Raw genomic sequence first — 57,455 nt, 5'->3', positions numbered from 1 at the left:
CGCTGGAGATCCTGGACGCCGACGCGGCGGCCGTGCTGCTGGACGCCGGGCACGTCGTGGTCGCCGCGGGCGGCGGGGGAGTGCCCGTCGCCCGGTCGGACGGGGTGCTGCGCGGCGTCGAGGCCGTCGTCGACAAGGACCTGGCCGCGCAGCTGCTGGCGCGCCGCCTGGAGGCGACCACCCTCGTGATCGCCACCGACGTGGAGAACGCGATGACCGGGTTCGGGACGCCGCGGGCCCGCCCGCTGCACCGCACGACGGTCGCGGAGCTGACGGAGCTGGCCGCCGCGGGGCACTTCGCCGGCGGCAGCATGGGCCCGAAGGTCGAGGCGGTGCGGCGGTTCGTCGCGTCCGGCGGGCGGCGCGCCGCGATCGCCTCGCTGGCCCGGCTCGGCGACGCCGCGCACGGCAGGGCCGGGACGGTCGTCGAGGGCTGACCCCGGGTAGAGACCGATCAACACAGCAGGTGAGGAGCGATGACGGTGCCCGATCCGATCGAAGTCCGCAAGATCCCCATCGAGAGCGTGACCGACGCGTCCGGGCTGGCCCGGCTGATCGACGACGGCGTGCTGGAGGCCGACCGGGTCCTCGCGGTCGTCGGCAAGACCGAGGGCAACGGCGGCGTGAACGACTACACGCGGCTGCTCGCCGACCGGGCGTTCCGCGAGGTGCTCCTCGCGAAGGGCACCCGCACCGCGGACGAGGTGGCGCGGGTCCCGCTGGTGTGGTCGGGCGGCACGGACGGGGTGCTCAGCCCGCACGCGACCGTCTTCGCGACCGCCGACCCCGCCCGCGTCCCCGCAACCGACGAGCCGCGGCTGTCGGTCGGCGTCGCGATGAGCGAGGTCATCCTGCCCGAGGACATCGGCCGCCCCGCGATGGTGGAGACCGTCGCCGCCGGCGTGCGCGAGGCCATGAAGACCGCCGGGATCGACGATCCGGCCGACGTCCACTACGTGCAGACGAAGACGCCGCTGCTCACCCTCGACACGATCAACGACGCCAGGAAGCGCGGCCGCGACGTGGTCACCGAGGACACCCTCAAGTCGATGGACATCTCCAACTCCACGACCGCGCTCGGCATCGCGGTCGCGCTCGGCGAGATCGAGCCGCCGTCCGCCGGGCAGATCCACAGGGACCTGTCGCTGTACTCGTCGGTGGCGTCGTGCTCGTCCGGCGTCGAGCTGGACCGGGCGCAGATCGTGGTCGTCGGCAACGTGCGCGGCATCGGCGGCCGGTACCGGGCCGGGCACGGGGTGATGAAGGACGCGCTCGACGCCGACGGGATCTGGGACGCCGTCCGGTCGACGGGCCTGGACCTGCCCGAACGGCCCCGCACGTCCGACCTCGGCGACCGGCTCGTCAACGTGTTCATCAAGTGCGAGGCCGACCCGCGGGGCTCGGTCCGGGGCCGCCGCAACATCATGCTGGACGACTCCGACGTGCACTGGCACCGGCAGATCAAGGCGTGCGTGGGCGGCGTCGCCGCGTCCGTCACCGGCGACCCGGCGGTGTTCGTGTCGGTCGCGGCGGTGCACCAGGGGCCCTCGGGCGGCGGCACCGTCGCGGCCATCGCCGACCTCGGGTGAGCGCGCCGCGGACGCGGAGAGTATCCGCGGAGTAGCCCCTCGCGGTCGCCGGAGGCTATAGCCTTCCTGGCGTGTCCGGACTGACCATTCCCGAACCACAGTTCCCCGGGGACGACGGAAGCGCCGATCCCCGGTTGTGCGAGGCGCTCGCCGGGTACGCGTCCGGCCGCGTCGGCGTGCACGCGGTGCTGCGGCGGCTCCAGGGCGCGCGGCTGCTGGTGCCGATCGTCGCCGTCCTCACCGAGGAGGAGCCCGCGGCGCCCGGCGAGCTGCGGCGGGAGAAGTCGAGCGACATGGCGCTGCCCACCCTGATCGGCGACGACGGGCGGCGCGGCGTGCTCGGCTTCACCTGCACCGAGACGATGAAGGCCTGGCGCGCCGACGCCCGCCCGGTCGCGGTGCGGGCCGGCGACGCCTGCCGCGCCGCCCTCGACGAGGGGGCCGACGCCCTGGTCGTGGACGTGGCGGGCCCGGTCCCGTTCGCCGTGGACGGGCTGCGCCTGCACCTGCTCGCCGACGGCCGCCCGATCCCGCCGCCGCACGAGGACCCCGACATCCTCGCCGCGGTCGAGGCCGCGTTCGGCTCCGACCCCTCCGTCAGCGGGGTCCGCGTCGTCGAGGGCACCTCCGCGGAGATCGCCGTCCGGTTCGCCGTCGTGCCCGGGCACGACGAGCGGGGCACCGTCCAGCGGGTCTCCGACCGCCTCGCCGAACTCCTGCGCGGCCGGATCGTCGGCGGCGTCGAACTGAACGTCCTGCGCAGGTAGGCCCCCCGGACGGGCGGCCGGGGCGCGATTAATCGCTGGCCTCCGCCGCGGCCGCTCTGCGACCCTGGCGCCATGATCGACGTTGACGCCTTCATCGCCGACGGATTCGTCCGGGTGGAGCGGGCGTTCCCCCGGGAACTGGCGGCCGAGTGCCGCGACATCCTGTGGCGCGACACCGGCTGCGACCCCCACGACCCCGCGACGTGGGCGCATCCCGTCGTGCGGCTCGGCGACCACGCCGAGGAGCCGTTCCGGGCCGCCGTGAACACCGGCCCCCTGCACGCCGCGTTCGACGCCGTCGTCGGGAAGGGCGCCTGGCTGCCGCGCGCCGGCCTCGGCACGTTCCCGGTGCGGTTCCCCAGCGACCAGCCGCCCGGCGACGACGGCTGGCACATCGACGCGAGCTTCCCCGGCGACGACCCGGCCGACTTCATGTCCTACCGGGTGAACGTCGCGTCGAAGGGCCGCGCGCTGCTCATGCTGTTCCTGTTCTCCGACGTGGGGGAGGACGACGGGCCCACCCGCATCCGCGTCGGCTCCCACCTGGACGTCCCGCCGATCCTGGAGTCGGCGGGGGAGGCGGGGCTAACGTTCATGGACCTGGCGGGCAAGGCCGTCCCCGCGACCGAGCACCGCCCGCTCGCCTACGCCACGGGGCAGGCGGGCGACGTGTACCTGTGCCACCCGTTCCTGGTGCACGCCGCGCAGGCGCACCGGGGCACCGTCCCCCGGTTCATGGCGCAGCCGCCCCTGATTCCGGCGGGCCCGTTGCCTCCGTCGTCCCCCGTGCGGGTCGCGATCGATCGAGCCCTCGGCCGGTCCTGACGCCCTACCGGGGGCGCGGCGGTGAGAACCAGGTGGTGGGGAGGCCGTGGGACGGGCCCTCACCGAGGATCACCGGCTCCCCGCCCGGCCACAGCCGCAGCGTCACGACGTGCAGGACGTCGAGCCGCGAGGCGTCGCGGCCCTCGAACGACAGGTGCGCCACGGGCGCTTCGGGGGTGGCCGCCGCCCCGGCCCGCTCGATGCTCCGGTCGACGCGCGCGGCCTCGTCGCGCGACATGTACGCGCGCATCGTCGAGTGCCACACGACCGTGGCGACGCCCTCCTCGGGGGCCAGCCCCTCCAGGAAGTCCGCGGCGCCCGCCTTCACGACCGTCGCGGGGACCCGCGCGGCGACCTCGAACGCCGCCCGCAGCCGCGCCACCCGGGCCGTCTGGTCGGGCCACACGTACGACAGGAGCCGCCGCCGCCCGGCGGGCGAGGCCGCGTCCAGCGGGTTCGGGTCGCATCCCCGCCGCTCGGCGATGGCGAGCGGCGCGCCCACCGGGGGAAGGCCCCGCCAGGCGTCCGGCAGGACGACCGGCGACTCCGGGCCGTACGCGCCGCTCTCGTGCAGGAACCGGAAGCGGTCGGCGCGCAGGTTCAGGCCCCCACTGGCCCCGATCTCCAGCAGCCTGACCGGCAGGGACCGGCCCGGGGCGCCCGCGGGACGGCAGGCGTCGGCGATCGCGAGGAGCCCGCCGACGAGCGGCGCCGCCCGCCCGACCTCGTTGGTCTGCGGCGGATCGAGGAGGCCGTCGCGGACCTCGGCCGCGTGCCCGGCCAGCACGTCCCGGAACGCGGGCCAGGCCTCCAGCGGGTCCCGCGTCCCGCCGGCGGTCGGGTAGTACGCCGCCAGTTCCGGCGCCCGGCCCTCAAGGACGAGCCGGTGCACCGTGCCGAGCATGCCCAGGATGTAGCCGGTCCGCGTGCGCGCCCCGAGCACCTCCGTCACGACCGCGCCCGGATCCTCCGCCGCCCGCGTGAGCAGTTCGGCGTACATCGCCGACCCCAGCTGGGCGGACGCCCGCGCCTGGCCCAGCAGCGTCCGCCTCGTCTCGACCCCGTCCGCACCGGCCCTTCCCATCGCCACCTCCCCGACGAGCCTCTCAGATGCTGGACGCCGTCACGGGCGGGCACGCGGAGTCAATAGGATTCCTCCCATGCTGCGATGGTTGACCGCGGGGGAGTCCCATGGCCCGGCCCTGACCGCGATCGTGGAGGGGCTGCCGGCCGGAGTGCGCGTGACCTCGGGGGACATCGCCGAGGAACTGCGCCGCCGGAGGCTCGGCCACGGCCGGGGCGCCCGGATGAAGTTCGAGCAGGACAAGGTCACGATCATCGGGGGCGTCCGGCACGGGGCGACGCTCGGCGGGCCGGTCGCGATCGAGGTCGGCAACACCGAGTGGCCCAAGTGGGAGACGGTCATGTCGGCCGACCCCGTGGACGCCGACGTCCTCGCGGCCCAGGCCAGGAACGCCCCGCTGTCGCAGCCGAGGCCCGGCCACGCCGACCTGGTCGGCATGCAGAAGTACGGCTTCGACGACGCGCGGCCCGTCCTGGAGCGGGCGAGCGCGCGGGAGACGGCCGCGCGGGTCGCGCTCGGCACCGTCGCCAAGGCGTTCCTCAAGCAGGCCCTCGGCGCGGACGTCCTGAGCCACGTGATCGCGCTGGGCGAGGTCGAGGCCCCCGAGGGCGTCCTGCCGGAGCCCGGCGACCTGGCGCGGGTCGACGAGAGCCCGGTGCGCTGCTTCGACGGCGAGGCGTCGGAGCGGATGGTCGCGCACATCGACGAGACGAAAAAGGCCGGCGACACCCTCGGCGGCGTGGTGGAGGTGCTCGCCTACGGGCTCCCGCCCGGCCTCGGCAGCCACGTCCACTGGGACCGGCGCCTGGACTCCCGGCTCGCCGGCATCCTCATGGGCATCCAGGCGATCAAGGGCGTGGAGCTCGGCGACGGGTTCACCACCGCGCGGCGGCCCGGCTCGCGGGCGCACGACGAGATCGACGCGACTCCGGAGGGGGTCCGCCGCCGCACCAACCGGGCCGGCGGCGTCGAGGGCGGCATGACCACCGGCGAGGTGCTGCGGGTGCGCGCCGCGATGAAGCCGATCTCGACCGTCCCGCGGCGGCTCGACACGATCGACGTCACGACCGGCGAGCCCGCCAAGGCGATCAACCAGCGCAGCGACGTGACGGCCGTCCCGGCCGCCGGGGTGGTCGCCGAGGCGATGGTCGCGCTCGTCCTCGCGGACGCGGCGCTGGAGAAGTTCGGCGGCGACTCCGTCGAGGAGACCGCCCGCAACCTGCGCGGATACCTGTCCTCCCTGACGATCAAGTGAGCGTGGCCATGCGACCGAAGGCAGTCATCATCGGGCCGCCCGGCTCGGGCAAGTCCACCGTCGGCGCCGGGCTGGCCGAACGCCTCGGCGTCACGCTGCGCGACACCGACGCCGACGTCGAACGGGCCGCGGGCAAGCCCATCGGCGAGATCTTCATCGACGACGGCGAGGAGCGCTTCCGCGAGCTGGAGCGCGCCGCCGTCGCCGAGGCGCTGGCCGAGCACGACGGGGTCGTCGCGCTCGGCGGCGGCGCCGTCCTCGCGGCCGAGACGCAGGACCTGCTCGCCGGGCACACCGTCGTCTACCTGCGGGTCGGCCTCGCCGAGGCGATCAAGCGGGTCGGCCTGGCGTCGGCGCGGCCGCTGCTCGTGCTGAACCCGCGCAGCCAGATGCGCAAGCTGCTGGAGGAGCGGCTCCCGATCTACGAGCGGCTCGGCACCGTGGACGTCGACACCGACGGGCGCGAGCCCGCCGACGTCGTCGACGAGGTCGTGAGGGCCCTGGAGGGGGACTCGTGACGCAGGCCCGGGTGCACGTCGGCGGCGCCGACCCCTACGACGTCGTCATCGGGACGGGCGTGCTCGGCGAGCTGCCCGCCCTCGTCGGGGAGGGGGCCCGGACCGTCGCGGTCGTCCACGCCGAGGGGCTGCCGCAGATCGCCGGTCCCGTGTGCGGGGCGCTCGAACAGGCCGGGTACGCCGTGCACGCGCTGCCCGTCCCGGACGGCGAGGCCGCCAAGGAGGTCGGCGTCCTCGCCGGGCTGTGGTCGTCCTTCGCCCGCCTCGGCATGACCCGCACGGACGTCGTCGTCGGCGTCGGCGGCGGCGCCACCACCGACCTCGCCGGGTTCGCGGCGGCCTCGTGGCTGCGCGGCGTGCGGGCGGTGCTCGTCCCGACGACGCTGCTCGGCATGGTGGACGCGGCGGTCGGCGGCAAGACCGGCATCAACGTCCCCGAGGGCAAGAACCTCGTCGGCGCGTTCCACCCGCCCGCCGGCGTCCTGTGCGACCTCGCCACGCTGGTGACGATGCCGCGCGAGGACTACGTCAGCGGCCTCGCCGAGATCATCAAGGCCGGCTTCATCGCCGACCCGCGGATCCTCGCCCTGGTCGAGGAGGACCCGAAGGGCGCGGCGCACCCCGACGGCCCGCACACCCGCGAGCTGGTCGAACGGGCCGTCCGGGTCAAGGCCGACGTCGTGTCGGCCGACCTGAGGGAGAGCGGCCTCCGCGAGATCCTGAACTACGGCCACACCCTCGCGCACGCCATCGAGAAGAACGAGGAGTACCGGTTCCGCCACGGCCACGCCGTCGCGATCGGCATGGTGTACGCCGCCGAGCTGTCCCGCCTCGCCGGGCGGCTGCCCGCCGACGTCGTCCGGCGGCACCGCGACATCCTCGAAGCCGTGGGCCTCCCGGTCTCCTACGCCGCCGACTGGCCCGGCCTGCGCGCCACCATGACCATCGACAAGAAGTCGCGGGGCGCCACGCTCCGGTTCGTCGTCCTCGACGGCATCGCCGAGCCGGGCCGCCTCGAAGGCCCGGACGAGGAGCTGCTCGCCGCCGCCTACCGGGAGATCGCCCGATGACCCGCGTCCTCGTCCTGAACGGCCCCAACCTGCGCCGCCTCGGCGTCCGCGAGCCCGACACCTACGGGACGGCCAGCTTCGACGACCTGGTCGCCGTCTGCCGCGACGCGGGCCGCCGCCTCGACCTGCACGTCGAGGTCCGGCAGACCGACGACGAGGCCGAGATGATGCGCTGGCTGCACGAGGCCGCCGACGAGCGCGTCCCGGTCGTGCTGAACCCGGCCGCGTTCACGCACTACTCCTACGCGCTGCGCGACGCCGTCGCCCAGCGCACCGCCCCGCTCGTCGAGGTCCACATCACCAACCCGGCCGCCCGCGAGGAGTTCCGCCACAACTCCGTCGTCGCGGGCGTCGCCACCGGAACCATCGCCGGTTTCGGCACCATGTCCTACGTCCTGGCCCTCCAGGCCGTGGCCGAGCTGGTCGCCGAGAACTCCTAGCCTTCCTCGGCGGCGCTGCGGGCCATGTCCTTGAGCTCGGCCACGACGTCGTCCAGCGGGGCGACGTCGCGGTGGGCGCGGCACAGGATGGTGGCGCCCTCCACGGCCGCGACGATCAGGCGGGCGAGGCGGGACGCGCGGTCGTCGGGGACGCCGGCGTTGCCGAGCCCGGTGGCGAGGGTGTCCTGCCAGCGCCCGAACGCCGCCGCGGCGGCCGCGGCGAGCTGCGGGGCCTCGTCGTGGGACTCGACGGTGACGGCGACGACGGGGCAGCCGGCGCGGAACTCGCTCTTGATCAGGACCTGCCGCCACCAGGCCGTGAAGGCGTCCACGGCGGACGCGGCGTCACCGCTCTCGGTGGCGGCGAGGATGCCGGCGTTGAGGAACTCGCCGGCGTAGCGGACGGCCTCCTCGGCGAGCTGCGCCTTGCCGCCGGGGAAGTGGTGGTAGATCGACCCGCGCGGGGCGCCGCTGTGCGCGATGACGTCGCGGAACCCGGTGCCGCTGTAGCCGCGCTCGCGGAAGAGGAAGGCGGCGCTGCGCACCATGCGTTCCCTGCTGTCCGTCCCCATGCGACGATTATGACATTCATCATACGGTCCTCGCGTTGTCCATGACGACCGTCATGGAGAACTTTGGCCGTGCCGGACGCCAGCACCGCTACTCGCGAGTAGGGTCACCTCAGGCACGCGGTACGGGCCGGTTCCGGGAGCGGGGCCGGGCAGGGGAGAAGGAGACGTTCGTGATCGACCTCCAGCGCGACGGAGACGTGTACGTCCTGCGGTTCGACGCGGACGAGAACCGGTTCGGCCCCGACTTCCTCGACGCGGTCGAGGGGGCCCTCGACTCGGTGGCGAAGAACGACGGGCCGGGCGCGCTCGTCACCGTCGGCACCGGCAAGTTCTACTCCAACGGCCTGGACCTGGAATGGCTCGGCGCCAACCAGGACAGGTTCGAGGACTACCTGCGACGAGTGCACGCCCTGTACGCGCGCGTGCTGACCCTGCCGATGCCGACGGTCGCGGCGCTGAACGGCCACGCCTTCGCGGGGGGCGGCATGCTCGCCCTCGCCCACGACTTCGCCGTCATGCGCACCGACCGCGGCTACTTCTGCCTGCCCGAGGTGGACCTCGGCATGAGCTTCACCCCCGGGATGAACGCGCTGATCACGGCGCGGCTGCCGAAGGCCACCGCGCACGAGGCGATGATCACCGGCCGCCGCTACGCCGCGGAGCAGGCGCGCGAGGCCGGGATCGTGCAGCGCACCGCGCCCGAGGAGGAGGTGCTGCCCGCCGCCGTGGAGTGGGCGGCGTCGCTGGCGAGCAAGAACGGACCGGTGGTGGCGACGATCCGCACCGCGATGTACCGGCAGGCGCTGGACGCGCTGAACGGTCCCGCGCTGCCGTGACCCCTCCTCTCGGACCCGGGCCGGGAGTAGGTTACGTTCGACTGGAATCGGATTCGGTTTAGGAAGGGGCGCGGGACACCATGCGCATCGGTATGGCGCTCAGCTACTCGGGCGGTTTCAAGGAGACCGTCGAGGAGCTCGCCGACTACGAGAAGGCCGGCCTCGACATCGTCTACGTCGCGGAGGCCTACAGCTTCGACGCGGTGAGCCAGATGGGCTACATCGCCGCCAGGACCGAGCGGGTGGAGATCGCCTCCGGCATCCTCAACATCTACTCGCGCACCCCGACCGCGATCGCGCAGACCGCCGCGGGGCTGGACTACGTCTCCGACGGGCGGTTCACGCTCGGCATCGGCGCGTCCGGCCCGCAGGTCATCGAGGGCTTCCACGGGGTCCCCTACACCGCGCCGCTCGGCCGCACCCGGGAGATCATCGAGATCTGCCGCAAGGTGTGGCGCCGCGAGCGCGTGCAGCACGACGGCAAGCACTACCACCTGCCGCTGCCGGAGGGCCAGGGCACCGGCCTCGGCAAGGCGCTCAAGCTCATCAACCACCCGGTCCGCGCCGACATCCCGATCATGGTCGCCGCGATCGGCCCGAAGAACGTCGAGCTGACCGCCGAGATCGCCAACGGCTGGGAGCCGATCTTCTACATGCCGGAGAAGGCCGCGGAGGTGTGGGGGCCCTCGCTCGCGGCCGGGAAGGCCAAGCGCGACCCCGCGCTCGGCGAGCTCGACGTGGTCGGGCAGTCCCCGCTCGCCATCGGCGACGACGTGCGGGGCCTCCTGGAGTTCGGCCGTCCGATGGCCGCCCTCTACATCGGCGGCATGGGCGCCAAGGGCAAGAACTTCTACAACGACCTCGCCCGGCGCTACGGCTTCGAGAGGGAGGCCGAGGAGATCCAGGACCTGTACCTGGACGGCAAGAAGGACGAGGCCGCCGCGAAGGTCCCGCAGGAGCTGCTGGAGAAGATGTCCCTCATCGGCTCCGAGGGGCACGTCCGGGAGCGGCTCGCCGCGATGAAGGAGTCCGGCGTCACGACCCTCAACGTGGCCCCGATCGCCGGCGACCACAAGGGCCGCCTCGCCCTGATCGAGAAGGTCAAGGAGATGGCCGCCGGACTCTGACGCGCCGCCTCCGCCGCCGGCGGAGACGCCCGAGCCAGAAACCCGTCCCGGGCCCGAACGGCGGGACGTCCAGCTCGAACAGCACGCGGAGCAGGACACCGCCGCCGAACAGGCCGGCCCCCCATTTCAGGGAGGAGCCCGGATCGCCCACCGAGCCGGCGGGGCGCGGATCGAGGCGGCCGCGCGGGTCGTACACGACCTGGACGCGCTCGCCTCGGTCCGCGACCTCCGACCCGGTCGTCATCGTCCGCACCCGCGGCTCGGCGCAGGCGAGGTCGTGGTCGTAGTAGACGTCCGTGGTCGTGTTCCCGTTGCTGTCGGTGCTGGTGACCTCGCGCCGGTCGACCTTCTGGACGGTGCACGCCGTCGTCCGGCCGCGCTCGTGCAGAGCCTGGTCCGACACCGCGCCCGCGACCACGGACGCCCCGATGCCCAGCAGGAAGAAGGCGCCGAAGAAGACCAGGACGTTCTCGTAGCGCAGCTGCGTGAAGACCAGCAGGGCGTATCCGGCCATCATCATCACGAAGAACAGCGCCGTGCCCGCCCAGTTGCCCGCCAGCGCCGACGGCCCGTAGGCGTTCAGGGCGGCCTGGGCGACGATCAGCGCCAGCCCGGTCAGGGGCGCGCCGACCGCCAGCAGCGCCGCCACCGCCCAGCCCGGCCGTTTCCCGTACCCCACCATCGGAACCCGTCCCGTCGTTCATCCGTGTCCCTGGATGAGACGCGCGGATCCGCCGTCAGGATCGCTATCTGATCCTTACTTCTCGCTGCCGGCGGAACCGCGCGGGGAACGCCCCGGGAAGGGCGGATCAGAGCGCCGCGTCGACCTCCTTCGCGACGCGCTCGCCGGAGCGGACGGCGCCGTCCATGTAACCCGTCCAGTAGCCGGACGTCTCGGTGCCCGCCCAGTGGACCGGGCCGCACGGCTCCCGCAGCGCCGGACCGAACGCGGTGAGCGCGCCGGGCGGGGCGACGCCGACGGGGCCGCCGCCGCTCCACGTCTCGTTGTCCCAGCGCTGGAAGGCGGTCAGCTTCGGGTTCGCGGCCTTGTCGCCGAACAGCCTGGTGAACGAGTCGAGTCCCGCGGCCCGCACGTCCGCGGCCGGCGCGCCGTCCAGCCTCCTGATGTTGGCCTGGTTCATGAAGCCCATCAGGATGCCCCGCGACCCGTCCGGGGGGCTGTTGTCGAACGTCGCGTCGATGGCGCCGCTGTCGGCCACGGCCTGCCCGGTCAGCCCGTCCGCCCGCCAGAACGGCGTGTCGTAGACGGCGACGAACTTGGCCACCGAGCCCATCGGGTACCGCTGCATGAGCTGCGCCCGGGCGGCGGGCAGCGCCGGCGAGAAGTCGATCCTCCCGGCGATCGCCGGGGACATCGCGACCACGACCCGCTTCGCCGACACCGTGATCCCGTCGGCGGTCACCGTCACGCCGCCCGCCTCCGCGGCGATGGACCGGACCGGCGCGTTGTAGTGGACGATGTCGCCGAGCCGCGCCGCCAGCCGGATCGGCACCTCCTGCGAGCCGCCGACGAACCGCGACTCCTGCGCCCCGCCCTTCGTGTTGATCAGCCGGTCGATCGTCCCCGGGGCGCTCTCGTTGCCCGCCGAGGCCGCGTAGTTCAGCAGGTAGAGCAGCGAGACCTCCTGCGAGCGCATCGACAGGGTGGAGGAGGCGAACGCGTCCATCAGGAACCGCGCGCCGCTGCTCAGGGAGTTGGCCCGCGACCAGGTGTGGAAGGTCTGCGCGTCCCACTCCTCCGCCTTGGCCGCCTTCCACGGCTCGCCGACCGGCACCTCCTTGACCATCCCGCCGAGCTTGAGCAGCGCCAGCTCCAGGTCGACCACGCCCCAGTCCGGCGGGACCGCGCCGAGCAGGCCGTCGGTCGCGTACAGCGACCGCTTGCCGTCCCGGTAGTAGACGTTCTTGCCCTCGTTGTAGGTGGCGTAGGTGTCGACGCCCAGGTCCCCGGCGAGCGCGGCGATGCGGTCCTGCGTCGGGCCGATGAACTCGGCGCCGCCCTCGTTGGTGGTGCCGTCGCCGAGCGGCATCCCGTAGACGCGGCCGCCGGGGCGCTCCCGCGCCTCCAGCACGACCACGGACCGGCCCGCCGCGACGAGGTCGCGGGCGGCGGTGAGGCCGGAGAGCCCGGCGCCGACGATCACCACGTCGGCGGTGAGGGGCGCCGTGCGGGCGGCGGCGGAGGGGGCCGCGGCCGCGGTGACGACCGCTCCCGCGGCGGTGAGCGCGCCTGTGCCCAGCAGTCTTCTACGGCTGACTCGGGTCAAGGGGAATCACTCCTGGGGAAGTCCATGGGGCCGGACATTCGGGGGGACGGAGCACACGCCGGGTCACGCTAGGCCAGCTCTCGACCAGAAGTCGAGGGTTCTTCATGTTCGTGACCGCGTTGAGACGGCCGTCTCGCGATGATCTAGAGTCCTGGCCATGGGGGAGACTCACTACGCGCGGCGCCGCCGGCTCGCCGCGCTCGTCGCCGACCGGGGCGCCGCCGCACTGCTGGTGACCCGCCTGGTCAACGTCCGCTACCTGACCGGTCTGGACAGCTCGCGGGCCGCGCTGCTCGTCCCGGCCGACGGCCCCGCCGTGCTCGCGACCGACGGCCGCTACGCCGGGATGGCCGCGCAGGTCTGCCCGGAACTGCCCGTCGTCGTCGACCGCCAGGTGGCGGAGGCACTGGTGAGGCGGGCGGGCGAGGACGGCCACGGCCGCATCGGCTTCGAGGCCCACGACCTGACCGTCGAGCACCACACGGCCCTCCTCGGCGTCGCGCTTCCGGGCCACGCCGCCGAACTGGTCCCGCTCGGCCATCTCGTCGAAGAGCTGCGCATGGTCAAGGACGAGGAGGAGATCGGCCTGCTGCGCGAGGCGTGCGCCGTCACCGACCGCGCGTTCGAGGCCGTCCTGCCCGAGATCCGCGCCGGGGTCACCGAGCGCGCCGTCGCGATCGCCCTCGAACGGGCCATGGTGGACCAGGGCGCCGAAGGCCCCGCGTTCGACTCGATCATCGCGTCCGGCCCCAACGGCGCCGTCCCGCACCACCACCCGGGCGGCCGCGAGCTCCAGCGCGGCGACCTCGTCACCATGGACTTCGGCGCCCTCTACGGCGGCTACCACGCCGACATGACCCGCACCGTCGCGATCGGCGAGCCCGCCGCCTGGCAGCGGGACGTCTACGACCTCGTCCACCGCGCCCAGGCCGCCGCGCTGGCCGCCGCGCTGCCCGGCGCCGACACCAAGGACGTGGACGCCGCCGCCCGCGACGTCATCGCGGAGGCCGGGCACGGCGAGGCGTTCACCCACGGCCTCGGGCACGGCGTCGGCCTGGAGATCCACGAAGCGCCGCTCATGGGGTACGACAAGACCGGTAAGCTGATGGATCGGGTTCCGATCACCGCGGAGCCGGGGGTCTACCTCACGGGCCGGGGCGGGGTCCGCATCGAGGACACGCTGGTGGTCCGCGCGGGCGGGCCGGAGCTCCTCACCACAACGACCAAGGACCTGCTCGTCCTGTAGGACGCGCGGGCCCGCGACCGGGAGAACAACGCAGTGGCGACGACGAACGACCTGAAGAACGGCATGACGCTGAACCTCGACGGCCAGTTGTGGACCGTCCAGGAGTTCCAGCACGTCAAGCCCGGCAAGGGCGGCGCGTTCGTCCGCACCAAGCTCAAGAACGTGCTGTCGGGCAAGGTCGTCGACAAGACCTTCAACGCCGGCACCAAGGTCGAGGTGGCGAGCGTCGACAAGCGCGAGATGCAGTACCTCTACCGCGAGGGCGAGGACTTCGTCTTCATGGACACCGAGACCTACGACCAGCCGCACATCCCCGCGGCCGTCGTCGGCGACGCGGCGAACTACCTGCTCCCTGAGCAGAACGCCGTGATCGCCTTCAACAACGAGAACCCGCTGTACGTCGAGCTGCCCGCCGCCGTCGTGCTGGAGATCACCGAGACCGAGCCCGGCCTGCAGGGCGACCGCTCCACCGGCGGCAGCAAGCCCGCCACGCTGGAGACCGGGGCGCAGATCCAGGTGCCGCTGTTCATCACCACCGGCGAGAAGGTCAAGGTCGACACCCGCTCCGGCGAGTACCTCGGCCGCGCCTGAGATGGCAGCGCGCACCAAGGCCAGAAAACTCGCCCTCGACATCCTGTTCGCCGCCGAGCTCCGCGAGGAGGAGCCGACGGCGGTCCTCGCCGCCCGCGGCCGTCCGAACCAGGACGAGCTCGCCGAGTACCCGCACGCCGTCCGGCTGATCGAGGGCGTCCAGGAGAACCAGGAGCGCATCGACGAGCTGCTCGCCACCTACGCCACCGGCTGGACGCTCGAACGCATGCCCGTCGTCGACCGCAACATCCTGCGGATGGGCGCGTTCGAACTCCTGTGGGTCGACGACGTCCCCGACGGCGTCGCGGTGAGCGAGGCGGTGGGCCTGGCCACCGAGCTGTCCACCGACGAGTCCCCCCGCTTCGTCAACGGCCTCCTCTCCCGCCTCCAACAACTGAAGCCCTCTCTGAGTCTTTAGCCTTTTCTCCTCCTTCGGGCCTGGCGGCCCTCCATCGTCGAAAAAGCTGGCGATCGCTGGCATCGCTTCGTCTCGCCTTGCGGCTCGCTGCGCGATCAGGTTCTCGCAAGCTCGAACCTGCCTTCGGACGCGATCGCGGCCATTGAGGTCGTTGCGGGGTTGCGGAGCGGGCTGGGGTGGGTGCGATCGGCCGTGCCCGCATCGGCATCGCTCGGGGCCTGCCTGCGGGCGCGCGTGACTTCGGTGGGCGGCCAGGCGTGGAAGAGGAGTGCACTGCAATAAGCTCTCCTTGATGACCAACGTTAGGGGAGCGGGTGTGACCGGCCGGCAACAGAAGCGGGTGCGGGGCGGCAGCCGGGTGCGCAGCGCCGTCCTGTGGGACGCGCTGCGCGCGGTCCTCGACCGCATCACTCCCGAGGCCGGCCTGAGCGATGTCGTGGACGTCGGCGGGGGGACCGGCGGGTTCGCCGTTCCGCTCGCCGAGCTGGGGCACCGGGTCACCGTGGTCGACGCCAACCCGGACGCCCTGGCCGCGCTGGAGCGCCGGGCCTCCGAGTCCGGCGTGCGGGTGCGCGCCGTGCAGGGCGACGCGGTCGACCTGCCCGACCTTCTCGGCCCGGACGCCGCCGACCTCGTCCTGTGCCACAGCGTCCTCGAGTACGTCGATGATCCCGGCGCGGCGATGGCGGCGCTGACCGGCGCCGTCCGTCCGGGCGGCTCGGTCAGCGTGCTGGCGGCCGGGCAGGTCGCGGCCGCGCTGCACCGCGCCGTGTCCGGGCACTTCGACGACGCGCGGCGGGTGCTGACGGACCCGTCCGGGCGGTGGGGCGAGGGCGACCGGATGCCCCGCCGGTTCACCCGCGAGTCGCTGTCGGAGCTGGTGAGCGGCGCCGGGTTGCGGGTCGCCGAGCTGCACGGCGTCCGGATCTTCGCCGACCTCGTGCCGAGCGGCCTGCTGGACGGCGACGCCGACTCCGCGGACGCGCTGATCGCGCTGGAGTCCGTCGCGGCCGTCCACCCCGTCCTGCGGGACCTCGCCACCCAGCTGCACCTGGTGGCCGACAAACCGGCCGGCTAGCACCGTGAGCCGCAAGCAGCAGCTGCACCGGCCGGGGCCGCAGCCGGGCCCGCCCGCCGACGACACCGGCTGCGCCATCCTGCACGTCGACATGGACGCCTTCTTCGTCAGCGTCGAGCTGCTGGAGCGGCCCGAGCTGCGCGGCCGTCCCGTCGTCGTGGGCGGCGCCGGGCCGCGCGGCGTGGTGTCCGCGGCCTCCTACGAGGCCCGCCGGTTCGGCGTGCACTCGGCGATGCCGATGACGCGGGCGCGGCGGCTGTGCCCGCAGGCCGTGGTGCTGCCGGTGAGCCACGGCAAGTACGGCCGCGTCTCCGCTGCGGTCTTCGAGATCTTCCGCTCCGTCACGCCGCTGGTCGAGGGCTTGTCGCTCGACGAGGCCTTCCTGGACGTGGCGGGCGCCCGGCGGCGGCTGGGCCGTCCCGCCGAGATCGCGCAGCTCATCCGCGACCAGGTGCGCGACCAGCAGGGCATCACCTGCTCGGTCGGCGTCGCGACCACCAAGTTCGTCGCGAAGCTGGCCTCGACCCGGTGCAAGCCCGACGGGCTGCTCGTGGTGCCGGCCGACGGCGTGGTCGACTTCCTTCACCCGCTGCCCGTCGCGTCCCTCTGGGGCGTCGGCGAGCGGACGGAGCAGGCGCTCACCAGGCTCGGGCTGCGCACCGTCGGGCAGCTCGCCCAGGTGCCCCTCGCCACGCTGCAGCGCGAGCTCGGCAACGCGCTCGGCGCGCACCTGCACGAGCTGGCGTGGGGACGCGACCCGCGCGAGGTCGTCCCGCACACGCCCGACAAGAGCATCGGCGCCGAGGAGACCTTCGACACCGACGTCGACGATCCCGAGATCATCCGGCGGGAGCTGCTGCGGCTCGCGGAGCGGGTCGGCGCGCGCCTGCGCGAGAGCGGGAACGCCGGCCGGACGGTCAGCGTCAAACTGCGGATGGCCGACTTCAAGACGATCACGCGCGCGCGCACGCTGGCCGAGCCCACCGACCTGGCTCGTGTGATCTATGTCACAGCCCGCGAGCTGTACGAGGCGTCGGGCCTGGAACGGGTACGACTCCGTTTGGTCGGGGTGCGGGTGGAGAATCTGGGCCCCGCCGGCGAGGCCCCCCGTCAGCTCGCCCTCGACGAGCCGGACAGCGGCTGGCGTGAGGCCGAGCGAGCCATGGATCAGGTCGCGCACCGGTTCGGGCGCGGCGCGGTGCGTCCCGCCGCGCTGGTTCGGCGTGCGGCGGAGGGTGACGCAGGGGACGGCAGGGACGGAAGACAATGAAAGAAGGCTGTGAGGTGACCGGCGCCGGGCCCTCGGCGGGCCGTTCGCTTTCGTACGCTCGAGAGTCCTCGTATTCTGGGCATATCACCGTTGACGTTCGCGTCCCGCATCGGATACTCCGTCGCGGAGCTGTCGCTGGGAGGTGCCGTGCCGCTGTCTGAGCACGAGCAGCGCATGCTCGAACAGATCGAATCGGCCTTGTACGCCGAGGATCCCAAGTTCGCTCACGCGGTTCGCTCGACCAACCCCCAGGTCCATTACAAGCGCCGGATCGTCAAGGCGGCCCTCGGCTTCGCGGTGGGCGTCTGCGCGCTGATGGCCGGTCTTGTGATCAATGCCGGGACGGTCACGATCGCCGTCAGCGTCACGGGCTTCCTGCTGATGGTCGTGTGCTGCGTCTGGGCGCTGACGAGCTGGAAGCGGATGACGGGCATCGGCAACGAGCCCGCGCGCGGAGGCGGCCGGCAGGCGCGCCCCGCGAAGGCGGGCTTCATGGAGCGCATGGAGGAACGCTGGCGCCGCCGCACCGAGGGTGACTGAGCGGCGTCTGGAGCGAAGCGGAAGACGACGCTCAGTCTTCTTCCCGGGGGGTCTGGGGGGTCGTCCCCTCAGATTGTGATTGAGCGGCGTCTGGAGCGAAGCGGAAGACGGCGCTCAATCTTCTTCCGGGCGTCTGGGGGTTGTCCCCCCAGGTTGTGACTGAGCGGTCCCTCGGTACCGGCGAGGCGACTCGTCCCGGCCTTGTGCGGACTTTTTCGCGGGCCGGGACGAACGTGTGTGCGCGGCTAGCGGCGGCGGAGGCGGGACGGTAGGTCGTTCAGTCGGGCGGTGGCGTCGAGGGCGCGGTCTCCGGCGGTGCGGAGCGCGGTGCGGGTCTGCTCCATCGTCGACGGCGGCAGCAGGCGGGCGCGCCACCGGGCCCGGCGCCCGACGGACGCGGCGAACGCCTCCCGGACGGTCCGCACGTCGGCGCGCAGCCGCTCGGCGGGCTCGGAGGCGCGGGTCCGCGAGTAGCGCGCCAGTTCCTCGGCGCGGGCGATCCGGGTGAGGGCCTGGACGCTCGGCGCGTCCATCTCCAGCAGTTCCCCGAGCCGGCGGGCGGCGGCGCGCGGGGAGTCGCTGGCCCGCCATTCCAGGCCGTGGTCGAGCGCGTCCGCGCGCATCTCCTGCCAGGCGGCGTGCGCCGCCCCAGTCGGATCGGGCGTCCCGTTCGGTGATCTCACCGGCGCGGCCGGATCGGGCGTGCGCTTGCGGCGCCGTTCCGCCTCCTCCGCCGGACCAGGGGAGGCCCTGCGCCGCTTGGGCGTCGGCGTCCCGCTGGGCGAGGCGGTCAGGGCCGCCCAACGGCGCCACCGGGTGTAGATGCGCAGCGTCATCGGCACGGCCATCAGCAGCAGCACCAGCAGGGCGACGGCGAGCCACCGCGCCGCGGAGAACCCGCCGTCGTCGCCCTCCTGGACGTCGGTCGCCGCGCCCGCGCCCTCGTCGTTGCGGTGCGCGGGGCCGCTGGGCGAGGCCGCCGCGCCCGCGTCGGGGGACGAGGCGTCCGGCGCCTGCGTGACCTGGTCGTCCGGTCCGCCGCCGGTGCTGACCGCGGGCAGGCTGTACTCAGGGGCGAGGGCCGTGCCCTGCCCGGCGGCGCCGCTCGGCGTGGGCTCGAAGCGCACCCATCCCGAGCCCTCGAAGTACAGCTCGGGCCAGGCGTGCGCGTCGCGCGACCGCACCACCCACTCGCCGGGCTTGACCTCGCTGCCCGGCGTGTAGCCCATCGCGACCCGCGAGGGGATCCCGAGGATCCGCGCCATCAGCGCCATCGCGGCGGCGAACTGCTCGCAGTAGCCGCGCTTGCTGTGCAGGAGGAAGTCGACGAGGTCGCTGCCGTGCTGCGGCGCGGGCGCCGACAGGTCGTAGGTGAACCCGCCGGACAGGGTGAACCAGCGCTGCAGCCGGACGGCCTGGCCGAGCGCGGTCGCCGAACCGGCGGTGACGTCCGAGGCGAGCTTCCTGACCTCCGGCGGGACGTTCTTGGGCACCGCCGTGTAGTGCGCGACGATCTCGGGCGGGTAGGGCCCCGAGGCGGCGAGCTGCCCGACGGTCGGCTGCGGGATCAGGCTCCTGACGGTGTAGGAGCGTCCGCCCGCCGAGTCGCGCAGCGAGTAGATCATCAGCGACGGGCCGTGCACCCGCCAGTCGCCCTTGATCGACACCTTGGCCGGGGCGTACGGCACCGGCAGGAACGTCATGTTCCTGACCTCCGGCCGTACCCGGACCTCGGTCGTCACCTCGCGCGAGGGCGCGACGGTCAGCCCCTGCGGGGCGGGGAGGGCGCGGTCGCCGCTAAGCCGGTCCTTGGAGCTGCTCTTCAGCGGGCTGTAGGTCCACCGGTCGCCGTCGAACCGGTCGAGGGCGTAGAGGCGGAGGTAGCCGGGGCTCTCGGGGGCGTCGCTGCGGTAGGTCAGCACGGTCGAGTCGTCCAGCCGGGTCAGCTCCCGCTTCAGGCTGACCAGCGGGTCGGGCGTCGTCACGGTCTGCGTGCCCCGGCCGGAGCCGCCGCCCACGCCGAACACGCCGCGCGGGTGCAGCCCGGGGATCGCCGCAGGCAGCAGCACGGCCACGGCGACCGTGCCGGCCGCGATCCGGCGGCCGCTGGCCGCCAGGGCCGAGGCGTCGGGCCGGTCGGCGCGGTCCGCCGGCGGCGGCTGCGCCCCCGCCAGCGGCACCTCCCGCGGGCTGCGGCGCGTCGTCACCGTACGGCCCCAGCCGCCGACCTGCTCGCGGGCGTCGGCCGTCAGCAGGGCGAGGAAGCCGAACGCGCCGATGCCGAAGGCCAGCCAGCCGACGCCGTCCTCGCGGACGGCCGCGGGCACGCTGTACATCGCCAGCAGCGGCAGCCCGGCGGGCGCGGCGCGGCGCAGCCGCACGGCCAGCAGGTCGACCAGGACGGCGACCAGGCCGATGCCCGCGGCGGCCAGCATCGCGATGCCGGGGACGAGCGGGACGGGCGCCGCGTACCGGTTGGCCGCACGCCAGCCCTCGTCCGCCAGCTCGCCGAGCCGCCGCACCGACTCCGGTGACGGGACGACGCCGAGCCACGCCTCGCCGCCCGCGAACGCGAGGTTGAGATAGAGCAGGAGCGCCGCGAGCCCGAACAGCAGGCCGACCGGAGCGGGCATGCGCAGCCGCCGCGCCAGCAGGCCCCCGCCCGACACGGCCAGCACCGCGCCGAGCCCCGCCCAGAACCAGCTCGCCCTCTCGAACAGCGGGTACAGCGCGAGCGAGCAGGCGAGCGTCGCCAGCCCGGCCATCACCGTCATCCGGACCCTCATGTGCTGCCCCTGCTCATGCGCCGCCCTCAGTCATGCGCCGCCCCTGACACGAAATCCTCGCCGGCCTTGCCCGCGCGCGCCCACGCCCCGGCGAGCTCCGCCGCGGACCCGACGGTCACCACCCGCCAGCCGCCCGCGCGCAGCAGCCCCGCGGCCATCCCGCCGTCCTGCGGTTCGCCGTCCTCGGGGCCGCCCCGCATGAGGACCGCGACGCACGTGCCGGTGCCGCGCCGGGCCGCGGAGACCGCGCGGGCCTCCTCGTCCGACAGCACGCCGAACACCCCGACGACCAGGCCGTCGCCCTCCCGTCCCGCGCCGTGCCCGCGCAGCGCGGCCAGCCCCGTCGAGAGCGAGCCGCCCTTGGACCGGCGGGCGACGGCCAGCGCGTCGAGCAGCAGCCCTTCGAACGCGCCCTCGGAGGGCGCGGCCGGCAGCGCCTCCCCGCCGTCGGTGACGTACCGCAGGCTCATCCCCGTCCGGACGAGGTGGACGCCGATCGACGCGGCCGCCGAGACGGCCTGCTCGAACGAGCCCGCCGGCCCGTCGCCCCAGTGGGCCGACCGGCGGGTGTCGAGGAAGAGCGTGCCGCTGCTCTGGAAGTGCTGCTCCTCGCGCCGCACCATCAGCTCCCCGTGCCGCGCGGTGGAACGCCAGTGCACGCGGCGCAGGTCGTCGCCGTGCCGGTACTCGCGCGGCGCCACGTCGTCCTCGCCCGCCGCGGACACCGCGCGGGCGACGCTGTCGCCGCCGCCCGTCCACGCCCCCGACAGCCGGCCCGGCGGCAGCGGCACGATCGACGGCGTCACCGTGAGCGTGTCGGAGAGGCTGAACGAGCGGACCAGCTCCACCATCCCGAACGGGTCGGCGAGCCGGACGGTCAGCGGCCCCACCCGGTAGCGCCCGCGCACGTCCGAGCGGATCCGGTAGCCGAGCTCACGGAACGCGTGCGGCTCGATCCGCTCCAGCACGAACCGGGCCCGCCCGCCGAGCGCGTAGGGGACCCGGTCCTCCACCATCAGCAGCCCGCTCGGCAGCCGCGACACGTTCTCCAGCCGCAGGTCGACACGGGACTCGTGGCCGACCGGCAGCCGCGCCGGCTCCAGCCGCCGCGCGCAGGCCAGCCGGTACCGCGTCCGCGCCACCGCGACCGTGCACAGCAGGGGGAGCGCCAGCACGAGCACCCCGGCGCGCAGCAGGTCGCGCTCCCCGAGCGCCACCGCGCAGACGATCGCGGTCGCCCCGGCGGCCACGAACGACCGCCCCCGCGTGGTGAGGCCGGCCAGCGCCCGTCGCACCCGTCACCTGCCGGGGGAGGGCACCGGCAGCCGCTTCACCAGGTCGGCCACCACCTGTTCGGGACGGCGGCGCTCCACCTGCGCCTCGGCGGTCGGCAGCAGCCGGTGCGCGAGGACGGGGACGGCGAGGTCCTGGATGTCGTCGGGGACGACGTAGTCGCGGTCGTCGAGCGCGGCGTAGGCCCGCGCGGCCCGCACCAGGTGCAGGGTCGCCCGCGGGGACGCGCCGAGCCGCAGCTCCGGATGCCTGCGGGTGGCGGAGACGAGGTCGATCGCGTACTGCCGCACCGCCGGCGCGACGTGCTGGGCCCGCACCACCTCGATGAGGTCGCGGACGTCGGCGGCGTGCGCGACCGGGGTGAGCCGGTCGAGCGGTGACGTCTCGCCGTGGGTCTCCAGCATCTCCAGCTCGGCGGCGGGGTCGGGGTAGCCCATCGAGATGCGGGCGGTGAACCGGTCGCGCTGCGCCTCGGGCAGCGGGTAGGTCCCCTCCATCTCCACCGGGTTCTGCGTGGAGATGACCATGAAAGGCGGCTCCAGCGCGTAGGTGGTGCCGTCGACCGTGACCTGGCGCTCCTCCATGCACTCCAGCAGCGCGGACTGCGTCTTCGGGGACGCCCGGTTGATCTCGTCGCCGACCACGATGTTGGCGAACACCGGGCCCGGCTTGAACTCGAACTCGCGCCGCTCCTGGTTGTAGGCGCTGACCCCGGTGATGTCGCTCGGCAGCAGGTCGGGCGTGAACTGCACGCGCCGCACCGAGCAGTCGACCGAGCGCGCGAGCGCCTTGGCGAGCATCGTCTTGCCGACCCCGGGCACGTCCTCGATGAGCAGGTGCCCCTCCGCCAGCAGCACCGTCAGCGCGAGCCGCACGGCCGAGGGCTTGCCCTCGATCACCGACTCCACGGCGTCGCGGATCTTGTTCGCGACGTGGGCGAGCCCGTCGAGCCCGCCTCCCGTCCCGCGGTCCGCGTCACGGCCCTCCGCGTCCGCGGCTCCGGTGTCACGGCCGCCGCGCCGGGCCGGGTGGGGTGCCGGGGGGTCGGTCTCCATGAACGACTCGCCGTGCGTGCCTACTGCCACCAAACCCTCCTCAGCCGTTCCAAACGACAGTACGTCTTTGGAACGCCCACTGCGATGTTCATGTGGAACGCGAGCCAATTGTGCTCCACGGAGACGACGACAAACGACGTGTGCGCCTCACCACTTCACTCCACCCCGTCCCACAGGGCCGTGTCGCACCCCCCCGAGCGGGGGCGTTCGGAACCGGCTCGCGCCGGGGCGGCGCGCTGAGGGCCCCCGCTGGGCCCCACTCCACACCACCCCCGTTGACCTGCGATTTCGTCGCGGAAAACGGCGCGTGGACGGTGTTTTTCTTGTTGACGGTGGGGAAGAGTGGAGTAGAGTGGGGCGCCGTGGGGGGCGGTAGCGCCCCATGCGGCGCGGGAGGTGGGGCCCGGTGTTTCTCGGCACCCACTCACCGCGCCTCGACGACAAGGGACGACTGTTCCTGCCGGCGAAGTACCGCGAGGAGCTGTCGGGGGGATTGGTGATCACGAAGGGCCAGGAACGCTGCCTGTACGTCTTCCCCATGGCGGAGTTCCAGCGGATAACCGAGGCTCTGCGTGCCGCGCCGGTCACCGAGAAGGCGGTCCGGAGCTACAGCCGGGTCTTCTTCGCCAGCGCCTCCGACGAGGTGCCCGACAAGCAGGGCCGCGTCACCATTCCTCCGCCGCTGCGCAAGTACGCGGGCCTCACCCGCGAATGCACGGTCATCGGGGCCAACACGCGTCTGGAGATCTGGGACACCCAGGCCTGGGAGACCTACCTGGAGCAGGAGGAGCAAACCTTCTCCGACGTCTCGGAGGAGGTGTTGCCAGGGATTCTCTGAGATACGACTTGTCGGTCCGTTGACCGGCACTGGCCCACGTTCGGCCAGGTCTCCAGCCGCTCTCCAGTCAGCTGGCGCAGCTTCCCCGGTGCCAGACGGCGACCCCCCGCGGGCAACGCGGTGATCTTCCTCCAGGGCAGCGGATGGGGACCTGGCCGGGCGAGGCCGCCGCCGGGGGCGCGGGACGGTCCGGTCCGGCGATGCCACACAGTCCGCGAGCGAGGTGGCAGTACAGGGGGTGAAGCATGGACGGCGTGGAGAACGGAGCGGGGAACAGCGCAAGGAACCACGCGGCGCACGACCGGGGGCCCGAGAGCGGCCACATCCCGGTCATGCTCGACCGCGTTCTCGAACTTCTCGTCCCCGCGGCGCAGGCCGTCGCCGGCCGTGCTCCCGTGTACCTCGACGCCACGCTCGGCATGGGCGGCCACGCCGAGGCGATGCTGCGGGCCGTCCCGTCGCTGCGCCTGATCGGCCTCGACCGCGACACCACGGCGCTGGAGCGCTCCGCGCGCAGGCTCGCCCCGTTCGGCGACCGCGTGGCGCTGGAGCACGCCGTCTACGACGAGATCCCCTCCGTGCTGCGCCGGCTTCGCGTCCGGGCGGTCGACGCCGTCCTGTTCGACCTCGGCGTGTCCTCCCCGCAGCTCGACGAGGCCGACCGCGGCTTCGCCTACTCCTACGACGCCCCCCTCGACATGCGGATGGACCGCACCCAGAGCCTGACCGCGGCCGAGGTCGTCAACGGCTACCCGCCCGCCGAGCTCGCCCGCATCCTGCGCGAGTACGGCGAGGAGCGGTTCGCCCAGCGCATCGCCGCCGCGATCGTCAGGGAGCGCGAGCGCGCCCCGCTGGAGTCGACCCGGCGGCTCGCCGACCTGGTGCGCACCTCCATCCCCGCCGCCACCCGCCGCACCGGCGGGAACCCGGCCAAGCGCACCTTCCAGGCGCTGCGCATCGAGGTGAACGGCGAGCTCGACACCTGGCGCCGGGCGCTGCCCGCCGCCCTGGACGCGCTCCCGGTCGGCGGCCGGGTGGTCGTCCTGTCCTACCACTCGCTCGAAGACCGCATCACCAAGCAGGTCCTCGCCGCCCAGGCGGCCGACACGACCCCGCCGGAGCTGCCGGTCCCGCTGCCCGAGCACGAGCCGAGGTTCCGGCTCCTGACGCGCGGGGCCGAAGTGGCGTCCGACGAGGAGACCACGACCAATCCACGGGCCGGATCGGTGCGGATGCGCGCCGCGGAGCGCGTCCGGGAGGCGACATGACCACGACGAGCAGGCGGCCGCCGACCAAGGCGCCGAGGAAGCGGGCCCCGGAGCGGCCGGACGGAGCCGCCCCGGCGCCGGCCGCGCCGCCGAAGAGCCGGCCCGCGGTGACCGCTCCCGCCAAGCCGGCGCCCGCCAAGCCCGCCAAGCCCGCCAAGCCGGCGAAGGCGGCGCCCGCCCCGGCGCGGACGAAGGCCTCGCCGGCCAAGAGCACGAAGGCGACGAAGGCCGCGAAGGCCGCGGGCGGCGCGACGGGAGGCACGACAGGGGCGACCGCGTCGCGACGCGGCGGCCAGAGCGCGCCGCGCGCCCCGTTCGTCCTTCTCATCGTCGGGCTGCTCGGCGGCGCGCTGGTCAGCCTGCTGCTGCTCAACACCGTCCTCGCCAAGGACGCCTTCACGCTGACGCGGCTGCAGCAGAGCAACAAGCAGCTCGAACAGCAGCGCCAGGCCTACGAGGAGGAGATCGCCCGGGAGGGGGCCCCGCAGCAGCTGTCGAAGAAGGCCGAGGGGCTCGGCATGAAGCCGGGCAAGGACCCGGCCTTCTTCTCCACCGAGCCCGGCCGCCCCGGCGGCACCATCCGCCCCGTCCCGCACTCGGCCGCGGCGTCGGCCGGCGCGGCGGGCGTCCTCGGCGTTCCCGGCACCGTGATCCCCGGCGACGGCGTCCCGCCCGCCGACGCCCGCACGAACGGCGCGGGCACGCGGAACGGGCAGGGCGCGGGCACGCGGAACGGTCACGGGAACGGCGCGGGAGCACGGAGCGGCACAGGAGCACAGACCGGGCACGGGGCGCCGTGAACGGGCGAGGGCACGGCGGGGAGCGGGTGGAACGGTGACGAAGGGCCCGGGACGCGGTACCGCTGGGCCGCCCTCCGGCCGCGGACGCGGCTCGGACGGGCGCGGCCCCCGCGGCGCGGCCGGGCGCGACGACAAGAGCGGCCCGGGCGCGGCGCGCGCGTCCGGGCGTCAGACGGGGAACACGCCGCGCCCGCCCGCGGGGCGGGCCGACGGCGCGGGACGGCCGGGCAGGAAGGGCGGCGGCGGCGCCCGCCGGCCCGCGCGCAGCGGCACGGTCCCCACCTCCCGCAAGGAGACCCCGGGCAAGGACACCCCACGTAAAGACGCCCCGCGCAAGGACAGCGGACGTAAGGACGGCGCACGCAAGGAAGGCGGACGCAAGGACACCGCGGGCAAGGAGAAACCGGGCGGGCGGACGGGCGGCGCCGCGACGGCCGTCAAGCGCTCCGCGCGGAAGAAGGCGCCCGCCAGGGGCGCGACGGTGGAGAGCCGCACGGCCCGCAACGCCCAGACAGCGCGGCCGAAGACGGACGGAGCGGGCCCCCGCGGCCCGCGCCCCGGCGGCGGATCCGGACGGCGCCCGCCGCCCGGCCGCCCCCCGCGGTCCCGGGTCCCCTTCCACCGCCGCGACCCGCTCAAGCGGCTCAACGTCGGGCTGCTCGTCGTCGCGTTCGTGCTGTCGCTGTTCGCCGGGCGGCTCGTCCAGCTCCAGACGATCGACTCGGGGCAGTACACCGAGCAGGCGATGCTGCAGCGGATGCGGGAGCTCAAGCTGCCCGCCGTCCGCGGCGACATCACCGACGCGCAGGGCAACCCGCTCGCCATGACGGTGGAGGCCCGCGCGATCTTCGCGGACCCCTCGCTCATCAAGCCGGACAAGCGGCAGCCGATCGTCAACGCGCTGGCCCCGACGCTCGGGCTGAACCCCGCGACGCTGCTGAAGCAGATCAGCAAGCCCGAGACGCGGTTCGTGTACCTCGCGCACGGGGTCCGCCCCGACCAGGCGCGGCTGGTGAGCTCGTGGAACTTCCTCGGCATCGGTACCTTGCCGGAATACCGCCGGGAATACCCCAACGATTCGCTGGCCGCCAGCGTCATAGGTTTCGTGAACGACACGGGGAGCGGCGCCGCCGGCCTGGAGAGCTCGCTGAACGGCGTGCTCGCGGGCAAGGAGGGCTGGCAGCGGGTCGAGATCAGCCCCGAGGGCCAGCACATCCCCATGGGCGAGGACCAGAAGCGCCCGTCGGTGCCCGGCCGCGGGGTCCGCCTGACGCTGCAGCGCGATCTGCAGTTCAAGGCGCAGCAGGCGATCGAGCGGCAGGTCAGGGCGAGCAGGGCCAAGAGCGGCACCGTGATCGTGATGGACCCGCGCACCGGCCGTCTCCTCGCGATGGCGTCCGCGCCGGGGTTCGACCCGAACGACTACGCCGACTCCGACCGGTCCCGCTGGGGCAGCCCCCTGGTGCAGGAGGCCTACGAGCCGGGCAGCACCGGCAAGGTCGTCACCGCCGCGGCCGTCATGGAGCACGGCGGCGTCACCCCGCAGACGCCCTACACCGTCCCGGACAAGATCAAAAAGTACGACGTGGTGTTCCACGACTCGCATCCGCACCAGCCCGAGCGGCTGACGTTCGCCGGCGTGCTCGCCAAGTCGAGCAACGTCGGCACGATCATGGCGAGCGAGACCATCGACTCGCAGCGGCTCTACCAGACGCTGCGCGACTTCGGGTTCGGCCGCCGGACCGGCCTGCCGCTGCCCGGCGAGACGCAGGGCCTGCTGGAGCCGCCGGGCAAGTGGTCGGGCACCGACCGGTACCCGATCGCGTTCGGGCAGACGGTCTCGGTGAACGCGGTGCAGATGGCGAGCGTGTACTCGACGATCGCCAACGGCGGCGTCCGCGTCGCGCCGAACCTGATCGCGGGCACCGTCGGGGAGCACGACAGGTTCACCCCGGCGCCCGAACCGGAGCGCAGGCAGGTCATCAGCGCCAAGACGGCCCGGCAGATCAGCGACATGCTGGAGGGCGTCACGACGAAGGAGGGCACCGCCCCGAAGGCCCAGATCAAGGGCTACCGCGTCGCCGGCAAGACCGGCACCGCCGAGGCCGTCAACCCGCGCTGCGGCTGCTACGACGGCGGCGGCTACACCGCCTCCTTCGCCGGGTTCGCGCCCGCGGACGACCCGCGCCTGGTGGTGCAGGTCGTCCTGCAGGATCCGAAGCGCGGGAGCCACTATGGTGGCGATGCGGCGGCACCGGTCTTCAAGGACGTGATGAGCTTCGCGCTTCAGTCCGAGAAGATCCCGCCGACGGGGAGCAGGCCGCCGATCATCGAGATCCGCGCCCGCGACTGATCGCAGCGAGTACCCTCCTCGCCTGTGAGTCCACCACCCGTGTCCGACCAGTCCCGTACCGTCCGCAACGAAAGAAACGTCATGCGTCCCACCACCAACCCGGCTCGTCCGCTGAGCGGACTCGCGGCGCTCCTCGGAATCGGATCGGACGAACAGGGCGGACAGGACGTATGGGACGCGGTGTCCGTCACGGGGATCACACATGACTCGCGCGCCGTGCTGCCGGGCGACGTCTACGCGGCGCTGCCCGGGGCCCGCGCGCACGGCGCCCAGTTCTCCGCCCAGGCCGCGGAGGCCGGCGCCGTGGCGATCCTCACCGACGCCGACGGGCACGACCGGGCCGCGGCGACGGGCCTCCCCGTCCTGGTGACGGGGGACGTCCGGGCGCGGCTCGGCGACGCGGCGGCGTGGGTGTACGGCGAGCCCGGGCACGACATCACGCTCATCGGCGTGACCGGCACCAGCGGCAAGACCACCACGGTGTTCCTGGTGGAGGCGGGCCTGCGCGCCGCCGGGATCGAGACGGGCCTGGTCGGCGGCGTGGAGATCCGGGTGGGCGGCGACCGGGTGCCGAGCGCGCTCACCACGCCGGAGGCGACCGACCTGCACGCGCTGCTCGCGATGATGCGCGAGCGCGGCGTCGGCGCCGCCGCGATGGAGGTGTCCAGCCACGCGCTGGTGCAGGGCCGGGTCGGCGGCGCCCGCTACGAGGTCGCGGTGTTCACGAACCTGTCCCAGGACCACCTCGACTACCACCCGACCATGCAGGACTACTTCCTCGCGAAGGCGCGGCTGTTCACGCCCGAGTACTCGCGGGTCGGCGTGATCAACCTCGACGACCACTACGGCCGCGAGCTGCTGGAGATCGCCACGGTGCCGGCGACGACGTTCTCCCCGACCGGGGACCCGGCGGCGGACTGGCGGGCCGAGGACGTGCGCGTCGGCGCCGACGGCAGCGTGTTCCGCGTGGTCGGCCCCCTCGGCATCGAGGCCGACGGCGAGGTCCGCCTCGCCGGGCCGTTCAACGTCGCCAACGCCCTGGCCGCGATCGTCGCGCTGGTGGAGGCGGGCATCCCGCTGCAGGCGGCGGTCCGCGGGGTGGCGTCGCTGCCCGGCGTCCCGGGGCGGCTGGAGCGGGTCGACGAGGGGCAGGACTTCGTGACCCTCGTCGACTACTCGCACAAGCCGGGGGCGGTCGAGGCCGTCCTGAACGCGCTGCGGCCCGTCACCGAGGGCGACCTCGCGGTGGTGATCGGCTGCGGCGGCGACCGCGACCGCGGCAAGCGGCCGCTCATGGGCGAGGCCGCCGCGCGGCTGGCCGACATGGCGTACCTCACCAACGACAACCCGAGGTCGGAAGATCCACTGGCCATCCTTGCCGCTATGGTCGAGGGCGGGCTCAAGGTGCCGCAGCCGGAGCGCGCGCACATCGTCGTGGAGCCCGACCGCGCCGCGGCGATCGACCTGGCCGTCGGCCGCGCCCGCCGCGGCGACGTGGTCGTCGTCGCGGGCAAGGGGCACGAGCAGGGCCAGAACGTGGCCGGCGAGGTACATCCGTTCGACGACCGCGAGGTCGTGCGCGCCGCGCTCCGGCGCCGTGCGGACGCGCTCCGGCGCCATGGACAAGGGACAAGAGGGGACGGGACGCAGGCGTGATCCCACTTCCGCTGTCGACGATCGCGGAGATCACGGGAGGGACCCGGCACGGGCCGCCGGACCCGGTGGTGGACGACCCGGTGGTGGACGGCCCCGTGGTGATCGACTCCCGCGCGGTGGAGCCCGGGGCGCTGTTCGCGGCGCTGAAGGGCGACCGCTCGGACGGGCACGACTTCGCGGCCGGGGCCCTCGCGGCCGGGGCGGCGGGCGTGCTCGCGCAGCGCCCGGTGGACGGGCCGTGCGTGGTCGTCGACGACGTCCAGGAGGCCCTCGGACGGCTCGCGAGGGGCGTCCTGGAGCGGCTGCCCGACGTGACCGTCGTCGCGGTCACCGGCTCGGCCGGCAAGACCTCCACCAAGGACCTCATCGGGCAGGTCCTCAGCGGCGCGGGTCCGACGGTCTACCCGCCCGGCTCGTTCAACAACGAGATCGGGCTGCCGCTCACCGTGCTGCGCGCCGACGCCGCCACCCGGCACCTCGTGCTGGAGATGGGGGCCCGCGGCATCGGCCACATCGCCTACCTCACCGGGATCGCGCGCCCGGACGTCGGCGTCGTGCTGAACGTCGGCACCGCGCACGTCGGGGAGTTCGGCGGCAGGGAGAACATCGCCCTGGCCAAGGGCGAGATCGTGGAGGCGGTCCCGCCGGGCGGCACCGCCGTCCTGAACGCCGACGACCCCCTGGTCAGCGCGATGGCGTCCCGGACGCAGGGCGAGGTCGTCATGTTCGGCCGCTCGCCGGGCGCCGCGGTCCGCGCCGAGGACGAGACCCTCGACGAGCAGGGCCGGGCGAGCTTCACCCTCGTGACGCCGGAGGGCGCGGCGCCGGTCGCGCTGCGCCTGCACGGCTCGCACGCCGTCCCGAACGCGCTGGCCGCGGCCGCGGCGGCGCGTGCGGCGGGGCTCGCGCCCGGAGCGGTCGCCGAGGCGCTGTCGGCGGCCGTGCCGGTCAGCCGGTGGCGGATGGAGGTCACCGAGCGGGCCGACGGGGTGACCGTGGTGAACGACGCCTACAACGCCAACCCCGACTCGACCCGCGCCGCGATCGACGTGCTCGTTCACCTGGCCCGCGGCCGCCGCGCCTACGCGGTCCTGGGCGAGATGGCCGAACTAGGTGACTCGTCCGTGGCGGAACATGCCAGGATCGGGCAGCATGTCGCGCGCAGTGGGATCGCCGGGTTCGTGGTGGTCGGTGCGAACGCGGCGGCGATGGCCGAAGGGGCCGGGCAGGTGGCGTCATGGACGGGAGAGTGCGTACAGGTGGATGACGTCGGCGCGGCGGTGACCGTGCTCAGGGAGCGGCTGGCGCCGCGGGACGTCGTGCTGGTGAAGGGCTCCCGCGTGGCCGGCCTGGAACGGGTGGCCGAGGCGATCCTCGCGGAGGACGGCCGATGACCAACATCATCATCGCCGCGGGGATCGCGCTGATCTTCGTCGGGGTCGGCACGCCGGTGTGGATCCGCATCGTCAACCGGCTCGGCTACGGCCAGATGATCCGCGACGAGGGCCCCGAGGCCCACCTGAACAAGCGCGGCACCCCCACGATGGGCGGGACGGTCTTCATCGTCGGCTCGCTCGTCGGCTACGCGGCCGCGCACCTGTTCACCGGGGAGGTCCCCACCATCTCGGGGATCCTGGTGCTGTTCCTGATGACGGGCCTCGGCCTCGTCGGGTTCGTGGACGACTACATCAAGGTGTTCAAGCAGCGCAGCCTCGGCCTGCGCAGCGGCGCCAAGATGATCGGCATCGTCCTCGTCGGCGTCGTGTTCGCGGTCGGATCGCTGAACTTCCCCAACGGCTACGACGTCACCCCCGCCGACCCCCACATCTCTTTCCTGCGCGACTTCGGCCCCTCGATCGGCCCGTACCTGTTCGTGGTGTGGGCGCTGCTGCTCATCGCGGCCATGTCCAACGGCGTGAACCTCACCGACGGTCTGGACGGCCTCGCGGCCGGCCCGGCGGGCATGGTGCTGGCCGCCTACGTCATCATCGGCAACTGGCAGCTGCGCAACAGCTGCGCCGCCAGCCTCGTCCCGAACTGCTACAGCGTCCGCGACCCCCTCGACCTCGCGGTGGTCGCCGCGGCCGTGCTCGGCGGCGTGTTCGGGTTCCTGTGGTGGAACGCCCCGCCCGCGAAGATCTTCATGGGCGACACCGGCTCGCTGGCCCTCGGCGGCGTGCTGGTCGGCCTGGCGATCCTCACCCGCACCCAGCTGCTGCTGGCCATCCTGTGCGGGCTGATCGTGATGATCACGCTGTCGGTGATCATCCAGGTCGGCGGGTTCAAGATGACCCGCAAACGCGTGTTCAAGATGGCGCCGCTGCAGCACCACTTCGAGCTGTCGGGCTGGGCCGAGACCACGATCGTCGTGCGCTTCTGGCTGATGTCCGCGACGTTCGTAGCGATCGGCATCGGCCTGTTCTACCTCGAATGGATGCCGAAGAAGTGAACGAGCGCCCCTGGGAGGGCCGCCCCTGGGACGGCCAGAGCGTGTGCGTGGCCGGGCTCGGCGTGTCCGGCCGCGCCGCCGCCCGCGTCCTCGCCGCGCGCGGCGCCCGCGTCACCATCGTCGACGCCCGCGACGGGGAGGAGCAGCGCGGCCACGCCGCCGAGCTGGAGGCCCGCGGGGTCACGGTCCGCCTCGGCGACGGCGAGTCCCTCCCGGCGGACGCCGACCTCGTCGTGACCTCGCCGGGCTGGCGCCCGGACACGCCGCTGCTCGCCGCGGCCGCCGCGGCCGGCATCGAGATCATCGGCGAGGTGGAGCTGGCGTGGCGGCTCCGCCCCGAGGGCGCGGCGCCCTGGCTGGCCATCACCGGGACGGACGGCAAGACCACGGTCGTGCGGATGCTGGCGTGCATGCTCACCGCCGCCGGGCACAAGGCCATGGCCGTCGGAAACGTCGGCACTCCCATCGTGGAGGCCGTGAGCGAGCCCTACGACGTGCTGGCGGTGGAGCTCTCCAGCTACCAGCTGCACTGGTCCCGCTCCCTCGGGCCGTACGCGGCCACGGTGCTGAACGTCGCGCCCGACCACCTCGACTGGCACGGCTCCATGGACGCCTACGTCGGCGCCAAGGCCAAGATCTTCGCCCCGGGCTGCGTCGCCGTCTACAACGCCGACGACGACACCTCCGCGGCGCTCGCCGAACGCGCCGAGGGCGTGTCCCGGAGGATCGGCTTCACCCTCCAGGTGCCGCGGCCCGGGGAGCTCGGCGTCGTCGAGGAACTGCTGGTCGACCGGGCCTTCACCGACGACCCCGCGAGCCAGGCCGCCGAACTCGCCGCGCTCGGCGACGTGCGGCCGTTCGCGCCGCACAACGTCGCCAACGCCCTCGCCGCCGCCGGGCTGGCCCGCGCGTTCGGCGCGCCGCCCGAGGCCGTCCGCGAGGGGCTGCGGGCGTTCGTCCCCGACCCGCACCGCATCCAGCATGTCGCCGACGTCGCGGGCGTCGCCTACGTCAACGACTCCAAGGCGACCCAGCCGCACGCCGCCGCCGCGTCCCTCGCCGCCTACGACAGCGTCGTGTGGATCGCCGGCGGCCTCCTCAAGGGGCTGGACGTCGACGACCTGGTGCGCTCGTGCGCCGGCCGGCTGCGCGGCGCCGTGCTGATGGGGCGCGACCGGCACCGGATCGCCGAGGCGCTCGCGCGACACGCCCCGGATGTCCCCGTGGTGGACGTCCCCGACACGGACACTGGGGCGATGGACCGCGTCGTCGCCCACGCCTCCGGCCTCGCCCGGCCGGGGGACACCGTGCTGCTCGCGCCCGTCGGGGCCTCCTTCGACATGTTCGCCAACTACCCGGCCCGCGGGGACGCCTTCATCGCGGCGGTCGAGCGCCTCTCCCGGGACGCCCGGTAACGATGACCACCGCGGCCGGGGAGGACGGCGCCGCCCGGCGTCCGGGTCCACGGGAGCAGGTGGTCGCCGCCGTGGGGCTGCTCGACCGGCCCCTCACCTCCTACTACCTGGTGCTGGGCTGCTCGGTGATGCTGCTCGCGCTCGGCCTGACGATGGTGCTGTCGGCCTCCAGCGTGAAGCAGCTCCAGGCGACGGGTTCGGCGTACACGCTGTTCCAGAAGCAGGCCGTGTGGGTCGCGATCGGGCTGCCCGGCATGTGGGTGGCGTCCCGGCTGCCGGTGAAGACGTTCCGCGCGCTCGCCTACCCGCTGCTTCTGCTGTCGGTCGTCGCGCTGGCGCTGGTGCTGGTCCCCGGGCTCGGGCGCAGCGCCGGCGGCGCGACCCGCTGGGTCGACCTCGGCCCGGTGCAGATCCAGCCGTCCGAGCTGGCCAAGCTCGCCCTGGTGCTGTGGGGCGCCGACCTGCTGGCCCGCAAGGACCGGCTCGGCCAGCTCACCGAGTGGCGGCCGCTGCTGGTGCCGCTGATGCCGGGCGCCGGGGTGCTCGTCCTGCTGGTGATGCTGGGCAGCGACCTCGGCACCACGCTGGTGCTCCTCACGATCTTCCTGGCGCTGCTGTGGGTCGTCGGCGCCCCCGGCCGGCTGTTCGTCGGCATCGCGGGGCTCGTGTGCCTGCTCGTGTCGATCCTCATCATCGTCGAGCCGTACCGGATGCAGCGCCTCACCGGGTTCCTCGACCCGTCCGGCAACCAGCTCACCACCAACTACCAGGGCACGCAGGGGCTGTTCGCGGTCGCCTCGGGCGGCCTGTTCGGCACGGGCCTCGGCGAGGGCCGCGCCAAGTGGGACTACCTGCCGCACGCCGAGACCGACTTCATCTTCGCGATCGTGGGCGAGGAGTTCGGCCTCGTCGGGACGCTCGTCGTGCTCGGCCTGTTCGGGATGCTCACCTACGCGGGCCTGCGGATCGCCCGGCGCGTGAAGGACCCGTTCACCCGGCTCGCCGCCGCGGGGGCCACGGCGTGGCTGGTGGTCCAGGCGATCGTGAACATCGGCGCGGTCATCGGCGTCCTGCCCATCACGGGAATCCCCCTCCCGCTGGTGTCCTACGGGGGCTCGGCGCTCATCCCGACCCTGTTCGCGCTCGGCATGCTGCTCGCGTTCGCCAAGCGCGAGCCCGGCGCGCGGCAGGCACTCTCCGCACGGGGTCCCGGACCGGTCGTGAGGGCTCTAAGCTGGCTGGGTCTGGCACGGCGTTGAAATCCCCCCTTCGAACCACGCTGAGGAGTTGTCAACGGACATGAGGGTTGTCCTGGCCGGCGGCGGCACCGCCGGACACATCGAGCCCGCCCTGGCGCTCGCCGACGCGCTGCGCCGCAACGACCCGAACACCGGGGTCGTCTGTCTGGGGACCGAGCGGGGGCTGGAGACCCGTCTCGTCCCGCAGCGGGGCTACGAGCTCGCCCTGATCCCGCCGGTGCCGCTGCCGCGCACGCTCACCCCGCAGCTGCTGTCGGTGCCCGGCCGGCTGCGCGGGGCGATCAACGCGGCGGCCTCCGTCCTCGACCAGGCCCAGGCCGACATCCTCGTCGGCTTCGGCGGCTACGTCGCCACCCCGGGCTACCTCGCGGCGCGCAAGCGCAAGGTGCCGATCATCGTGCACGAGGCCAACCCGAAGCCCGGCCTGGCCAACAAGCTCGGCGCCCGCTTCACCGAGCACGTGGCGGTCTCGCACGCCGACTCGCCGCTGCCGAACGCCCGCTTCGTGGGGATCCCGCTGCGCCGCGAGATCGCGACGCTGGACCGGCTGGCGATGGGCGACAAGGCCCGCTCCTACTTCGGGCTGCTCCCCGACCTGCCCACGCTGCTGATCTTCGGCGGCTCGCAGGGCGCCCGCTCGCTGAACCAGGCCGCCGTGGCCTCCGCGCCGTACTTCCGGCAGGCGGGCATCCAGGTGCTGCACATCGTCGGGCCGAAGAACACCGAGGAGCCCGAGCCCGCGGCCGGCGGCCCGCAGTACGTCACGATCCCCTACTGCGACCGGATGGACCTCGCCTACGCCGCCGCCGACATGGCGATGTGCCGCGCGGGCGCGATGACCTGCGCCGAGCTGGCCGCGGTCGCGCTGCCGGCGGTGTACGTCCCGCTCCCGATCGGCAACGGCGAGCAGCGGCTGAACGCCGAGCCGATCGTCGCGGCGGGCGGCGGCATGCTGGTCGACAACGCCGAGCTGTCGCCGGACTGGATCGCCCGGCACCTGCTTCCGGTGCTGGCCGACCCGGCCCGCGTCGCGCACATGTCGGAGGCCGCCGGCCGGATGGGCCGCCGCGACGCCGACGTCGCGCTCGCCCAGATGGTCTACGAAGTGGTCCGCTCCGCGGGCGCCGCCCGATGAGCCTGATCGACCCGGGGGAGGCGGTGCCGGCGGCCGATCTCGGACGGGTCCACTTCATCGCGATCGGGGGCGCCGGCATGTCCGGCGTCGCCCGCATCATGCTGCGGCGCGGCATCGCCGTGTCCGGCAGCGACGCGCGCGACTCCGAGCTGCTCACCCAGCTCGGCGACCTCGGCGCCAAGGTGTTCGTCGGGCACGACGCCGCGCACGTGGGCGACGCCGACACCGTCGTGGTGTCCACGGCGATCCGCGACACCAACCCCGAGCTGGTCGCCGCACGCGCGCGCGGGCTTCGCGTCCTGCACCGCTCGGCCGCGCTCGCCTCGCTGATGGCGGACCGCCGGGCCGTCGCGGTCGCCGGCACGCACGGCAAGACCACCACCACCTCGATGCTGACGGTGGCGCTCCAGCACGCCGGCGCCGACCCGTCCTACTGCATCGGCGGGCAGCTCGTCACCACGGGTCTCGGCGCCGACGAGGGCACCGGCGAGGCGTTCGTCGCGGAGGCCGACGAGAGCGACGGCTCGTTCCTCATGTACACCCCGAACATCGCGGTCGTCACCAACGTCGAGGCCGACCACCTCGACAACTACGGCGGGTTCGAGAAGGTCAAGGAGAACTTCGCCCGCTTCGTCGACCGGATCGAGCCGGGCGGCACCCTCGTCGCCGGCGCCGACGATCCGGTCGCGATGGAGCTCGCCGAGCGGGCGCGGGCCCGCGGCCTGACGGTGCTGACCTACGGGCAGGCCGAAGGCGCCGACCTGCGCGTGACCGGGTTCACGCCGCGCGGCCTCGGCTCCCGCTTCGAGATCGAGGGCGACGGGGAGTTCACGCTGGCCGTGCCGGGGCGGCACAACGCGCTCAACGCCGCCGCCGTCGTCGCGGTCACGCGGTCCCTCGGCCTGGACGACGCGCCGGTGCGCGACGGTCTCGCCGCGTTCGGCGGGGCGATGCGGCGGCTGGAGCGCAAGGGCGAGGCGGGCGGCGTCGAGGTGTTCGACAGCTACGCCCACCACCCGACCGAGCTGACCGCCGACCTGGACGCCACCCGCGACTACCTGGGGGAGAAGGGCGAGGGGCCGGACGGGCGGGGCCGCATCGTCGCCGTGTTCCAGCCGCACCTGTACAGCCGCACCCGGTTCTTCGCCGCCGAGTTCGGCGCCGCGCTCGGCCTCGCCGACGTCGCGGTCGTCCTCGACGTCTACGGCGCCCGCGAGGACCCCGAGCCCGGCGTCACCGGCGCGCTGGTCGCCGACGCCGTCCCGCCGGGAACCGAGACCGTCTACGCGCCCGAGCGGGACGAGGTGCCCGGCATCGCGGCGTCGCTCGCCCGCCCCGGCGACGTCGTCATCACGCTGGGCGCCGGTGACGTGACCCAGCTCGGCCCGCTCATCCTGGAACGGCTCGCCGGGGCGCAGGGCCCGTCGGGGCGATAGGGCTCGACAGGAGATCGGGCTCGCCGAGGGGGTCGGGCATGTCGGGGGGATCGGCTTTCGGTGGAGCGGGGCGTGACACGCCGTCGCGCGCGGGGTCGGCGGCCGGCGCGGGGATCACTGTCAGGCTTGGGGCATGACCGAGGCGCAGACGGGCCGCCGCGCGTCGCCGGAGCCGGAGCCGGAGCCGGAGCACGATCCGGACACGGAGACCGCGGCGCCGGACGGGCGCGCCCGCGCGAACCGCTGGAAGGTGGTGTTCGTCACCCTCCTGGTGGTCGGCGCGCTCGGCGCGGTGTCCTGGGTCCTGCTCGGGTCGAGGCTGCTGGTGGTGCGGCACGTCGAGGTGACGGGCACCCGCCTCGCGTCCGCCGACCAGGTGGTGGCCTCCGCCGGGATCGATCTCGGCACGCCGATGGTGCGGCTCAGGACGGGCGCGGTCCGCGACCGCGTCGAGCGGCTGCGCGAGGTCGAGTCGGCGGCGATCGAGCGGCGCTGGCCGGGGACGGTCCGCATCGTCGTGCGGGAGCGCGAGCCGATCGCGGTGTTCCGCGACGGCGACGGCTACCACCTGCTCGACCGGCACGGCGTGACCGTCGCCGACGAGGAGGCCCGCCCGGCGGGGCTTCCCGCGCTCACGGTCGCCTCGCCCGGGCCGTCCGACCGGGCGACCCTGGCGGCGCTCACCGTGCTGTCCGCGCTGCCCGAACGCCTCAGCGGCAAGCTCACCGAGGTGGAGGCGAGCGGTCCCGAGGAGGTGACCCTCTACATGGCGGGCGGCCAGACGGTGGTGTGGGGGGCCGCCGAACGGGCAGACGAGAAGATCAGGTTGCTGGACGCCGTGCGGCGGACGGCGGCGGGGCGCGCCGTCCGCACCGTCGATGTCAGCTCGCCGGAGGTCCTCAAGACGGAATGAGCCCGCTCGGGCGGCCGGGCCGGGGGACCTGCGAAGGCGGGCGGTCCGCGACACGCCGGTGGAGTTCGGGGGAGGTTAGTTGACCCTGGCGGTAAGGCCGCCCTACTGTCCGTATCAGTCCTCAGGTTGACATAACTGTAAGCCTCAAGTTGAGGGTGAGGGTTTACCCCCGCCAGCAGACGGCTTCGCAGCGAGGCTTCACAAACCAGCTCGAACACACAGCTCGGATACACAGAGCGAAACACAGCTCAAAGCACAGTCGGAATACAGGTCGGGAACACCGCGACGGCACGGTCGGCAGATCGGGCAGGGCGGTCGGAGAGAGCGGAAAGGCCCCTCGTCGTGGCAGCACCGCAGAATTACCTCGCGGTCATCAAGGTCGTCGGCATCGGCGGCGGCGGCGTCAACGCCGTCAACCGGATGATCGAAGAGGGACTCAAGGGCGTCGAGTTCATCGCGATCAACACGGACGCCCAGGCGCTGCTGATGAGTGACGCCGACGTGAAACTGGACGTGGGCCGCGAGCTCACCCGGGGCCTCGGCGCCGGGGCGAACCCCGACGTCGGCCGCAAGGCCGCCGAGGACCACCGGGAGGAGATCGAGGAGGTCCTCAAGGGCGCCGACATGGTGTTCGTCACCGCCGGCGAAGGCGGCGGCACCGGCACCGGCGGCGCGCCCGTGGTCGCCAACATCGCCCGCTCGCTCGGCGCGCTGACCATAGGCGTCGTCACCCGGCCCTTCAGCTTCGAGGGCAAGCGCCGCGCGATGCAGGCCGAGGCCGGCATCGAGACGCTGCGCGACGAGGTCGACACCCTCATCGTCATCCCGAACGACCGGCTGCTGTCGATCTCCGACCGGCAGGTCAGCGTGCTGGACGCCTTCAAGGCCGCCGACCAGGTGCTGCTGTCCGGTGTCCAGGGCATCACCGACCTGATCACCACCCCGGGCCTGATCAACCTCGACTTCGCCGACGTCAAGTCCGTGATGTCCGGCGCCGGCTCGGCGCTGATGGGCATCGGCTCGGCGCGCGGCGACGACCGCTCGGTCGCCGCCGCCGAGATGGCGATCTCCAGCCCGCTGCTGGAGGCCAGCATCGACGGCGCGCACGGCGTGCTGCTGTCCATCTCCGGCGGCTCCGACCTCGGGCTCTTCGAGATCAACGAGGCGGCGCAGCTGGTGTCCAACGCGGCGGCGCCCGATGCCAACATCATCTTCGGCGCGGTCATCGACGACGCGCTCGGCGACGAGGTCCGGGTCACGGTGATCGCGGCGGGTTTCGACGAGGGGCGTCCGGCCAAGCCGGTCCCTGAGCCGGAGAGCAAGCGGCTGCCTCCGCCCCCGCGTCCCGTCCCGCCGCCCGCGTCCCCGCCCGCGCCGGCCAACCCGATCCCCAGCCGGGTCGGGCGGTCCGAGCCGCCGGGCGCGCAGCCGACCGCGCAGCAGCAGTCGGTGGCGCAGGCCGCCGCCGCGTCCCCGCCCCCCGCTCAGCAGCGGCCGGAGGCCGACCGTCCCGCGCCCGCGCGGGCGCAGGACGACCGGTCCGCCGGGCGCGGCGAGCAGTCCCGGCCCGAGGGGGCGGCGTCCGGGCAGCCGGGCCCGCCGGCCGACCGGGACGCCGGCGCTTCCGGCGGCGAGTCCGGCGGTTCGCGCGCCCCCGCGCCCCGCCCGCCCGCCGAGCAGCCCTCCCCCCGCGTGCACGCGGGGGAGAACGACGGCGGCCCCGCCTCCGGGCAGCGCCGCCGTCCCGTCGTGTTCGACGAGGACGACGACCTCGACGTGCCCGACTTCCTGAAGTGATCACCGCCGTCGCCCTGGGCGACGGCGTCGGCGCCGGCTTCACCGGCCGCGCCGGCGGCGTGAGCGGGCCCCCCTACGACTCCCTGAACCTCGGCGGCGCGGTCGGCGACGACCCGGCCGCCGTCCTGGACAACCGGCGGCGCGCCGCCGCCGCGCTCGGCGCCGACCCCGAGCGCACCGTCTTCATGCGGCAGGTGCACGGCGCCGACGTCGCGTTCGCCGCCTCGACCGACCTGCCCGGTCCGGTCGACGCCGTCGTCACGACCGTGCCCGGGCTCGCCCTCGCCGTCCTCGTCGCCGACTGCGCGCCCGTCCTGCTGGCCGACGCGGCCGCCGGGGTCGTCGGCGCCGCCCACTCCGGCCGCCCCGGGACGGCCGCCGGAGTCGTCCCGGCCCTGGTGAAGGCGATGTGCGAGCGGGGCGCCGACCCCGCCCGGATGACCGCGGCCATCGGACCCGCCGCGTGCGGCCGCTGCTACGAGGTCCCCGCGGAGATGCGGGACGAGGTCGCCGCCGTCGTCCCCGCCGCGTACTCCACGACGTCCGCGGGCACCCCGGCCCTCGACATCCGCGCCGGCGTCGCCGAGCAGCTCGCGTCCGCGGGGGTGACCCGCGTGACCGCCGACGGCCGCTGCACGATCGAGGACCCGGGCCTCTACTCCTACCGCCGCGAGGGACGCACCGGCCGTTTCGCCGGATATGTCTGGTTGAAGGAAGGCACGTGACCGACCGGGACCACACCGGCGCCGCCGCGGACGGCCCCGCGGCCGGGCGGCGCGCCGAGATCGCCGAGGGCCTGGCCGCCGTCCGGGCGCGCATCGCCGCCGCGTGCGCGGCCGCCGGCCGGAGCGAGGACGAGATCACGCTGATCGCGGTGACCAAGACGTTCCCCGCGTCCGACGTGCGGCTGCTGGCCGGGCTGGGCGTCACCGAGGTCGGCGAGAACCGCGACCAGGAGGCGCGCCCGAAGGCCGCCGACTGCGCCGACCTACCACTGACCTGGCACTTCGTCGGACGGCTCCAGACCAACAAGGCGCGCGCCGTGGCCGGCTACGCCGACGTCGTGCACTCCGTGGACCGGTCGCGACTGGTCACGGCCCTCGCGGAGGGCGCCGCCCGCGCCGGCCGCACGCTCCGCTGCCTCGTGCAGGTCTCCCTGGACGAGGCGGGGAAGAAGGGCGAGGTGGGGGAGAGGGGCGGGGCCGTGCCCGACGACGTCCCCGGGCTGGCCGACGAGATCGCCGCCGCCCCCGGCCTGGAGCTCGGCGGCGTGATGGCCGTCGCGCCCCTCGGCGCGGACCCGCTGCCCGCCTTCGACCGGCTCGCGGAGACGGCGGCGCGGATGAGGCGGAACCATCCGGACGCGCGGATCGTCAGTGCGGGTATGAGCGGCGATCTGGAGCAGGCGATCGCGTGCGGCGCGACACACCTGCGGATCGGTACGGCGTTGCTCGGCGGCCGACGGGCAATCGTCAGGTAATGTCCCCCCAGTGGTACCTGCCTGAACGCGGGAGGCCACGACTGATCAGTCCAACGGCGGGGCCGGACGCGCCCGGCGCCGAGGCCACAGGACACGGAGGGACGTATGGCCAGCGCGATGCGCAAGATGGCGGTCTACCTCGGCCTTGTGGAGGACGATCGCTACGACGACAAGTACGGCGACTACGACGAGTACGAGGTCTACGACGAGGAGACCGACACCGGGCAGGGACGCCGTCGCGATGACGAATCCGGCGGTCAGCTTACCCGAGCCGAAGAGGCGTCGGACCGCGATCGCGACCATCACTCCACGTCGACCATCGAGCGACGGTCCGTGGCGCTCTACGAGTCCGGTACCACCGACCTCGCGCGTATCACTACGCTGCATCCGAGGACCTACAACGAGGCGAGGACGATCGGGGAGCACTTCCGGGAGGGCACGCCGGTGATCATGAACCTGACCGAGATGGTCGACAGCGACGCCAAGCGCCTGGTCGACTTCGCGGCGGGTCTCGTGTTCGGGCTGCACGGCAGCATCGAGCGTGTTACCAACAAGGTGTTCCTGCTGTCGCCCGTCAACGTCGAGGTGACGGCGGAGGACAAGGCCCGGATGGCGGAACGTGGGTTCTTCAACCAGAGCTGAGAGTCGCATGCGAGAGTGTCCGTGAACATCGTTGGATCCGTCCTGCAGGGCGTTCTGTACCTCTTCCTGCTGTTCCTGATCGGAAGGCTGGTCCTGGAGGTCCTGCAGTCGTTCGCCAGGCAGTGGAAGCCGACCGGAGTGGTGCTCGTGATCGCTGAGGCGACCTACACGGTCACCGATCCGCCGCTGAAACTCCTCAGGCGTTTCATCCCGCCCATCCGGCTGGGTAACGTTGCCCTGGACCTCAGCTTCACGGTCCTCATCCTTGTGGTCTGGGTCTTGATCGTCTTCGTCGGCTCCATATTCGGCGGAGGTTAGGTCGATCGGATACCGTCCTTCGGGGACAGACTCCAAGCGCGCCAAGGAGACGAGAACATGCCGCTGACACCCGCCGACGTGCGGAACAAGCAGTTCAGTACCACCAGGCTGAGGCCGGGGTACGACGAGGAGGAGGTGGACGCCTTCCTCGACGAGGTCGAGGCGGAGCTCGACCGCCTCATCCAGGAGAACGAGGAACTGCGGGCCAAGCTGGCCGAGTGCCTGCGCGGCAAGGTTCCCGCCATGGCCGCTCCCATCGTGGAGCCCAAGCCGGACATCCAGAAGATCCCCGAGCCTCCCCGCCCCGAGCCGCAGCCGCAGCCCGAGCCGGAGCCCGTCCTCGGCGGCCTCGGCATGTCGTCCCCCGCCCCGAGCGGCGAGGACAACATGGACACCGCGGCCCGCGTGCTGGCGCTCGCGCAGCAGACCGCCGACCAGGCGATCGCCGACGCCCGCCGCGAGGCCGACGAGACGCTCGGCCGCGCCCGCCGCGAGGCCGAGGAGATCCTCGGCAAGGCCCGCCGGCAGGCCGACCAGATCGTCAGCGAGGCCCGCTCGCGCGCCGAGGCCCTCGACCGCGACGCCCAGGAGCGGCACCGCCAGGTCATGGGCTCGCTCGTGCAGCAGCGCGAGGAGCTCGAGCGCGAGGTCGACAACCTGCGCGCCTTCGAGCGCGAGTACCGCAGCCGCCTGAAGGTCTATCTGGAGGGCCAGCTCCGCGACCTGGAGGCGGGCAGCACCGAGACCGGCGCGTTCGCCGCCGTCCCGGGCGCGGCCCCCGTGCAGGCGCAGCAGAACACGCCCCAGGCCGGTCCGCAGACGGGCCCGCAGAACGCCCTTCCGCACGCCGAGAACCGCAACGGCGGCGGCGCGCCGGCACCGGGCACGTTCCCCTCGCCCGAGCACGCCCAGCAGGTCCAGCACTCGGCGACGGGCGCTTTCCACTCCGGCGGCGACAACCCGCCGCACGACAGGCGCTGACACGGACGCCTCAGGCGATAGTGTCGTTCCGATCGCCGCGCCGGGGATGGCGCGCCGCCATCCCCGCGGCGCCGGGCGGTCGTGCCCAGGGCCGGCCGCCGGCCCTCTCGCGCGGCCCGGAGCCTAGCGGTCTGAACGAGGGGGAGTGACCCTGTGATCATCCTGAGTGGCGTTCTCGTGGTAGTGGCGATCGCCCTGCTGGTAGCGGGAATCGTCGCGGGCAACGGAGACAGCGCGCAGGTCTTCGGCCTGGACGCCCTGGTGGTGATCTACATCTCGATCGCCGTCAGCATCGTCTCCGCGGTGTGCCTGGCCATCGGGGTGTTCCTGCGGCGCAAGGAGCTGTTCGGCCCGGGAGCGTCGCCGACCCCGGCCCGCCCCAGCAGGAAGGCGCAGAAGGCCAAGAAGGACAAGCGGGCCAAGGGCGGCGAGAGCGCCCCGGCCGCGTCCGCTCCGGCCAAGGACGCGCAGGGCGCCGCGAAGGCCGAGCCTCCGGCCGACCCGGCCGACACCGAGGTCGAGATCCCCGCCCCCGCCGTCGACGTCCCCGACGACGCGCTGGTGTTCGTCGTCCGCGGCCGCAAGCGCTACCACCTCGACACCTGCCGGCAGCTCGCCGGGCGGGACACCGAGGAGCTCACCTACGCCGAGGCCAAGGAAGAGGGGTTCAGCCCCTGCACGGCCTGCATGCCCGACACCGCACTGGCGGCGCGCGCCGTGGCGTCGGCCCCCGCGTCCGCCGACGCGAGCAAGACGGCGGAGACCGCACCCGCCGCCCGCAAGCCCGCCGAGCGATCCGAGAGCGGCCTCGCGGGCCTCGCCAAGCCCGCGCCCACCTCGTTCGACAAGCCCGGCGCCTCTGACAGGCCCGGCGCCCCTGACAAGCTTGGTGCCCCTGACAAGCCCGGCGCGTTCGACACGACGGCCGAGATCCCGCGGGCCGGCGAGCCCGCCGACGACGCGGACCGGAGCGCCGAGGACGCGGGCGCCCCGAAGCGGGGCGCGGCCGTTCCCACCCGCACCGACATGCCCGTCGCGGGCCTCTTCGCGTCCGGCGCCTCCGAGGAGCCCTCCACGGCCCCGGAGACGGCCGATCCCGCCGACGCCGAGACCGATGACCGGCCCGGCGCCGAACCGGGCGCTGCGGCCGAATCCGCGCCGCCGGACGTCACCGTCGACCTCGGCACCGCACCGTTCGGCGGTCCCGACACGGACGACGCCCCGGCGCCGGAGCCCGAGCCGGACGAGGCCGGCGACGACGGCCCGCAGGTCCGCATCCTGAGCGGCACCAAGCGCTACCACCGCGTCGACTGCGCCCTCATCGAGGACATCGGCGACGAGGCCGACGACCTGGAGTCGCTGTCGCGCGCGGAGGCGAAGGCCCGGGGCTGCACGCCCTGCCTGGTCTGCCAGCCCGACCGCGAGCACGCCCGCGACTGACCCGCCCCGCCTCGTTCGCGTGACCCCCGGGCGGCCCGAGCCGTCCGGGGCTCAGCGGCCGTGGTGCCGTTCGTCGCGCAGTTCGCGGAGGCGGTCCCGGCGCGCGTCGCGCCGCTCGCGGTGCAGCCGCCGCATCTCCTCGTGGTGCTCGCGGCGGAGTTCCTGGTGCTCGCGGTGGAGCTGGTGCCGCTCCCGGTGGCGACCGCGCTTCTCGCCCACGGCCTTGCGCTCGACCGAGATGCCGCCGAACAGCAGCATCCCGGTCAGCCGGATGACGGGCGCGTCCGGGTCCACGGTGTCGTCCTCGGGGAGGTCGGTGCCGCCGAAGATCGTGAAGTGGGACCCGACGACCCGCACGCCCGGCGGCACCACGATGTTCACGCCGCCGAACACGCAGGTCACGGAGAGGGTGACCTCGCCCTTGCTGAGGACCGCCTGCCGGAAGTCCAGCTCCACGCCGCCGAAGACGCAGGTGACCGTGGTGGTCGGCTCGACCAGCCAGCGCCCCTTGCGCTCCGCCCCGCTGAACACCGCCACGAGGTGCGGCGACTGCGAGGGCGGCGGCGGGAGCCGGGGCGCCTGCTCCTTGCGCAGGTCGACCCGCGGCCGCGGCGCGTGCTGCGAGGGCAGGTCGCTGAGCACGGGCTCCAGCTCGGCGTAGGTCTTGGCGTTGTAGACGACGTCGATGCGCTCGGCGTGCTCCTCCGGCGTGATGCGCCCCTCGGCCAGGGCCTCGCGCAGGCGGTCGGCGACCTCGTCGCGGTCGGCGTCCGACGCGCGCATGCTCGCGGACGACGGACGCGCGGGCGGTTCGGAACCGGACGGCTGCTCGGGAAGATTCACGGATCCATCATCGCAAACGCGATGTGTCGCGAAGAACCCCATCCCGAAATTTCCCCAACCCCGCGAAGTCCCGCAGGGCCCTCCGCCGCGGCCGGGCCGTACAGCCCGACCGCGGCGGAGGGTCCGTTGAGCTAGGTCACGCCTTGCGGAGGTAGTACGTGAGGCCGAGCTCCTCGTCGCGGGTGGCGGTGAGGCTCTCGGGACGGCCCTCGGACACCGAGGCGGCGAGCACCTCGGCGGCGACCTCGTCGGCGTGGGCGCGCAGCGCCTCGGCGAGGTCGGTGCCGGTGGCCTCCCACCACAGGTCGATGCGGTCGGTCACCTCCAGGCCGGCGGCCTTGCGGCCCTCCTGGACGAGGCGGACGGCCTCCCGCACCAGGCCCGCGCGGCGCAGTTCGGGCGTGACGGTGAGGTCGAGCGCGACCGTCTCGCCGGCGGCGCTCTCCACCGCCCAGCCGCTGCGCGGGCGCTCGGTGACGATCACGTCGTCCGGGCCGAGCGGCACCGCGCCGACGCCGTCGGCCTCGACCTGCGCCGAGCCCGCGCGCAGCGCCTGGACGAGGGCGGCCGGATCGGCGGAGGTGATCGCCTTGGCGACCTTCGGGGTGTCCTTGGCGTACCGCTTGCCCAGCTCGCGGAAGTTGGGCTTGACCTCGTACTCGACCAGGTCGCCGCCGATCGAGGACAGCTCCTCGAAGCCGAGCACGTTCAGCTCCTCGGAGATCTGCGCGCGCAGCTGCCCGGGCAGCGCGGACCAGCCGGGGGCGCCGACGAGGGCGCGGCCGAGGGGCTGGCGGGTCCGGACGCCGCTGGCGGCACGCGCGGACCGGCCGAGCTCGACCAGCCGCCGGACGAGCGCCATCCGCTCGGTCAGCTCCTCGTCGAGGAGGCCCTCGTCGACGGCGGGCCACTCGGCGAGGTGCACCGACTCGGGGCCGTCCTCGGGGCGGATCACGTCCCAGACGTGGTCGGTGATGAACGGGACGATCGGCGCCATCAGCCGGGTGAGGGTCTCCAGGCACTGGTAGAGCGTCGCGAACGCGGCCGAGCCCTCCGGCGTCTCCGGGCCCTCCCAGAAGCGCCGCCGGGAGCGCCGCACGTACCAGTTGGACAGGTCGTCCACGAACTGCGAGAGCCGGCGTCCCGCGCGGGCGGTGTCGAACTCCTCCAGCGCGGCGTCGACCTCGCGGACGGTGCGGTGCAGCTCGGCGAGCGCCCACCGGTCCAGGAGCGGGCGGTCGGCGGGGGCGGGCGCCTCGGCCAGCCGGTCCGGCGTCCACGCGCGCCCCTGCGCCCGCGCCGCGTTGGCGTACAGGACGAAGAAGGACGCGGTGTTCCAGTAGGTGAGCAGGACCTTGCGGACGATCTCCTCGAGGGCGCCGTGCCCGACGCGGCGGGACGCCCACGGCAGCCCGCTCGCGGCCATGAACCAGCGGACCGCGTCGGCGCCGTGCTGGTCCATCAGCGGGATGGGCCGCAGCACGTTGCCGAGGTGCTTGCTCATCTTGCGGCCGTCCTCGGCGAGGATCAGGCCGAGGCACACGACGTTCTCGTAGGACGACCGGTCGAACACCAGCGTCCCGACGGCCATGAGCGAGTAGAACCATCCGCGGGTCTGGTCCTGGGCCTCGCAGATGTACTGGGCCGGGTAGGCGTCCTCGAAGACCTCGTTGTTGCGGTGGGGGGCGCCCCACTGCGCGAACGGCATGGACCCGGAGTCGTACCAGGCGTCGATGACGTCGGGGACGCGGCGCGCCTCCGCCCCGCACCTGGGGCAGGGGAGGGTGACGTCGTCCACGTACGGGCGGTGCGGGTCGAGCGCGGAAAGGTCACTGCCCGCGAGCTCGCCCAGTTCCTTGAGCGACCCGACGCAGGTGATGTGCTCCTCGTCCTCGCCGCAGACCCACAGGGGGAGCGGCGTGCCCCAGTAGCGGCTGCGGGACAGCGACCAGTCGACGTTGTTGCGCAGCCACTCCCCGTACCGGCCGTGCTTGACGGTCTCGGGGTACCAGTTGGTCTTCTCGTTCTCCTCCAGCAGCCGGTCCTTGATCTGCGTGGTGCGGATGTACCAGGCCGGGAGCGCGTAGTACAGCAGCGGCGTGTGGCAGCGCCAGCAGTGGGGGTAGCTGTGGTCGAAGTGCCCGCCGCGGAACAGCAGCCCGCGCGCGCGCAGGTCTTCGGTGAGCGGCTCGTCGGCGTCCTTGAAGAACTTGTTGCCGACCAGGGGCACCTCGCGCAGGAACCGCCCGTCCGGCCCGATCGGGTTCACGATCGGCATGCCGTAGCGCTTGCAGACGGTCATGTCGTCGCCGCCGAACGCGGGGGCCTGGTGGACGAGCCCCGTGCCGTCCTCCACGGTGACGTAGTCACCCAGGACGACGTAGTGCGCGTCGGGGATGTCGACAAGGTCGAACGGCCGCCGGTAGGGGGTCCGCTCGAGCTCGGTGCCCTGGAACGTGGCGAGCCGCTCGGCGCCCTCGCCGAGGACCTGGTCGACCAGGGGCTCGGCCACCACGAGGACCTCGTCGGACCCCTCCGGCCGGGCCGCCACGTACGTGACGTCGGGGTGGACGGCCACGGCGGTGTTCGACACCAGCGTCCAGGGGGTCGTCGTCCAGATCAGCAGCGCGGCGCCCATCTCGGCCAGGGGGCCGGACGTGACGGGCATCCGCACGAACACCGACGGGCTGGACACGGTCTCGTACCCGCCCGGCTGGCCCAGCTCGTGGTCGGACAGGCCCGTCCCGCAGCGCGGGCAGTACGGCGTGATGCGGAAGTCGCGGAACAGCAGGCCCTTGTCGAACACCTGCTTCAGGGACCACCAGACGGCCTCGACGTACTCGGGGTCCATCGTGCGGTAGGCCTGGTCGGTGTTGACCCAGTAGCCCATCCGCTCGGTCATCTCCTCGAAGGCGTCCACGTGGCGCAGGACCGATTCGCGGCAGCGGGCGTTGAACTCCGCGACGCCGTACTCCTCGATGTCCTTCTTGCCGGTGAGGCCGAGCTCCTTCTCCACGGCGACCTCGACGGGCAGGCCGTGGCAGTCCCAGCCGGCCTTGCGCGGGACGTGGTGGCCCTTCATGGTCTTGAAGCGCGGGAAGACGTCCTTGAAGACGCGGGCCTCGACGTGGTGGACCCCGGGCATGCCGTTGGCGGTCGGGGGGCCCTCGTAGAACACCCACGGGGTCCCGGACGCGGTCCGCTCCAGGGACCGCTCGAAGACCTTGTTCTCCTGCCAGCGGCGCAGCATGTCCCGCTCCAGGGCGGGTAGATCGACCTGCGCGGGCAGCGGCCGAAAAGCTCGGCTCACGATGGCGGACCTCCGGATCGACGCGAACACGGTGACCGGAGGGACGAGGCGGCTGCCCCGCGGTACCACCCTCCTTGACCGTGCCCGTGCGGCGCGGTCCGCTTCGTTCCAGTCTGGGCGGCCGGGTCTACTGGGCCCCTCGGCGGGGCGGTTCTTCCGGCGGCTCCGGGGTGATCAGACCGCCGGGCTCGCCCCCGGGCTCGCACCGTCCCCGGGTCGCTCATGGCTGCGTGCGGCGGCAGGTGTCCCCATCAGTGCCTGCCATGCGACTGCTCGTCCCGACTTTAACGCACGCCGGGCCCCGCCTCTTCCCCTTTTCCCTCCCCGGGGACACGGTTCCTTTGCGATCTCGTGCGCGGCGGGGGAGTTTCCATGCGTTCGGCGACCGGGCATAAGCGGTCGGTAACACGGCCCAGGTTGTTTACCGTGCCCGAGAGAGGGGACCAATGCTGCCCGCACTGCCCGTTGAGGCGACCAGCGCGAGGGAGGCCGACATGGCCGGCGCGATGAGGGGCGCGACGCCCGCCGCAAGCAAGAGCCGGGGCACGGCTCGGCCGTCCCAGACCCGGCCGCCCGCCGCGAGGACGGACGCGAGAACGGGTGCGGCGGAGAAAGGCGCAGCAGGAAAAGGCACGGCTGAGAAAGACGCCCCGGGAAAGGGCGCCGCCGGAAAGGGCGGGGCGGGAAAGGACGCGGTCGACGCGGTCGACGCGGTTGACGCGGTCGAGGCGGGCGCCGCCAAGAACCCGGCGAAGGGCACCGCCGTGAAGCCGGGCAAGGCGGCCGGGCGTCGGCCCGGGAAACCGGGCGGGGCCGGGACGGCCGCCAAGACCGGCGGGGCGCCGCCGGACGTGCGTGAGCCTGCCAGGACGGCCGCCGCGGAGCTGCCGGTCCGCGAGGGGGAGCACCAGTGGACGCCGGCGGAGCTGGCGGAGGTGCGGGCGGGCCTGGAGGAGCAGATCGAGGGGCTGCGCAGCGAGATCGCCGCGTCCGCCAGCCAGATCGCCGAGGGCGACGCCAGCGACGGGGCCGGCGACGACCAGGCCGACGCGGGCGCCAAGACCTACGAGCGCGAACACGAGCTCGCGCTGGCCTACAATTCACAGGACCTGCTCGCCCAGATCGAGCGGGCCGTCCAGCGGATGGACGCCGGCACGTACGGGATCTGCGAGTCCTGCGCCAGGCCGATCGGCAAGGCGCGCCTCCAGGCCTTCCCGCGTGCGACCCTGTGTGTGACATGCAAACAACGCGAGGAACGTCGCTGAGCGACTCAACGAACCCAGAGCGGCAGGCCGGGGAGACCGCGGAGTCTCCCCGGCCGCGCCGCGTCGGCGTGCTGGTCGCCGTGGCCCTGGCCGCGCTCGCCGCCGACATCGTGTCCAAGATCATCGTGGTGTCGACGCTGCAGGACCGCGCGCCGGTCCGGCTGCTCGGCGGCCTGCTGACGCTGCGCGAGACCCGCAACAGCGGCGCCGCGTTCTCGATCGGCACCGGCTACACCATCGTGTTCACGCTGATCGCCTGCGGGGTGGTCGTGGCGATCCTGCGGACCGCCCGGAACCTGCGCAGCGCGCCGTGGGCGGTCTGCCTCGGGCTGCTGCTGGGCGGCGCGATCGGCAACCTCATCGACCGGCTGCTGCGGGCCCCGGCCCCGCTGAAGGGCCACGTCGTCGACTGGATCCAGCTGCCGCACTGGCCGGTGTTCAACCTGGCCGACTCCGCGATCGTCTGCGGCGGCGTGCTGGCCGTCCTGCTGGCGGCGCGCGGCCTCCAGGTGGACGGGACGCGCCTCAAGGACGAGGGCTCCGGCGCCGGCGAGACCCCGGACTCGGACGAGGGCCCGGAAGCGGAGACGTCCTCCGGCAGGGGGGAGGCCGCCGCCGAGGGCCGTGCCACCGAGCGCGCGGCCGCAGGCGAGCCCGAGGGAGAGGCCGAGGTTCCGGCCCCCGAGGAGAAGTCGTGATGGGCGACGTGCGGAGCCTCCACGTCCCCGACGGCCTGGAGGGCGAGCGGATCGACGCCGCCCTGGCGCGCCTGTTCGGGCTGTCGCGCGGCAGCGCCGCCGACATCATCGCCGCGGGCGACGTGGCATTGGACGGCGCGCCGGTGGCCACCAAGTCCGAGCGGCTGCACGCCGGCGCGTGGCTGGAGGTCACGCTCCCGCCGCCTCCCGCGCCGCCCGCCCCGGTCGCCGAGCCCGTCCCCGGGATGGGCGTGCTGTTCGAGGACGACGACATCGTCGTGGTGAACAAGCCGGTCGGCGTCGCCGCCCACCCGACCACCGGATGGACGGGCCCGACCGTCCTCGGCGGGCTGCTCGGGGCCGGGCACACGATCGCCACCAGCGGCGCGTCCGAGCGGCAGGGGATCGTGCACCGGCTCGACGCCAACACCACCGGCGCCATGGTCGTGGCGAAGAGCGAGGTCGCCTACTCGCGGCTCAAGCGCGCGTTCAAGGAGCGCCGCATCGACAAGCGCTACCAGGCGCTCGTCCAGGGCCATCCCGACCCCTTCCGCGGGACGGTCGACGCCCCCATCGACCGGCACCCCTCCGGCGACGGCCGGTTCGCGGTCGTCGCGGGCGGGAAGCCGTCCGTCACCCACTACGACACCGTCGAGGCGTTCCGGGCGGCGTCGCTGCTCGACATCGACCTGGAGACGGGCCGCACGCACCAGATCCGCGTTCACATGTCGGCGATCCGGCATCCGTGCGTGGGCGACATGGCCTACGGAGCCGACCCGACCCTGGCGGAGCGCCTCGGCCTCAGGCGGCAGTGGCTGCACGCCGTGCGGCTCGGGTTCGAGCACCCCACCAAGGGCGAGTGGGTGGAGTTCGAGAGCCCCTACCCGGACGACCTGGCCCACGCTCTGGAGATCGTCGCTGCCGAGTCCTGAGCTCAGGACAGCGCCCCCCTCAGAGACCGAGCAGGCGCAGCCCCGCCGCGACAGCGGCCGCGACGACCAGCACCACCAGGAACGGCGCGCGCAGCAGGAGCGCGGCGACGGCGGCGCCCAGGCCCGCCAGCCGCGCGGCGTCGAGATCGAGGGCCCGGCCGTCGGCGAGCGCCTGGACGGCGATCAGCGCGGTGAGCAGGGCCACGGGGACCAGTTCGGTGAACCGGCGCACCCGGGGGTCGTCCAGCATGCGGCGCGGGGTGAGGAGCCCGCCGAGCTTCAGCGCGTAGCAGCCGAGCCCGGTGGCGATCACCGCGATCCAGACGCTCACGGCGCGGTCCTCCGGCCGAGCAGGGCGGGCAGCGCGGCGACGGCGGCCAGCATGACCGGCACGCCCGGCGGCAGCACCGGCGTCGCCGCCACCGCGATCACCGCCGCCGCGACGGCGACGCGGACCGCGGTCCGCCCGCTCGTGAGCCGGGGCCAGAGCAGGGCGAGGAACGCCGCCGGACCGAGGACGTCCAGGCCCACGGCCTCGGGATCGCCCAGCCGCGCCGCGCCCACCGCGCCCAGCAGCGTGGTGAGGTTCCACGCCAGGTAGAGGGTGATCGCCGTCGTGTAGAACCCGGCGCGGGCCGCGGCCCGGCCGCGCTGGGCGGTCGCCACGGCGGCCGTCTCGTCGATGACGACGTGCGCGGCGGCGAGCCTGCGCCGGCCGCGCACGCCGAGCGTCGCCGCGAGCCGCATCCCGTACAGCGCGTTGCGGCCGCCGAGCAGGACCGCGCCGAGGGTCCCGGCGACGAGCCCGCCGCCCCCGCCGATCACCCCGGCCAGCGCGAACTGGGACGCGCCGGTGAACGCCAGGAGGCTCAGCGCGCACGCTTGCGCGACCGTGAGCCCCGCCGTGACCGCCGCGGCGCCGAACGCCAGGCCGGACACGCCGACGGCGATGCCCACGCTGAGCCCGTGGCGTATGGCTGCGGCCCGCGCGGCCTCGTCCGATTCGCCCGCCTCCGGAGCGGTCTCGTCCGGGACGTCCTCACCGGCCGCCCGCGCGGACCCGGGCGCGCTCATCGGCCGGACTCGGCCGCGTCCAGCCCCGCCTCGATGATCGCGTTCACGATGGGGGCGAGCCGTTCCGGGCCGAGGGAGGGGGCGCGCACCGCCATGGCCTCGACGATCCGCCGCTCGCGCTCGGGGTCGCGGCCGGCGAAGCCGCCGACCGGCTTGAGCCGCTGGACGACGGCGGCGACCGCGGTGCGGTGCTCCAGCAGCGTCGCGAGGGCGGCGTCGAGGCCGTCGATCGCCTCGCGGGCCTCGGCGAGCGTGGTGACGTCGGCGGCCGACGGCAGCGCGACCCGCATCTCGCCGGACGGCTCGCGGACCGGGCACGCCGCGTCCGCGCCGACGTGGTCGATCACCTGGTCGTTCATCTCGGATCCCCTCTCGCGCGGCCCTTCCGGGCGGGGGAGCGGGTGCCCCGGGCCGCGCCTGATCAGCGAAAAGGCTGCTCCAGAAGAAAGGCGGAGTCCACGGGGACTCCGCCTCGGCCGGCTCCGGGGTCGTCGCTAGGTCGCGCGGGCGACCGGCTCACCCGGAGCCGGCCGCGTAAACCTGAGATGGCGACGTTCCACGGGACGATCGTATGCCGTGCCGCCCGGCGGGCCAAACTCCGGACATCCCGTCCCGGGTTCCGAGACGACCGGAAGGGGGCCCCCGGGGATTGGGCGCGTCGGGGCGCGAGTGACCAGGGATGCGGGTTAGGCTCTCAGAGCCGCGTCGTTCCGGCGCCCGCCGGCCCGACGACGTTCCCCCGGTACCGAGCCGCGACCACGTGCCGACCCCGCACGTGGGCGGTCGCATGCGACGAGCAGGAGGCGCAGCACGCATGGCCGACTCTTTCGTTCACCTGCACGTTCACACCGAGTACTCCATGCTCGACGGAGCCGCGCGGTTGAAGCAGATGTTCGAGGAGGTCGGCCGGCAGAAGATGCCGGCGATCGCGATGACCGACCACGGCAACATGCACGGCGCCTACGACTTCCACAAGCAGGCGACCGCGGCCGGCGTGACCCCGATCATCGGCATCGAGGCCTACATGGCGCCGGAGTCCCGCTACCACAAGAAGAAGGTCCAGTGGGGTGAGCCGAGCCAGAAGCGCGACGACGTCTCCGGCGGCGGCCTGATCAACCACATGACGCTGTGGGCGCGGAACAGGGCGGGCCTGCACAACCTGTTCAAGCTCTCCAGCCGCGCCTACACCGAGGGCTTCGTCTTCAAGTACGCGCGCATGGACGAGGAGCTGCTCGCCGAGCACTCCGAGGGCCTCATGGCCACCACCGGCTGCCCGTCCGGCAAGGTCCAGACCCGGCTGCGGCTCGGCCAGTTCGACGAGGCGCTGAAGGCCGCCGCGAACTTCCAGGACATCCTCGGCAAGGAGAACTACTTCCTGGAGCTGATGGACCACGGCCTCGAGATCGAGCGCCGCGTCCGCGACGGCCTCATCGAGATCAGCAAGCGGCTGAACATCCCGCCGGTCGTCACCAACGACTCCCACTACACGCACGAGTCCGAGGCCACCGCCCACGACGCGCTGCTGTGCGTGCAGGTGGGCAAGCAGCTCGCCGACCCCGACCGGTTCCGGTTCGACGGCAGCGGCTACTACCTCAAGACCGCCGAGGAGATGCGCGCCATCGACTCCTCCGACATCTGGGCCGAGGGCTGCAGGAACACCCTGCTGATCGCCGAGCGCGTCGACCCCGCCGGGATGTTCGAGTACCGCGACCTCAGCCCCCGCTTCCCCGTCCCGGAGGGCGAGACCGAGGAGAGCTGGTTCCGCAAGGAGGTCTGGAAGGGCCTGGAGCGCCGCTTCCCCGACGGCCTCCCGGACGGCTACAAGGAGCAGGCCGAGTACGAGATGGGCGTCATCCTCGGCAAGGGGTACCCGTCTTACTTCCTCGTCGTCGCCGACTTCATCATGTGGGCCAAGGAGAACGGCATCCTGGTCGGCCCGGGGCGAGGCAGCGCCGCGGGCTCGCTGATCGCCTACGCGATGGGCATCACCGACCTCGACCCCATCCCGCACGGGCTGATCTTCGAGCGGTTCCTGAACCCCGAGCGCGCGTCCATGCCCGACATCGACATCGACTTCCCTGAAGACCGGCGGGCCGAGGTCATCAAGTACACGACCGAGAAGTGGGGCGCCGACAAGGTCTCCTTCATCGCCACGTTCGGCACCATCAAGGCGAAGGCCGCCATCAAGGACGCGGGCCGCGTCCTCGGCTTCCCGTACGCGCTCGGCGACCGGATCTCCAAGGCGTTCCCGCCCGCCGTCATGGGCAAGGACATCCCGCTGTCGGGCATCTTCGACGACAAGCACCCGCGCTACGGCGAGGCGGGCGAGCTGCGCAAGCTGTACGAGGAAGAGACCGACGTCAAGCAGATCATGGACCTGGCGCAGGGCCTGGAGGGGCTGATCCGCCAGACCGGCGTGCACGCCGCCGGGGTCATCATGTCCGGCGAGACGATCACCGACCACATCCCGATCATGCGCCGGGACGCCGACGGGGCGATCATCACGCAGTTCGACTACCCGACCTGCGAGTCGCTCGGCCTGCTGAAGATGGACTTCCTCGGCCTGCGCAACCTGACGATCATCGACGACGCGCTCCAGGGCATCCGCAAGAACAAGGGCGTCGAGGTCGACCTGCTCGCCCTCCCGCTGGACGACAAGAAGACCTACGAGCTGCTCGCCCGCGGCGACACCCTCGGCGTGTTCCAGTTCGACGGCGGCCCCATGCGCTCCCTGCTCCGGCTGATGAAGCCGGACAACTTCGAGGACATCTCCGCCGTCGGCGCCCTGTACCGGCCCGGCCCCATGGGCGCGAACTCCCACACCAACTACGCGCTGCGCAAGAACGGCGCGCAGGAGATCACCCCGATCCACCCGGAGCTGGAGGAGCCGCTCAGGGAGATCCTCGACACCACCTACGGCCTGATCGTCTACCAGGAGCAGGTCATGGCGATCGCGCAGAAGGTGGCGGGCTACACGCTCGGCAAGGCGGACCTGCTCCGCCGCGTCATGGGCAAGAAGAAGAAGGCCGAGCTGGACGCCCAGTTCGTCGGGTTCGAGCAGGGCATGATCGACAACGGCTTCTCCAAGGAAGCCGTGAAGACGCTGTGGGACATCCTCGTCCCGTTCTCCGACTACGCCTTCAACAAGGCCCACTCCGCCGCGTACGGCCTCGTCTCCTACTGGACGGCCTACCTCAAGGCGAACTACCCGGCCGAGTACATGGCGGGCGTGCTCACCTCCGTCGGCGACGACAAGGACAAGAGCGCCCTGTACCTGTCGGAGTGCCGCCGGATGGGCCTGAAGGTGCTGCCGCCCGACGTCAACACGTCCGAGGCCGACTTCACCCCGCTCGGCGACACCGAGATCCGTTTCGGCCTGTCGGCCGTCCGCAACGTCGGCACCAACGTCGTGGACGGGATCGTCGCGGCCCGCCGCGAGAAGGGCGCCTACACCGACTTCAACGACTTCCTCAACAAGGTCCCGCCGCCGGTGTGCAACAAGCGGGTCGTGGAGTCGCTGATCAAGGCGGGCGCGTTCGACGAGCTCGGCCACCAGCGCAAGGCGCTGCTGATGGTGCACGAGCAGGCCATCGACTCGGTCATCGACATCAAGCGCAAGGAGGCCGTCGGCCAGGACTCCCTCTTCGGCGCCCTGGAGGACGACGGCGGCGAGGACGCGTTCGCCGTCGCGATCCCCGAGGGCGAGGAGTGGGACAAGACGACCCTTCTCGCGTTCGAGCGGGAGATGCTCGGCCTCTACGTGTCGGACCACCCGCTCCTCGGCGTCGAGCACATCCTGGAGCGGGAGGCCGACTGCACGATCGCCGTCCTGAACGGCGGCGAGCGTCCCGACGGCCAGGTGGTCATCGTGGCCGGGCTGCTGTCCGGCCTCCAGCGCAAGGTCACCAAGCAGGGCAACTCCTGGGCCATGTTCCAGCTGGAGGACCTCGGCGGCTCCATCGAGGTGATGTGCTTCCCGTCGTCCTACCAGCTGTGCTCGACCCTCCTCGCCGAGGACGCCATCCTCGTCGTCAAGGGTCGCCTGGACCGCCGCGAGGACGTAGCGAAGATCATCGCGATGGAGGTCGTCCAGCCCGACCTCAGCGTCACCGACGCGACCGGCCCGCTCTCGGTCACGCTGCCGCTGGGCCGCTGCACGCCCCCCACGGTGTCGCGCCTCAAGGAGGTGCTGATCACCCACCCCGGCACCGCCGAGGTGCACCTCCACCTCCAGAACGGCCCCCGCACAACGGTGGTCCGCCTGGACGACCGACTCCGCGTGGCCCCGTCCCCCGCCCTGATGGGCGACCTGAAGCAACTCCTGGGCCCCTCCTGCCTGGGGTGACCCAGGCGTAGCCCCCCGGGCCGGGGGGGGGGGCCCGCGCGGCGGGCCCCCCCCCCCCCCCCCCCCCCCCCCCCCCCCCCCGCCCCCCGCCCGGCCCCCCCCCGCCCCCCCCCCCCCCCCCCCCCCCCCCCCCCCCCCCCCCCCCCCCCCCCCCCCACCC

51 protein-coding genes (1 of these 51 running past the window's edge) are annotated in these 57,455 nt (G+C 73.6%); 39 read left to right on the top strand and 12 right to left on the bottom strand.

Annotation, left to right across the window (positions count from 1 at the left end; all coding sequences use genetic code 11):
• The 4 genes from AB0C87_RS33380 to AB0C87_RS33365 all read left to right on the top strand — a co-directional run.
• Positions 1–437 carry the final stretch of a carbamate kinase gene (locus tag AB0C87_RS33380; protein ID WP_360581162.1) on the top strand. 538 nt of this gene lie to the left of the window's left edge, so 437 of the gene's 975 nt are visible here — the last part of the coding sequence; the start codon falls outside the window, past its left edge; its stop codon occupies positions 435–437.
• A 39-nt stretch (positions 438–476) separates the two neighbouring features.
• Entirely contained in the window at positions 477–1,589 is a 1,113-nt protein-coding gene (locus AB0C87_RS33375; protein ID WP_360350695.1) for a ring-opening amidohydrolase, read from the top strand.
• 71 nt (positions 1,590–1,660) lie between these two features.
• Positions 1,661–2,356 (top strand): SseB family protein, encoded by a 696-nt coding sequence (locus tag AB0C87_RS33370; RefSeq protein WP_345175537.1) that lies wholly within the window; start codon positions 1,661–1,663, stop codon positions 2,354–2,356.
• A 72-nt stretch (positions 2,357–2,428) separates the two neighbouring features.
• Positions 2,429–3,181 (top strand): phytanoyl-CoA dioxygenase family protein, encoded by a 753-nt coding sequence (locus AB0C87_RS33365; RefSeq protein ID WP_345175535.1) that lies wholly within the window; start codon positions 2,429–2,431, stop codon positions 3,179–3,181.
• 4 nt (positions 3,182–3,185) lie between these two features.
• On the opposite strand, the gene AB0C87_RS33360 is transcribed toward AB0C87_RS33365, so the two are convergent.
• On the bottom strand, positions 3,186–4,265 hold the full coding sequence (locus tag AB0C87_RS33360) for a DUF2332 domain-containing protein (RefSeq protein WP_360581159.1): 1,080 nt from the start codon (positions 4,263–4,265) through the stop codon (positions 3,186–3,188).
• 76 nt (positions 4,266–4,341) lie between these two features.
• Between AB0C87_RS33360 and aroC the strand changes: the two genes are divergently transcribed.
• Genes aroC through aroQ form a run of 4 tightly spaced genes read left to right on the top strand, consistent with a single transcriptional unit; the run spans position 4,342 to position 7,548 of the window.
• Positions 4,342–5,520 carry a chorismate synthase gene (aroC, locus tag AB0C87_RS33355; RefSeq protein WP_345175530.1) on the top strand — a complete coding sequence of 393 codons (1,179 nt, stop codon included), beginning with the start codon at positions 4,342–4,344 and terminating at the stop codon, positions 5,518–5,520.
• A gap of 8 nt (positions 5,521–5,528) precedes the next feature.
• The gene (locus tag AB0C87_RS33350) at positions 5,529–6,038 is read left to right on the top strand and encodes a shikimate kinase (RefSeq protein ID WP_360581157.1); all 510 of its coding nucleotides are present in this window, start codon (positions 5,529–5,531) and stop codon (positions 6,036–6,038) included.
• Positions 6,035–7,108 carry a 3-dehydroquinate synthase gene (aroB, locus tag AB0C87_RS33345; RefSeq protein ID WP_360581155.1) on the top strand — a complete coding sequence of 358 codons (1,074 nt, stop codon included), beginning with the start codon at positions 6,035–6,037 and terminating at the stop codon, positions 7,106–7,108. The genes AB0C87_RS33350 and aroB overlap by 4 nt, the downstream gene beginning before the upstream one ends.
• Entirely contained in the window at positions 7,105–7,548 is a 444-nt protein-coding gene (gene aroQ / locus AB0C87_RS33340) for a type II 3-dehydroquinate dehydratase (protein ID WP_345175524.1), read from the top strand. Before aroB ends, aroQ begins: the two co-directional genes overlap by 4 nt.
• Here aroQ and AB0C87_RS33335 read toward each other — a convergent pair.
• Positions 7,545–8,120 carry a TetR/AcrR family transcriptional regulator gene (locus tag AB0C87_RS33335; RefSeq protein WP_345175523.1) on the bottom strand — a complete coding sequence of 192 codons (576 nt, stop codon included), beginning with the start codon at positions 8,118–8,120 and terminating at the stop codon, positions 7,545–7,547. The genes aroQ and AB0C87_RS33335 overlap by 4 nt on opposite strands.
• 170 nt (positions 8,121–8,290) lie before the next feature.
• Here AB0C87_RS33335 and AB0C87_RS33330 point away from each other — a divergent pair, with 170 nt between their 5' ends.
• Both AB0C87_RS33330 and AB0C87_RS33325 read left to right on the top strand, forming a co-directional pair.
• Positions 8,291–8,956 carry an enoyl-CoA hydratase-related protein gene (locus AB0C87_RS33330; RefSeq protein WP_360581152.1) on the top strand — a complete coding sequence of 222 codons (666 nt, stop codon included), beginning with the start codon at positions 8,291–8,293 and terminating at the stop codon, positions 8,954–8,956.
• Positions 8,957–9,036: 80 nt separating this feature from the next.
• Positions 9,037–10,083 carry an LLM class F420-dependent oxidoreductase gene (locus AB0C87_RS33325; protein ID WP_353834189.1) on the top strand — a complete coding sequence of 349 codons (1,047 nt, stop codon included), beginning with the start codon at positions 9,037–9,039 and terminating at the stop codon, positions 10,081–10,083.
• Here the strand turns inward: AB0C87_RS33325 and AB0C87_RS33320 are convergent.
• The gene (locus AB0C87_RS33320) at positions 10,058–10,765 is read right to left on the bottom strand and encodes a hypothetical protein (protein ID WP_353834190.1); all 708 of its coding nucleotides are present in this window, start codon (positions 10,763–10,765) and stop codon (positions 10,058–10,060) included. The genes AB0C87_RS33325 and AB0C87_RS33320 overlap by 26 nt on opposite strands.
• Before the next feature lie 127 nt (positions 10,766–10,892).
• A complete protein-coding gene (locus AB0C87_RS33315; RefSeq protein ID WP_353834193.1) occupies positions 10,893–12,371 on the bottom strand; it encodes an FAD-dependent oxidoreductase in 1,479 nt (492 codons plus the stop codon).
• A gap of 157 nt (positions 12,372–12,528) precedes the next feature.
• On the opposite strand from AB0C87_RS33315, the gene AB0C87_RS33310 reads away from it, so the two are divergent.
• From AB0C87_RS33310 to AB0C87_RS33285, 6 genes are all read left to right on the top strand, one after another.
• Positions 12,529–13,617, top strand: coding sequence for a Xaa-Pro peptidase family protein (locus tag AB0C87_RS33310; protein WP_360581150.1), 1,089 nt, complete (start codon positions 12,529–12,531; stop codon positions 13,615–13,617).
• Between the two features lie 33 nt (positions 13,618–13,650).
• The gene (efp, locus tag AB0C87_RS33305; protein ID WP_345175515.1) at positions 13,651–14,208 is read left to right on the top strand and encodes an elongation factor P; all 558 of its coding nucleotides are present in this window, start codon (positions 13,651–13,653) and stop codon (positions 14,206–14,208) included.
• Between the two features lies 1 nt (position 14,209).
• Positions 14,210–14,626: a transcription antitermination factor NusB gene (nusB, locus tag AB0C87_RS33300; protein WP_345175514.1), complete on the top strand. Its 417-nt coding sequence runs from the start codon at positions 14,210–14,212 to the stop codon at positions 14,624–14,626.
• Positions 14,627–14,942: 316 nt separating this feature from the next.
• The gene (locus tag AB0C87_RS33295) at positions 14,943–15,704 is read left to right on the top strand and encodes a methyltransferase domain-containing protein (protein WP_345175513.1); all 762 of its coding nucleotides are present in this window, start codon (positions 14,943–14,945) and stop codon (positions 15,702–15,704) included.
• Between the two features lie 4 nt (positions 15,705–15,708).
• Complete coding sequence (locus tag AB0C87_RS33290; protein ID WP_345175512.1) at positions 15,709–16,974, top strand: DNA polymerase IV; 1,266 nt, start codon at positions 15,709–15,711, stop codon at positions 16,972–16,974.
• A 147-nt stretch (positions 16,975–17,121) separates the two neighbouring features.
• On the top strand, positions 17,122–17,514 hold the full coding sequence (locus AB0C87_RS33285; protein WP_185023574.1) for a DUF3040 domain-containing protein: 393 nt from the start codon (positions 17,122–17,124) through the stop codon (positions 17,512–17,514).
• A gap of 245 nt (positions 17,515–17,759) precedes the next feature.
• Here AB0C87_RS33285 and AB0C87_RS33280 read toward each other — a convergent pair whose 3' ends face one another.
• Genes AB0C87_RS33280 through AB0C87_RS33270 form a run of 3 tightly spaced genes read right to left on the bottom strand, consistent with a single transcriptional unit; the run spans position 17,760 to position 22,678 of the window.
• Complete coding sequence (locus AB0C87_RS33280; RefSeq protein WP_360581148.1) at positions 17,760–20,300, bottom strand: DUF3488 and transglutaminase-like domain-containing protein; 2,541 nt, start codon at positions 20,298–20,300, stop codon at positions 17,760–17,762.
• A 26-nt stretch (positions 20,301–20,326) separates the two neighbouring features.
• Complete coding sequence (locus AB0C87_RS33275) at positions 20,327–21,595, bottom strand: DUF58 domain-containing protein (RefSeq protein WP_360581146.1); 1,269 nt, start codon at positions 21,593–21,595, stop codon at positions 20,327–20,329.
• A gap of 3 nt (positions 21,596–21,598) precedes the next feature.
• Positions 21,599–22,678, bottom strand: coding sequence for a MoxR family ATPase (locus AB0C87_RS33270; protein ID WP_360581145.1), 1,080 nt, complete (start codon positions 22,676–22,678; stop codon positions 21,599–21,601).
• Positions 22,679–23,054: 376 nt separating this feature from the next.
• Between AB0C87_RS33270 and mraZ the strand changes: the two genes are divergently transcribed.
• The 19 genes from mraZ (at position 23,055) to AB0C87_RS33175 (ending at position 44,828) form a co-directional block, all read left to right on the top strand.
• Positions 23,055–23,486: a division/cell wall cluster transcriptional repressor MraZ gene (gene mraZ, locus AB0C87_RS33265; RefSeq protein WP_360581143.1), complete on the top strand. Its 432-nt coding sequence runs from the start codon at positions 23,055–23,057 to the stop codon at positions 23,484–23,486.
• 245 nt (positions 23,487–23,731) lie between these two features.
• On the top strand, positions 23,732–24,754 hold the full coding sequence (gene rsmH, locus AB0C87_RS33260; RefSeq protein ID WP_345175502.1) for a 16S rRNA (cytosine(1402)-N(4))-methyltransferase RsmH: 1,023 nt from the start codon (positions 23,732–23,734) through the stop codon (positions 24,752–24,754).
• Entirely contained in the window at positions 24,751–25,554 is an 804-nt protein-coding gene (locus AB0C87_RS33255; RefSeq protein WP_360581140.1) for a hypothetical protein, read from the top strand. The genes rsmH and AB0C87_RS33255 overlap by 4 nt, the downstream gene beginning before the upstream one ends.
• A 34-nt stretch (positions 25,555–25,588) precedes the next feature.
• Complete coding sequence (locus AB0C87_RS33250; RefSeq protein ID WP_360581138.1) at positions 25,589–27,907, top strand: penicillin-binding protein 2; 2,319 nt, start codon at positions 25,589–25,591, stop codon at positions 27,905–27,907.
• An 81-nt stretch (positions 27,908–27,988) separates the two neighbouring features.
• The gene (locus tag AB0C87_RS33245) at positions 27,989–29,563 is read left to right on the top strand and encodes a UDP-N-acetylmuramoyl-L-alanyl-D-glutamate--2,6-diaminopimelate ligase (protein WP_360581227.1); all 1,575 of its coding nucleotides are present in this window, start codon (positions 27,989–27,991) and stop codon (positions 29,561–29,563) included.
• Entirely contained in the window at positions 29,560–30,957 is a 1,398-nt protein-coding gene (gene murF, locus AB0C87_RS33240) for a UDP-N-acetylmuramoyl-tripeptide--D-alanyl-D-alanine ligase (RefSeq protein WP_360581135.1), read from the top strand. Before AB0C87_RS33245 ends, murF begins: the two co-directional genes overlap by 4 nt.
• A complete protein-coding gene (mraY, locus tag AB0C87_RS33235) occupies positions 30,954–32,012 on the top strand; it encodes a phospho-N-acetylmuramoyl-pentapeptide-transferase (RefSeq protein ID WP_345175494.1) in 1,059 nt (352 codons plus the stop codon). The genes murF and mraY overlap by 4 nt, the downstream gene beginning before the upstream one ends.
• Complete coding sequence (gene murD / locus AB0C87_RS33230) at positions 31,994–33,427, top strand: UDP-N-acetylmuramoyl-L-alanine--D-glutamate ligase (RefSeq protein ID WP_360581133.1); 1,434 nt, start codon at positions 31,994–31,996, stop codon at positions 33,425–33,427. The genes mraY and murD overlap by 19 nt, the downstream gene beginning before the upstream one ends.
• A 2-nt stretch (positions 33,428–33,429) precedes the next feature.
• Positions 33,430–34,686: a putative lipid II flippase FtsW gene (gene ftsW, locus AB0C87_RS33225; protein WP_345175490.1), complete on the top strand. Its 1,257-nt coding sequence runs from the start codon at positions 33,430–33,432 to the stop codon at positions 34,684–34,686.
• Between the two features lie 40 nt (positions 34,687–34,726).
• Entirely contained in the window at positions 34,727–35,821 is a 1,095-nt protein-coding gene (murG, locus tag AB0C87_RS33220; RefSeq protein WP_089312300.1) for an undecaprenyldiphospho-muramoylpentapeptide beta-N-acetylglucosaminyltransferase, read from the top strand.
• Positions 35,818–37,257 carry a UDP-N-acetylmuramate--L-alanine ligase gene (murC, locus tag AB0C87_RS33215; RefSeq protein ID WP_345175489.1) on the top strand — a complete coding sequence of 480 codons (1,440 nt, stop codon included), beginning with the start codon at positions 35,818–35,820 and terminating at the stop codon, positions 37,255–37,257. The genes murG and murC overlap by 4 nt, the downstream gene beginning before the upstream one ends.
• Before the next feature lie 133 nt (positions 37,258–37,390).
• On the top strand, positions 37,391–38,170 hold the full coding sequence (locus AB0C87_RS33210) for an FtsQ-type POTRA domain-containing protein (protein ID WP_360581131.1): 780 nt from the start codon (positions 37,391–37,393) through the stop codon (positions 38,168–38,170).
• 342 nt (positions 38,171–38,512) lie between these two features.
• Entirely contained in the window at positions 38,513–39,967 is a 1,455-nt protein-coding gene (ftsZ, locus tag AB0C87_RS33205; RefSeq protein WP_345175484.1) for a cell division protein FtsZ, read from the top strand.
• Positions 39,964–40,692 (top strand): peptidoglycan editing factor PgeF, encoded by a 729-nt coding sequence (gene pgeF, locus AB0C87_RS33200; protein ID WP_345175483.1) that lies wholly within the window; start codon positions 39,964–39,966, stop codon positions 40,690–40,692. The genes ftsZ and pgeF overlap by 4 nt, the downstream gene beginning before the upstream one ends.
• Before the next feature lie 59 nt (positions 40,693–40,751).
• Entirely contained in the window at positions 40,752–41,447 is a 696-nt protein-coding gene (locus AB0C87_RS33195; RefSeq protein WP_345175627.1) for a YggS family pyridoxal phosphate-dependent enzyme, read from the top strand.
• A gap of 105 nt (positions 41,448–41,552) precedes the next feature.
• Entirely contained in the window at positions 41,553–42,089 is a 537-nt protein-coding gene (gene sepF / locus AB0C87_RS33190) for a cell division protein SepF (protein ID WP_345175482.1), read from the top strand.
• A 21-nt stretch (positions 42,090–42,110) separates the two neighbouring features.
• Positions 42,111–42,407 (top strand): YggT family protein, encoded by a 297-nt coding sequence (locus tag AB0C87_RS33185; RefSeq protein ID WP_089312594.1) that lies wholly within the window; start codon positions 42,111–42,113, stop codon positions 42,405–42,407.
• Positions 42,408–42,464: 57 nt separating this feature from the next.
• Positions 42,465–43,388, top strand: coding sequence for a DivIVA domain-containing protein (locus AB0C87_RS33180; protein WP_345175479.1), 924 nt, complete (start codon positions 42,465–42,467; stop codon positions 43,386–43,388).
• Positions 43,389–43,541: 153 nt separating this feature from the next.
• The gene (locus AB0C87_RS33175; protein ID WP_353833448.1) at positions 43,542–44,828 is read left to right on the top strand and encodes a hypothetical protein; all 1,287 of its coding nucleotides are present in this window, start codon (positions 43,542–43,544) and stop codon (positions 44,826–44,828) included.
• A gap of 51 nt (positions 44,829–44,879) precedes the next feature.
• Here AB0C87_RS33175 and AB0C87_RS33170 read toward each other — a convergent pair whose 3' ends face one another.
• Both AB0C87_RS33170 and ileS read right to left on the bottom strand, forming a co-directional pair.
• Positions 44,880–45,671: a DUF1707 domain-containing protein gene (locus tag AB0C87_RS33170; protein ID WP_345175476.1), complete on the bottom strand. Its 792-nt coding sequence runs from the start codon at positions 45,669–45,671 to the stop codon at positions 44,880–44,882.
• A gap of 136 nt (positions 45,672–45,807) precedes the next feature.
• A complete protein-coding gene (ileS, locus tag AB0C87_RS33165; RefSeq protein WP_345175474.1) occupies positions 45,808–48,981 on the bottom strand; it encodes an isoleucine--tRNA ligase in 3,174 nt (1,057 codons plus the stop codon).
• A gap of 851 nt (positions 48,982–49,832) precedes the next feature.
• On the opposite strand from ileS, the gene AB0C87_RS33160 reads away from it, so the two are divergent.
• The 3 genes from AB0C87_RS33160 to AB0C87_RS33150 are packed head-to-tail and all read left to right on the top strand — an operon-like array spanning position 49,833 to position 51,876.
• Complete coding sequence (locus tag AB0C87_RS33160) at positions 49,833–50,246, top strand: TraR/DksA C4-type zinc finger protein (protein ID WP_345175625.1); 414 nt, start codon at positions 49,833–49,835, stop codon at positions 50,244–50,246.
• Positions 50,219–50,944, top strand: coding sequence for a signal peptidase II (gene lspA, locus AB0C87_RS33155; RefSeq protein ID WP_345175472.1), 726 nt, complete (start codon positions 50,219–50,221; stop codon positions 50,942–50,944). Before AB0C87_RS33160 ends, lspA begins: the two co-directional genes overlap by 28 nt.
• Entirely contained in the window at positions 50,944–51,876 is a 933-nt protein-coding gene (locus AB0C87_RS33150; RefSeq protein WP_345175469.1) for an RluA family pseudouridine synthase, read from the top strand. Before lspA ends, AB0C87_RS33150 begins: the two co-directional genes overlap by 1 nt.
• A gap of 19 nt (positions 51,877–51,895) precedes the next feature.
• Here the strand turns inward: AB0C87_RS33150 and AB0C87_RS33145 are convergent, their stop codons facing one another.
• The 3 genes from AB0C87_RS33145 to AB0C87_RS33135 all read right to left on the bottom strand — a co-directional run bounded on the left by AB0C87_RS33145 (position 51,896) and on the right by AB0C87_RS33135 (position 53,240).
• Positions 51,896–52,207: an AzlD domain-containing protein gene (locus tag AB0C87_RS33145; RefSeq protein WP_345175467.1), complete on the bottom strand. Its 312-nt coding sequence runs from the start codon at positions 52,205–52,207 to the stop codon at positions 51,896–51,898.
• A complete protein-coding gene (locus tag AB0C87_RS33140) occupies positions 52,204–52,851 on the bottom strand; it encodes an AzlC family ABC transporter permease (RefSeq protein ID WP_345175622.1) in 648 nt (215 codons plus the stop codon). The genes AB0C87_RS33145 and AB0C87_RS33140 overlap by 4 nt, the downstream gene beginning before the upstream one ends.
• Positions 52,852–52,946: 95 nt before the next feature.
• On the bottom strand, positions 52,947–53,240 hold the full coding sequence (locus AB0C87_RS33135; RefSeq protein ID WP_345175620.1) for a chorismate mutase: 294 nt from the start codon (positions 53,238–53,240) through the stop codon (positions 52,947–52,949).
• 524 nt (positions 53,241–53,764) lie between these two features.
• On the opposite strand from AB0C87_RS33135, the gene dnaE reads away from it, so the two are divergent.
• On the top strand, positions 53,765–57,295 hold the full coding sequence (dnaE, locus tag AB0C87_RS33130) for a DNA polymerase III subunit alpha (protein ID WP_345175465.1): 3,531 nt from the start codon (positions 53,765–53,767) through the stop codon (positions 57,293–57,295).
• The last annotated feature ends 160 nt before the right edge of the window (positions 57,296–57,455 follow it).

Origin of the sequence: Actinomadura sp. NPDC048021 (assembly GCF_040653135.1) — a bacterium.
Classification (GTDB): domain Bacteria; phylum Actinomycetota; class Actinomycetes; order Streptosporangiales; family Streptosporangiaceae; genus Spirillospora; species Spirillospora verrucosospora.
The sequence above is the reverse complement of the archived record's forward strand: the minus strand, read 5'-3'. Positions and strand labels throughout refer to the sequence as shown.

Excerpts from the sequence above, each read along its gene's own strand:
- AB0C87_RS33375 (WP_360350695.1), top strand. The coding sequence starts at position 477 with ATGACGGTGCCCGATCCGATCGAAGTCCGCAAGATCCCCATCGAGAGC.
- AB0C87_RS33365 (WP_345175535.1), top strand. The coding sequence starts at position 2,429 with ATGATCGACGTTGACGCCTTCATCGCCGACGGATTCGTCCGGGTGGAG.
- AB0C87_RS33360 (WP_360581159.1), bottom strand. The coding sequence starts at position 4,265 with ATGGGAAGGGCCGGTGCGGACGGGGTCGAGACGAGGCGGACGCTGCTG.
- aroC (WP_345175530.1), top strand. The coding sequence starts at position 4,342 with ATGCTGCGATGGTTGACCGCGGGGGAGTCCCATGGCCCGGCCCTGACC.
- AB0C87_RS33350 (WP_360581157.1), top strand. The coding sequence starts at position 5,529 with ATGCGACCGAAGGCAGTCATCATCGGGCCGCCCGGCTCGGGCAAGTCC.
- aroQ (WP_345175524.1), top strand. The coding sequence starts at position 7,105 with ATGACCCGCGTCCTCGTCCTGAACGGCCCCAACCTGCGCCGCCTCGGC.
- AB0C87_RS33335 (WP_345175523.1), bottom strand. The coding sequence starts at position 8,120 with ATGGGGACGGACAGCAGGGAACGCATGGTGCGCAGCGCCGCCTTCCTC.
- AB0C87_RS33325 (WP_353834189.1), top strand. The coding sequence starts at position 9,037 with ATGCGCATCGGTATGGCGCTCAGCTACTCGGGCGGTTTCAAGGAGACC.
- AB0C87_RS33320 (WP_353834190.1), bottom strand. The coding sequence starts at position 10,765 with ATGGTGGGGTACGGGAAACGGCCGGGCTGGGCGGTGGCGGCGCTGCTG.
- AB0C87_RS33310 (WP_360581150.1), top strand. The coding sequence starts at position 12,529 with ATGGGGGAGACTCACTACGCGCGGCGCCGCCGGCTCGCCGCGCTCGTC.
- nusB (WP_345175514.1), top strand. The coding sequence starts at position 14,210 with ATGGCAGCGCGCACCAAGGCCAGAAAACTCGCCCTCGACATCCTGTTC.
- AB0C87_RS33280 (WP_360581148.1), bottom strand. The coding sequence starts at position 20,300 with ATGAGGGTCCGGATGACGGTGATGGCCGGGCTGGCGACGCTCGCCTGC.
- rsmH (WP_345175502.1), top strand. The coding sequence starts at position 23,732 with ATGGACGGCGTGGAGAACGGAGCGGGGAACAGCGCAAGGAACCACGCG.
- AB0C87_RS33255 (WP_360581140.1), top strand. The coding sequence starts at position 24,751 with ATGACCACGACGAGCAGGCGGCCGCCGACCAAGGCGCCGAGGAAGCGG.
- AB0C87_RS33245 (WP_360581227.1), top strand. The coding sequence starts at position 27,989 with ATGCGTCCCACCACCAACCCGGCTCGTCCGCTGAGCGGACTCGCGGCG.
- mraY (WP_345175494.1), top strand. The coding sequence starts at position 30,954 with ATGACCAACATCATCATCGCCGCGGGGATCGCGCTGATCTTCGTCGGG.
- murD (WP_360581133.1), top strand. The coding sequence starts at position 31,994 with ATGGATGCCGAAGAAGTGAACGAGCGCCCCTGGGAGGGCCGCCCCTGG.
- ftsW (WP_345175490.1), top strand. The coding sequence starts at position 33,430 with ATGACCACCGCGGCCGGGGAGGACGGCGCCGCCCGGCGTCCGGGTCCA.
- murG (WP_089312300.1), top strand. The coding sequence starts at position 34,727 with ATGAGGGTTGTCCTGGCCGGCGGCGGCACCGCCGGACACATCGAGCCC.
- murC (WP_345175489.1), top strand. The coding sequence starts at position 35,818 with ATGAGCCTGATCGACCCGGGGGAGGCGGTGCCGGCGGCCGATCTCGGA.
- AB0C87_RS33210 (WP_360581131.1), top strand. The coding sequence starts at position 37,391 with ATGACCGAGGCGCAGACGGGCCGCCGCGCGTCGCCGGAGCCGGAGCCG.
- sepF (WP_345175482.1), top strand. The coding sequence starts at position 41,553 with ATGGCCAGCGCGATGCGCAAGATGGCGGTCTACCTCGGCCTTGTGGAG.
- AB0C87_RS33180 (WP_345175479.1), top strand. The coding sequence starts at position 42,465 with ATGCCGCTGACACCCGCCGACGTGCGGAACAAGCAGTTCAGTACCACC.
- lspA (WP_345175472.1), top strand. The coding sequence starts at position 50,219 with ATGCAAACAACGCGAGGAACGTCGCTGAGCGACTCAACGAACCCAGAG.
- AB0C87_RS33150 (WP_345175469.1), top strand. The coding sequence starts at position 50,944 with ATGGGCGACGTGCGGAGCCTCCACGTCCCCGACGGCCTGGAGGGCGAG.
- AB0C87_RS33135 (WP_345175620.1), bottom strand. The coding sequence starts at position 53,240 with ATGCGGGTCGCGCTGCCGTCGGCCGCCGACGTCACCACGCTCGCCGAG.
- dnaE (WP_345175465.1), top strand. The coding sequence starts at position 53,765 with ATGGCCGACTCTTTCGTTCACCTGCACGTTCACACCGAGTACTCCATG.